Here is a 57,671-nt window from a genome sequence, read left to right as displayed (position 1 = left end):
TGACGGGCGCGGGCCGGGGAATCGGCCGCGCCCACGCGCTGGCCCTCGCCGCGGAAGGTGCGAAGGTCGTCGTCAACGACATCGGTGCCGGCATCGACGGCGCCGCGACCGGAGAATCACCCGCGGAGCAGGTCGTCGAGGAAATCCGTTCTCTCGGTGGTGAGGCCGTCGTCAACGGCGACGACGTGGCCGACTGGGCCGGCGCGGAGAATCTCGTCAAGACGGCGCTCGACAACTTCGGGCGGCTCGACGTACTGGTCAACAACGCAGGCTTCCTGCGCGACCGCATGCTCGCGAACATGAGCGAAGAAGAGTGGGACGCGGTGATCCGCGTACATCTCAAGGGGCATTTCGCGCCCATGCGCCACGCCATGTCGTACTGGCGTGCCGAGTCCAAGGCCGGCAACCCGGTCGACGCGCGCATCATCAACACGAGTTCGGGCGCGGGCCTGATGGGCAGCATCGGCCAGGGCAACTACGCCGCTGCCAAGGCGGGTATCGCCGCACTCACGATTCAGGCCGCGGCCGAGTTCGGTCGTTACGGGGTCACCGTCAACGCCATCGCCCCGTCCGCACGCACCCGCATGACGGTCGGGGCCGGCGGTGCGATGGCCGAGATGATGGCCGCGCCGGAAGAAGGATTCGATGCGATGGCGGCGGAGAACATCTCGCCGATCGTCGTGTGGCTCGGCAGCACCGAATCGAAGGACGTCACAGGCCGCGTGTTCGAGGTCGAGGGCGGAAAGGTGTCCATCGCGGACGGCTGGCGTCACGGCGAGGTCGTCGACAAGGGTGACCGCTGGGATCCCAAGGAACTCGGACCGGTCGTGGACAAGCTCCTCGCGTCCACCGAGGCACCGACGCCGGTGTACGGAGCCTGACAGAAAAGATGCGCGCTTCCGGTAGCGAGAGCTATCGGAAGCGCGCATCCTTGTGCGGCGCAGATCAGGCGGGTGTGCGCACGATCAGGGTCGAACCGGGGAAGTAGGCCGCCAATTCGGTGCGTGCCTGCTTGAGAACGGCTGTGCCGTAACCCTGCTTGCGCAGTTCGGGGCGAACCCAGATGCGCACTTCCACCTCGTTGCCGACGAGCTCACCGAACGCGAATCCGACCGCGGTGGGCTCGTCGCCGGAAAGATCTTCGGCGACGAGCCACATCCCGGATTCGTCCTTCATCAACGCGTTTCCGCGCGCCTGCTCGGCGGCGACGCTTTCGGCGCTGTCGTCGCCCAGCTGGTCGGCACACCTGGCCTCGAGCAACTCCAGGTCGGTCGCCGTGTCCGAGATCGGACGCACGCGGAAATGCGCGCCCGTCGCGTAGGGCCGTGCCGCCGTCGTCCAGTGCACTACGGCGTCGAGATCTTCGAGTTCTTCCCGGATCTTCTTGCGCTCGGCCTTGGTCAAGCGGCGGAACGGGAGGTTGAGCACCGCCTCCGCGCAGAACTCACTCGTCTCGAGCAGCGCGGCGATTGCGGTCACCGCCTCCGCTCGGTCGGCGCTCTCGACGATGGCATCGAGTACCTCGTGACGTTGTTCCAGAGCACGCAGCAGCGCCGCTGCGATCTCCCGTCGGTCGAGGACCTGGTCGTGGTTCGTGGTTGCCATCGCGACATCCCTTCTCGAAAGCGTGTAACTACCGGTGCCAGTATTCCCGCATTCCGGTGTTGCCGCGGGTCGCCGTCCTACTCACAGACCACCACGGGGATGACGCGGTCGGTCCACGACTGGTAATTGTCGAAATCCGGGTACATCTCGACCAGCCGGGGCCAGTACGCCGCGCGCTCGGTGTCCGTCGCGACCCGCGCGTGCATCTTCCGCACCCGCGACTTGATCTGGACGGTGACCTCCGGATTCGCCTGGATATTGCGGAACCACAACGGGTGTTTGGCCATTCCGCCCTGCGAGGCGACCAGGACCACCTTGTCGCCGTCCTCGAGGAACAGCAGGGGAGCGGTGCGGGGCTGTCCTGTCTTGCGTCCGGTCGTGGTGACCAGGCAGACCGGGATTCCCCAGGGAAAGGCACTGCCGACGCGCCACTTGCCACCGACCCGGCCGCCGGTGGCCCGGTAGGCGGCGACGTTGACGCGCGACATCCACTTCATGATCGGGATGGTCGCCTTCGAGTTCAGTCCTTTGGGAGCGGTGTCCGTTCCCACGTCAGATCCGCTCGATGACGGTTCCGGTGGCGAGCGCGCCACCCGCACACATGGTGATCAACGCGGTCGAGCCGTCACGCCGTTCCAGTTCGTGCAGCGCGGTGGTCAGCAGACGCGAACCCGTGGATCCGACGGGGTGTCCGAGCGCGATGGCTCCACCGTTCACGTTGACCTTGTCCATATCGGGGCCGTGCACGTTCGCCCACGAGAGCAGGACCGACGCGAATGCCTCGTTGACCTCGAACAGGTCGAGATCGCCGATGCTCATGCCCGACTTCTCGAGCACCTTCGCGGTGGCCTGGACGGGGCCGTCGAGGTGGAACTCGGGCTCTGCACCGACCAGCGCCTGCGCGACGATGCGGGCACGGGGCTTCAGACCGAGGGCCTTGGCGCGGTCCTCGTCCATCAGTAGGACGGCGGCTGCGCCGTCGGAGATCTGCGACGACGTGCCCGCGGTGTGGATTCCGCCGTCGAGCACCGGCTTCAGCTTCGCCAGCGACTCGGACGTCGTGTCGCGAAGGCCCTGGTCCCGGGTGACGGTCTGCTTCTCGCCGGTGAGGTTGCCCTGCTTGTCGACGACCGGTGCGACGACGTGCAGCACCTCGCGGTCGAAGCGGCCCTCGTCCCATGCCTGCTTGGCGAGCATCTGCGACCGGACGCCGAGCGCGTCGATGTCCTCGCGGGTGATGCCGCGCCGGCGGGCGATACGCTCCGCGGCCTCGAACTGGTTGGGCATGTCGATGTTCCACGATTCGGGCCGTCGCGGGCCGGCCTGGTCGCCCACATTGGCGCCGAGGGGAACCTGGCTCATGGCCTCGATGCCGCACGCGATCCCGGCATCGATGGCGCCGGTGGCGATGAGACCGGCGATGAGGTGGTTGGCCTGCTGAGCCGAGCCGCACTGGCAGTCGATGGTCGTGGCGCCCACCTGCCAGGGGAGGCCGGCGTTCAGCCACGCGGTGCGCGTGATGTTGTTCGACTGCGCGCCGGCCTGGGTGACGCAGCCGCCGATGACCTGTTCGACGAGGGCCGGATCGATCCCGGCGCGCTCGACGACTCCGCTCTGGGCGGCGCCGAGGATTTCCGCAGCGTGCAGGCCCGCGAGCCATCCACCCCGCTTGCCGATCGGGGTGCGGACGGCCTCGACGATGACTGGGGTGCCCACGGCGGGCTCCTTTCTCTGCAGTTCTCTGCACTCTAAATGCTCTCTGCAAAGTAGAACAGGTTGCCGTCGGCGGCGGCAAGCGTGTGAATCGGTCGGGACGTGCTGATCTCTTGGTCACGGGCCGCGCCTGTGTTTGAATGGTTTTAGAACGTGTTACACATCACGCGAGCGGTACTCGCCAGGCAGGAGAGATAAGTGGCGCAGCCGAACATCCCCGAGGGAATCGACTTCACCGATCCCGACTTGTATGCAGACCGCATGCCCTTCGAAGAGTTCGCCGAACTCCGGAAGACGGCACCGGTGTGGTGGAACAAGAAGTCGCCCGACAAGGGGGGATTCCACGACGACGGGTTCTGGGTGGTGTCCCGCCACGAGGAGGTCCGTGAGGTCTCCCGCCGGAGCGACGTGTTCTCCAACTGGGAGAACACCGCGATCCCGCGGTTCAACGACGACATGCCCCGAGAGGCTATCGAACTGCAGCGCCACGTCCTGCTGAACAAGGACGCACCCGAGCACACCAAGCTCCGCAAGCTCGTTGCCCGTGGTTTCACCCCGCGCGCCATCAACGGTCTGCGCGACGAACTCGACCGCCGCGCGAAGTCCATCGTCCAGGATGCGTGCACCGCCGGTCAGGGCGACTTCGTCACCCAGATCGCCGCGGAACTGCCCCTGCAGGCCATCGCGGACCTCATCGGTGTCCCGCAGGAAGACCGCTCGAAGATCTTCGAATGGTCCAACCAGATGACGGGCTACGACGATCCCGACAACACCGCCGACCCGGCGGCGGCGTCGATGGAGGTGCTCGGCTACGCCTACCAGATGGCGGCCGACCGCAAGGCGAACCCGGCGGACGACATCGTCACCGCCTTGATCGAGGCCGACATCGACGGCGACGAACTCGCTCCCGAGGAGTTCGGCTTCTTCTTCATCGTGCTCGCTGTTGCCGGCAACGAGACCACCCGCAACGCGATCACGCACGGCATGGCGGCGTTCCTCGACAATCCCGAGCAGTGGGAGATCTTCAAGCGCGACCGCCCGAAGACCGCTGCCGACGAGATCATCCGCTGGGCCACGCCGGTCACGTCCTTCCAGCGCACCGCACTCGAGGACACCGAACTCGGCGGGCAGGCGATCCGCAAGGGCGACCGCGTCGTGATGCTGTACGCGTCGGCGAACAACGACGAAGAAGTCTTCGAGAAGCCGCGTGAGTTCGACATTCTGCGCGACCCGAATCCGCATCTGGCGTTCGGCGGCACGGGTGCGCACTACTGCCTCGGCGCGAACCTCGCGCGCATGGAGGTCGATCTGATCTTCGGAGCGATCGCCGACCACATCCCCGACATCACGAAGATCGGTGATCCGCGTCGCCTGCGGTCCGGGTGGCTCAACGGAATCAAGGACTTCGAGGTGGACTACAAGACGTCGGGTGGATGCCCGGTGAAGCACTGACACACGGCAGTGTCGCGGGCCCCCTCACCTTCGGGCGCGGGGGTCCGCGTCGTCCGGGACACCTGAGGGATGGTCAGGGCGCGGCGGTCGGAGACGGGAATGTCCGGCGGCCGTCGCGTGTTCAGGGCTCGAGCCGGCGCAGATCGTCCACCGTGTCGACATCTCCGGCATCCGCAAGGGTGGTGCAGTCCAGACGCCGTACCCGGTCGCGGTGGTGCGCAAAATAACTGCGGGCGCCCTCGTCCGCGGTGGCCTGCCGGGCCGCTGCGACCGCGTCGGCACGGTCGAACACGACCGGATGACCGGGCCGGTCGTCGAACACCGGCAGCGTCACCGTTCCGCCGTGGTGTTCGCCCAGTACGTGCCGGACCAGTTCGGCGGTGATGCCGGGGAAGTCCACGACGGTGAGCGCCACCGTGGCGTGACCGCCAGCAGCGTCGACGCCGCGGCGCAGCGACGTCGACATCCCGGTGCTCCACTCCGGATTGACCACCACGGTGCTATCCGGCGGACACGCCGCGGCGACCTCGCCGGCGTACGCACCGAGCACCACGATCACCTCGTCGCACCCGCCGTCGGCGAGCGCGGTGGTCACGGTATGCAGCAGGGGACGGCCGCGGTGGGGCAGGAGCGCTTTCGCGCGCCCACCCAATCGCGAGCCGTCCCCTGCTGCGAGAACGATTCCGGCGGTGCTCATCCCCCGACTCTACGAGGGACCGGCCCTACGGGGCCGGACGTACCGTCTTCATGGCTCGGTCCATCTCCCAGAACGCCCGCAGCGACACGATCTTGCCGTCGCCGTTCACCCGGTAGACGAAGGCCCCCTCGGCATCGACGATGTTCCCGGCCATCGTGGTGCGAATGGTGCCGATATTGACGCACTCGTCACCGCACACCAGCACGTCGTCGATGAGGAACTCGAGCTTGTCGGTGTTGGCGATCGTCATGTCGTAGAACGCGGCGATGGCATCGCGGCCCGTGTGCCCCTTGCCTTCCGGGTCGAATCCCGACGGCCCCACCGGGTCTTCGACGCACGCGTCGTCTGCGAAGACCGCGAGCCACTCGTCCTTGCGTTTGCCGCTGGCTGCCGTTTGCGACGCGCGCGCCGCCACCCGTGCGGGGTGTTCCTCGCTCATGCCGCATCCTTTCCGTGGATGTACTTGTCTGCGAACTTCCGCAGCGATTCCTGTTTCGCCTCGAGGGGGGAGTCGAACCCGTGGCCGTCGAAGATCCACGGCACCACGATGATGTCGGTGACGCCCGCATCGGCCAGCTCGGCGTAACCGGACGAACCGAACCGATCGACACACACAGCCTGGATCTCGAACGGCACGTCGGACCGCCCGTATTCGTCGCGCAGGACCCGCAGCCGGTCGATGACCGCCACCAGGTCGTCGAACCCGATCATGGCCGACGTCCAGCCGTCACCGACCCGTGCGGCACGACGCAGCGCGATATCGGTGTGCCCACCCACGTAGAGCGGCACCGGGGTACTGGGAGCCGGACTCATCTGAAGCCGGTCGAATTCGAAGAACTCGCCGTGATGCTCGACCATGCCGCCACCGAGAATCAGCTTGAGCACATCGATCATTTCGTCGACGCGCTTGCCGCGCCGGGCATATGGGACGCCGCACCACTCGAATTCTTCCGGTGCCCAGCCGATGCCGACTCCGAGACCGAACCGGTCTCCCGTCAGATTCGCGACGGAGCCGACTTGGCGAGCCAGCAGAACAGGGTTGCGCGACCCCAACTTCAACACCTGGGTATAGAACCGGATGGTCGAGGTCGCCGCGCCCATCGCGGCGGCGGCGATCAGCGGATCCACCCACGGTGTGTCTGCCGTCCACATCCGGGACCCGTCCGGGGTGTACGGATAGTCGACGGTCTGCTTCTCCATGAAGAACAGTGAGTCGGGAAGGGCGATCGACGAGAACCCGCACTCCTCGGCGGTGCGCGCGATACCGCTCAACTGATCGAGCGGCGTCATCGCGACCCCGACGGTGAAATCCACCATGTGACGCTCCTAGTTCGTCGGTCGGTCGGAAGAAACCACCCACATCGAGAAGTACTGCGAACCACCGCCGTAGGCGTGACCGAGTGCTTTGCGGGCACCGTCGACCTGGTGGTCGCCGGCCTTGCCCATGACCTGGATCGCGGCCTCGGCGAAGCGGATCATGCCGGACGCGCCGATGGGGTTGGAGCACAGGACCCCGCCGGACATGTTGATCGGCAGTTGTCCGCCGATCGCGGTTTCGCCGGACTCGGTCAGCTTCCAGCCCGATCCCTGCGGAGTGAATCCGAGGTTCTCGAGCCACATCGGCTCGAACCAGGAAAAGGGGACGTAGATTTCGGCGCAGTCGATTTCGGTGAGCGGATCGGTGATGCCCGCCTGCTTCCACAATGCTGCTGCCGCGTCCCGGCCGGCCTGGGGGTCGACCTGGTCGCGGCCCGCGTACGTCGTGGGTTCGGTCCGCATCGCGGTGGCGTGGATCCACGCCACCGGGCGCCCGGCGGCCTCTGCCGCGGCGGCGCTGTCGGAGTCACCGATCACCACGGCACACGCGCCGTCCGACGACGGGCAGGTTTCGTCGTAGCGGATGGGGTCCCACAGCATCTGCGATGCCTGAACCTTCTCCAGGGTGATGTCCGGCTGCCTGAGGTGTGCGTACGGGTTCTTCGCACCGTTGAGCCGGTCTTTGACCGCCACCATCGCGCCCACGTGCTCCGGGGCGCCGGACCTGCGGATGTAGGAGCGGACGTGCGGGGCGAAGTAGCCGCCCGCGCCCGCACCGACCGGCATCGTGAACGGCACCGGTGTCGACAGCGCCCACATCGCGTTGGATTCGGACTGCTTCTCCCACGCCACGGCGAGGACTCGGCGGTGGACGCCTGACTGCACCATGCTCGCCGCGACGTTGGCGGTGGATCCTCCCACCGATCCCGCCGTGTGTACGCGCAGCATCGGTTTGCCGGTGGCGCCGATCGCATCGACCATCGACAACTCGGGCATCATGACGCCCTCGAACAGGTCGGGTGCCTTGCCGATGATGACGGCGTCGATGTCGTCCCAGCCCACCTGGGCGTCGAGCATGGCGCGGTCGATCGCCTCGCGCACCAGGCCGGACATCGATACGTCGTGACGCTTGGCGACGTAATGGGTCTGCCCGGTGCCCAGGACAGCTGCGGGTTGCTTGGCCATCAGTTACGTCCCTCCAGGACAGCTACCAGATTCTGTTGCAGCAGTGCGCCACTCGTCGCGTGGGCCAGCGCGCGACCCGCTGTCCCGTTCATGATCGCTTGTGCGGCGTAACCGATTCGCTCGAGGCCGCCGGAGAACATCGCGTTGCCGCTGAGCGGACCGCCCGACGGATTGACGGCGGTGTCGTCGCCGAGTCCGATCTCCTCGCGCAGGATGAGTTCCTGATGGGTGAACGGGGCGTGCAGTTCGGCGACGTCGAACGCGGTGTCGTCGCCCGTCACGGCGCGTGCCGCGGCACGCGCGGACGGCGCGGTGGTGAGGTCGGCGGCGCCGAAGTTCGGCGAGTCGATCCGATGCTCGATTCCGGTGATCCAGGCGGGGTTCTCGCACAGTTCGCGTGCGCGGTCTCCTGTGGCCAGAACGATTGCGGCGGCGCCGTCGGTGACGGGAGCGCAGTCGTGCTTCCGGAGCGGGTCGGCGATGTACGGGCGGGACAGGAGTTCGTCGATGTCGAGGTCGCCGGAGAGCTGGGCCTTCGGGTTGTTCTTCGCTGCGGCGAGAGAGCGCACGGCTACTTCGGCCATCTCGCGATCCGTCCACTTCCCGGATTCGAGACCCATCCGGGCCTGCAGTCCGGCAAGGGAGACGGAGTCGACGCCGAGCGGTGCGACGAGATACGGATCGAGTTGCAGCGACAGTGTCCGCCGCAGGGTGCCGGCCGACGACTTGCCGAAGCCGTAGACCAGTGCGGTGTCCACTTCGCCGGTGATGAGTTTGACCCACGCCTCGTAGAGCGCCCATGCGGCGTCCATCTCGACGTGTGACTCGTTGATGGGCGGGACGGCGCCGATGGCGTCGATGGCCGAGATGAACGAGAAGGCGCGCCCGGCCAGGTAATCCGAAGACCCGGAGCACCAGAACCCGATATCGGACTTCGTGATGCCGAGCTTGTCGTAGAGCTCCTGGAAACAGGGGACGAGCATCTCGACACCGTTGGTGGTGCCGAATGTCTCGCGCACGTGGGGGGCGTGCGCGAAGCCGACGACTGCAATGTCTGTCATGGTGCTCGACGCTCCTAGAGGTGGTGTTTGAAGGTGTCGAACTCGGCGTCGGGCTCGCCGGTCGGGCGGAAGTATTCGATGTTGCGCAGTGTGTGGTCCCACTCTTCCTGCGGCCGCCACTTGGCCTCGACACGCATTCCCATGCGCACGTCGGTGGCCTCGCACTCGAGAATGAGGTGGAGGAACGGGATGTCGGCACCGTCGAGCAGCACATATGCGGCGACGTAGGGAGGCTTGATCTGCTGGCCCATGAACGGCACGTTGACGATGCAGAACGTCGTGACGGTGCCCTTGTCGGGCAACTCGACCGGTTCCTTGGTGGGGACGCCGTCGGTGGGGCTCGCCCCGCGCGGCGGCACGTACACCTTCTCACCGGGACCCGTGCGGCCGCCGATGATCTTGCCTTCCTTCAATCCCCGGAGATACCAGGATTCTTCGGGTGACGCGCTGTGCCGGTAGTGCAGGTCGACGGGAGTGGTGATCATCGAGACGGGCTCACCGGGCTCGGACGGTGTGTCCGCGGTCGCTTCACCGGGCTCGAAGGCCGCGATGTCGTGGATTCCGCCGGTGCGTTCGGACGCCCAGCGGACCCGGACGCGCATGCCGGTGTCGATGTCGTCGGGGGAGGCGACGTCCACTGCGTGGAGCATCGAGGTGCCGGCACCGTCGAGGCGGATGAGAGCCCATGCGAAAGGCCGGTCGAAGGGCTGGCCCGGCAACGGGTCCGCATTCCACGTCCAGCTGACGACGGTTCCCGTCAGGCCCACCTCGACGAAATCGGTGAGCGGTTCATGGGTGACGGGGTCGTATTCCGGGGGCGGGACGAAGATCCTGCCGTCGGATCCGCGCGCACCGACGATGCGACCGTCGCGCAGTCCGGTGACGAACGCGCCCACGGTCGGCCCGGTGGATCGTGTGTAGTCGAACTTCAGATTCAGCGGTGCATTCAGCGGTGGCTCGGCGACCGCACTCTTTCCCAGGCTCACAAGTTCGAGTAGAACAGGTTCTAGTGTTGCTGGCAAGGGTACCGTGTGATCTGCACCTTGCCGCGCTTGGTCCGACCCGAAAGGCGTGCAATGAAACTGGGACTGCAACTGGGATACTGGGGTGCGCAACCCCCGGGCAACGGACCGGAACTCGTTGCAGCAGCCGAAGCCGAGGGGTTCGATGCGGTGTTCGCAGCCGAGTCGTGGGGCTCGGATGCGTTCACCCCGCTCGCATGGTGGGGGTCGGCGACCGACCGGGTGCGGCTGGGTACCTCCGTCGTCCAGATCTCGGCGCGTACGCCGACCAGTTGCGCGATGCACGCGCTGACACTCGATCACCTCTCGGGCGGCCGGCACATCCTCGGTCTCGGTGTATCCGGTCCACAGGTGGTCGAGGGCTGGTACGGCGCGCCGTTCGAGAAGCCGCTCGCGCGAACCAGGGAGTACGTCTCGATCATCCGTCAGGTGCTGGCCCGTGAAGCGCCGGTCACGAGTCCGGGGCCGCACTACCCGCTCCCGTACACCGGAGCCGGAGCCACCGGACTCGGGAAACCGCTCAAGCCCATCACCCACCCGTTGCGTTCGGACATACCCATCTGGCTGGGCGCCGAGGGTCCCAAGAATGTCGCACTCACCGCGGAGATCGCCGACGGGTGGCTCGCCATCTACTACACGCCGCGGCTCGCACCGATGTACAACGAATGGCTCGACGAAGGGTTCGCCCGTGCCGGCGCACGTCGCACGCGCGAGGACTTCGAGATCGCCGCGACGTGCCAGGTGGTGGTGACCGACGACCGTGAGGGCACCGTCGCCGCGATGAAACCGGTGACGGCGTTGTATGTCGGAGGGATGGGAGCGCCCGAGCTGAACTTTCACGCGCAGGTGTACCGGCGCATGGGGTACGGCGACGTCGTCGACGAGGTCACCGAACTTTTCCGCGCCGGCCGCAAAGACGAAGCAGCCGCGGCGATTCCGGACGAGATGGTGACCGAGACGATGATCGTCGGTGACCTGGCAGAGGTGCGCGAGGGGGTGCGCAGGTGGGAGGACGCCGGCGTCACCATGTTGCTCGTCTCGTGCCGCGACGCCGCCCAGATCAAGGAGCTGGCCTCGGCCGTGCTGCAGTGACCGGGGCGGCTGTCGCGCACGCACCTCAGGACGAGTAGGCCGCCTTCAGCTTCCCCTTCACGAGCTTGCCCGTGGGAGTGCGGGGAAGCCGGTCGACGAAGTCCACCGACCTCGGCACCTTGAAGTGCGCGACCCGCTCTCGAACATACGAGAGCAGTTCCTCGGCGAGCTCCGGGGATTCGGTGGCATCCGGGGACAGTTCCACCACCGCCTTGACCTCCTCACCCATCTCCGGGTGGGGGACGCCGATGACGGCGACGTCGTCGATGACGGGGTGAAGCGCGAGGACGTTCTCGATCTCCTGCGGATAGATGTTCACGCCGCCCGAGATGATGGTGAAGGACTTGCGGTCGGTCAGGTACAGGAACCCGTCCTCGTCGAGGTACCCGAGATCCCCCACCGTCGTCCACGTCGGATGCTCGGGATGCTGTGCGGTCGAGGTCTTCTCGGGATCGTTGTGGTAGGTGAAGGGCACGTGATCGGCTTCGAAGTAGATCGTTCCGATGTCGCCGGCCGACAGCACCGTGCCGGCGTCGTCGCAGATGTGGGCAGGGCCGATGACGCTCTTGCCCACCGAGCCGGGATGGTCGAGCCATTCCTGGCTGTTGATGAACGTGATGCCGTTCGCTTCGGTCGAGCTGTAGTACTCGTAGATCACGGGGCCGAGCCAGTCGATCATGGCGCGCTTGACGTCGGGTGGGCACGGCGCTGCGGCATGGATGAGTACCCGCAGGCTCGAGAGGTCGTGGCGGGCCCGGATCTGCGGGTCGAGTTTGAGCATGCGCACGAACATCGTCGGGACCATCTGCCCCGCGGTCACGGAGTACTCCTCGATGTGGCGCAGCGCGGTCTCGGGGTCGAACTTCGACGCGAGCACCACCGTGCCGCCGAGCGCGTGGACCGCCGCACCCCAGCGCAGGGGCGCGGCATGGTAGATCGGTGCGGGGGAGTAATAGACGTCGGCGTCGCTGATGCCGAACATGTACTGCGCCACCATCACCAGCGATTCACCCGGTTCGTCCACGCGGCGGTCGGGCAACGGCGGCTGGATCCCCTTGGGAAATCCGGTGGTGCCCGACGAGTAGAGCATGATCGCGCCGGACGGTTCCTCGTCGAGTCGTGGTCCGGCGCTCGCGATCGCATCCTCGTACGACTCGAAGCCGCGAACCGCGCCGCCGAAGGCGAGCCGGGCCGACCGGGCGGCAACCGTGTCTCCGACGTGTTCGGCCAGGTCGCCGAGAGTCGCCGAGACGACGAGCGCCTTCGCGCCGCTGTCCTCGACGATGTAGGCGACTTCACCGGCAGTGAGATGGCTGTTGACCGCCGTGATGTAGAGGCCCGAGCGCAGTGCTGCCCAGAAGACCTCGAAGGCTTCGACCCGGTTGTCCGTGAGCAATGCGACGACGTCGCCCGGCCGGAGTCCCGCGTCGTGCAGTACCCGTGCCAATGCCGCCGAACGGTCGTCCAATTCGCGATAGGTCAGGCTGCGGTCGCTGTCGGCGAGAACGACAGCGATTTTGTCGGGTGTGTTGCGCGCGTGGACGCCGGGGTACATGGGGCTCCTTACCGCCTGCACGAACACTGCAGGCCTGTGTCCTGGATCACAACGGAACGTAGCAGAGGCCGGGATGTCGGTGTGGTCCAGGTCTCACAGGCTCGTAAGGCTGCGCAGACGAGCGCGCCCGCGCACGAAGTTGTGCGCGGGCGCGTCGCCGGTTCGATGGGGAATCAGGCTCCGGTGAACTTCGGGGGCCGTTTCTCGGCGAAGGCACGGGGACCTTCTTTTGCGTCGGCACTCTTGAAGACCGCGGCACCGAGTTCGGCGTCGATCCGGAACGCCTCTTCCTCGTGGAGGCCCTCGGAATCGCGAATCGTGCGCAGGATGGCCTGGACGGCGACCGGACCGTTGTTCGCGATGGTCTCCGCGATCTCGAGTGCCTTGTCGAGTGCGGTGCCGTCGGGGACCACGTAACCGATGAGCCCGATCTCCTTGGCTTCGGGCGCCTTGATGTGCCGGCCGGTGAGCAGGATGTCCGCTGCGATCGTGTACGGAATCTGGCGGACGAGGCGCACGGCGGAACCGCCGAGGGGGAACAGTCCCCACTTCGCTTCGGAGACACCGAATTTGGCGCTTTCGCCGGCGACCCGGATGTCGGTGCCCTGCAGGATTTCGGTGCCACCCGCGATGGCCGCGCCTTCGACTGCGGCAATGAGGGGCTTGGTCAGCCGGCGGCCTTTGAGGAGGGCGGGTAAGCGGGACAGGTCCCAGCCACCGCCCTCGAACTTGTCACCCGGTGCCGACTGGTTCATCGCCTTGAGGTCGGCGCCTGCGCAGAAAGCGCCGCCGGCACCGGTGAGGATCGCGACTCGGATCTCGGGATCGCTGTCGACTCGATCCCAGGCGTCGGACATGATCGCCATCATTTCGCCCGACAGCGCGTTGCGTGCCTCCGGCCGGTTGAGCGTCACGATGAGAACGTGACCGCGTTGCTCCACGAGGCAGTGGGGAGCGCGGGACGAAATGTCCGAATCGGCTGCGCCGGGGGCTGCGGGAGAGGACACTGGGGACTCCTGGCGGGTGTTGTGAAATAGGTCTCAGTAAAGTCTTGTCAATTACGGTAACACGTTCTACTTTTGTGGCGTGCCCCTTAACATCGCAGACCTCGTCGAGCACGCAATCGACCTCGTTCCCGACCGTGTCGCACTGGCCTCGGACGGCAGGGAGGTCACCTACGGACAATTGGAGGAACGAGCCAACCGACTCGCCAACTACCTGGCCGAACAGGGTGTCCAGCCCGGTGACAAAGTCGGGATCTACTCCCGCAACACCATCGAGGCCGTCGAGGCGATGGTCGCGGTGTTCAAGATCCGGGCCGTCATGGTCAACATCAATTACCGGTATGTCGAGAACGAGTTGCAGTACTTGTTCGACAATTCCGATACGGTCGCCCTCATTCACGAGCGCCGGTACTCGGACAAGGTCGCCAACGTTCTGCCGTCCACGCCGCTGGTCCAGACCGTCGTGGTGATCGAGGACGGCACCGACGGCGACTTCTCGTCGTACGGAGGGGTCGAGTACGAGACCGCGCTGGCCGGGAGTTCGGCCGAGCGCAACTTCGGTGAGCGCAGCCCCGACGACCTGTACATGCTCTACACCGGCGGCACCACCGGCCATCCCAAGGGCGTCATGTGGCGCCACGAGGATGTCTGGCGCGTGCTCGGTGGCGGCATCAACTTCATGACCGGCGAGTGGGTGAAAGACGAGTGGGAACTCGCCAAGCAGGGTGCCGAGAACCCCGGGCTCGTGCGGTATCCCATTCCCCCCATGATCCACGGCGGCGCGCAGTGGGCGCTGTTCCAGTCGCTGTTCAGCGGCGGCAAGGTCGTCATGCACCCCGAGTTCTCGGGCCACGAGGTATGGCGAATCATCGACGAACACAAGGTCAACGTCATCTTCATCACCGGTGACGCGATGGGCCGCCCGATGCTGGACGCACTCGAAGAGGGCAACCCGAAGACGGGTCAGCCGTACGACCTTTCGACTCTCTTCGCGATGGCGTCGAGTGCCGCGCTGTTCTCTCCTTCCCTCAAGGACCGCTTCCTGGAGCTGCTTCCCGGCAAGGTGCTCACCGACTCGATCGGCTCGTCCGAGAGCGGGTTCGGCGGTCTCGGAATCGTGGAGAAGGGCAAGACCCGCGGCGGCGGCCCCACGGTGAAGATCGACGAGTCGACCACGGTGCTCGACGAAGACGGCAACCCCATCGCTCCCGGCTCGGGGCAGGTCGGCCTGATCGCGCGCAAGGGAAACATCCCCCTGGGCTACTACAAGGACGAAGAGAAGACGAAGGCGACGTTCCGCGAGTACAACGGCGTCCGTTACTCGATCCCCGGCGACTACGCCCGGGTCGAGGAGGACGGCACCGTCACGATGCTCGGGCGCGGTTCGGTCTCGATCAACAGCGGCGGCGAGAAGATCTACCCCGAAGAGGTCGAGGGCGCGCTCAAGCAGCACCCGGCTGTCTTCGACGTGCTCGTGGTCGGCGTGCCCGACGATCGGTTCGGCGAACGGGTCGCCGCGGTGATCGCGCTTCGGCAGGGCCACACCGCGACTCTCGACGAACTGGTCGCGAGCGCCCGCACCAAGATCGCGGGCTACAAGGTGCCGCGCAGCGCATGGTTCGTCGACGAGATCAAGCGCTCGCCGGCGGGCAAGCCCGACTACCGGTGGGCCCACGAGCAGACCGAAGGGCGCCCCGCCGACGAGCACTGCACCCCGAGCGCTTCCGGCGCGGTGGGCTGAGAGGCAGGGAGATGCAGACCAGCCTCGGCCGGAAGTTCGGAATCGACTATCCGATCTTCGGGTTCACTCCCTCCGAACACGTCGCCGCGGCCATCAGTCGCGCCGGCGGACTCGGTGTCCTCGGATGCGTGCGCTTCAACGACGCGGAGGAACTCGACGCCGTCCTGACCTGGATGGACGAGAACACCGACGGCAAGCCGTACGGCGTGGACATCGTGATGCCGGCCAAGGTGCCCACCGAGGGCACCGCGGTCGATCTCGACAAACTGATCCCGGCGGAACACCGCGCGTTCGTCGACCGGACCCTCGCCGAACTCGGTGTTCCTCCACTGTCCGATGACGTCGAGCAGGCGAGCGGTGTACTCGGCTGGCTGCATTCGGTGGCGCGCTCCCACGTCGACATCGCTCTGGGGCACAGGATTTCGCTGATCGCGAATGCTCTGGGTTCGCCCCCGAAGGATGTCATCGACCTCGCTCACGAGAAGGGGGTGCCGGTAGCGGCATTGGCGGGGGCGGTGGAGCACGCGCGCCGGCACGTCGAGAACGGTGTCGACATCGTGATCGCCCAGGGATACGAGGCCGGGGGGCACACCGGTGAGGTGGCGTCGATGGTGCTCTGGCCCGAGATCGTCGATGCCGTCGGCGATTCCGCGTCGGTACTTGCCGCGGGCGGCGTCGGGTCCGGCAGGCAGGTTGCGGCCGCATTGGCGCTGGGGGCCGACGGGGTCTGGATGGGTTCGTACTGGCTCACCGCCGCGGAATACAAACTCGGCTCCGCGGCCGACGGCCCGTCGTCGATCCAGCGGGCGCTGCTCGGTGCGACGTCGTCCGACACGGTGCGGTCGCGCATCTATTCGGGCAAGCCGGCGCGACTGCTCAAGACCAAGTGGACCGAGGCGTGGTCGCGGCCGGACGCACCGTCGCCGCTGCCTATGCCGCTCCAGAACATCCTCGTCAGCGAGGCGCACCAGCGCATTTCGGCCGCGAACGACCCCGAGGTCGTCGCAATGCCGGTGGGCCAGGTGGTGGGCCGAATGAACGACATCCGTCCCGTCGCCGACATCATGAACGAACTTGTCACCGGCTACGACCAGGCGGTCGATCGTCTGAACGAAGCCCGATAGTCCGGGGGGATGGAACTGTGCCCGGGAGGTGAATCCTCCCGGGCACAGTCTTCTACTTGCGGACCAGAATCGTGAGCAGCGCCTGAATCTGCTCGACCGTGGGGGAGGGCAATCCGTCGCGGCCGTACACGAATCCGATCCCCGCGTACACCAGTGTCCCGGCGCGGACCCGTGCCTCGTCCTTGTCGAAACCGAGTTCGAGGAACGCGTTCTCGACCACCGTCATGATTCTCTGATCGAGGGCGCGCACGGATTCGGCGACCTGCGGGTCGCTCCGCGCCCACTCGCGCACCGCCACCTCGGCCTCCCAGGCGCGGTCGTCGACGAGCATCGTGCCCATGCGCGTCAGCCGTTCCCGGACGGGCAGTTCTTCGACGCTCGTCAGGCCGCGGGCAGCGTCGTTGTCTTGTGAGGTGTACCGGGTGGCGATGGCCTTCATCAGGTCGTCGATGTCGGTGAAGTGCCAATAGAAACTGCCCTTGGTGACGCCGAGTTCGTCGCACAATCTGGAGATCTTCACGGCAGTGCGGCCTTCGGTGACGAGCAACTGCAACCCGGCCGCGGTCCAGTCGTCGAGGGAAAGCCGGGGGCGCCGCCCGGACCGCGAGCCGTCCTTCGTCGGTTGCTGCGCCACGGGGTCGTCACCTCTTGTCTCTCGCTGTACGCGTCGAGCGTACATGTCGCGGGAAAAGAGAACGTGGGCGAGCGATACCGCGCACCCCGAGAGGGTATCGAACGGCCTTCCGGCACACTGCAATACAGATCATCATGTCGACTACAGCGATCGCGGCCAGGACGGAACGTCGACCACACCATACCGCATGGTATTGTGACGGCAGTCACGAAATGTGCTCCCTTCTCGGCTGCGGTCGCGTGAAAACGGAAGCCTGGTCCATGCGGAATATCAGTCGCAGAACTCTTCTCGCCGGAATCGCAGCCGGCGCCGGCGCAAGCGCGCTGGTCGGCGGTCGTGCGGTCGCCGACAGCCCCGACCTGCCCCGTCCTATGCTTTTCCCGTCGCCCCGGCTGACGCCGTTCGTCGACGACCTTCCCATCCTCCCGAGGCTCGAGGGCTCGTCGCTGACGATCGACGCGGTGAGCGCGACACACAGCTTCCACCGCGACCTCGCGCCTGGTCCGACCCTGGCCTACGGAGACAGCACGTATCTCGGTCCGGTGATCACCGCGCACCGCGGACAGGAAACGGCGATCGAATACCGGAACCGGATCACTGTGCATCCGTTTGCTGCCGACGTCGACACCACCCTGCACGGGCTGAGCGAGCGGGACCGCACCGAGGTGCCCACATCGATGCACCTGCACGGCGGCGTGACGCCTCCCGAATTCGACGGTCACCCTCAGAAGATCGCGCGACCGGGAGAGGGATCGACGTACCGCTTCCCGAACAGGCAGGATGCGGCCGGGCTCTGGTACCACGACCACGCCATGGCTGTTACGCGCCTGAACGTCTATGCCGGGCTGGCGGGTGTGTACCTGCTCCGCGACGACTACGACACCGGAGAACGCGGCAACCCGCTCGGACTGCCGGCCGGTGAGTTCGAACTCGAACTGGTACTGCAGGAGAAGATCGTCCACGGCGACGGACGCCAGAGCATCCGCTCCACCCCGATCGTTCCGCAGGGTAGGTGGGAAGGCGGCGCGGTCGGCGACGTCGGCGTCGTCAACGGCAAGATCTGGCCCGAGGCGCGGGTGGCACGGGGCCTCTACCGATTGCGGTTGGTCAATGCCGCGTCCTTCAGTGTGTGGGATCTGCGTTTTTCCAACGGCATGCCGTTCTGGGTCATCGGGATGGAAGGCGGACTGCTCGACGCTCCCGCACCGACCACCCACGTACGGCTGGCACCGGGCGAACGCGTAGACCTGCTGGTGGATTTCGGCATGCTCGATCCCGGTGCCACCGTCGAACTCCGCAACACCGAATCGGCCGCACCCCAAGCCGCCCAGATCGGTGCCGTCCACATGCCGATGTTTCTGCGTTTCCGGGCCGAGGCCGCGCGCGGCTTCACCGGACCGGTACCGGACCGACTGCGCGGCGGCACCGGGCAACCGCCGATCGTGGGAGCCACGCCGGAACCCGCGCACATTCGCAACGTGTCGCTGAGTCAGCCGTCGGACGTACGGCTGCCCCCGTCGATCATGTCGCTCAACAATCTCAGATTCCACAGCGACGATATCGAGATGCCCCGGCAGGGCACCGTCGAGCAGTGGAACATCGTCAACGCGACACCCGACCCGCACCCGATCCACCTGCACCTCGTGCACTTTCGCGTCGTGGGACGCCAGGCGATCGACACCCTCGCGATGTGCGCGCGGCAACCGCAGCCGCCGATCGGCACCAAGTGGACCCCCGACGCCGATCCGTTCGTCGTGGAACCACTGCGTGGCCCCGAGCCGTGGGAGACCGGATACAAGGACACCGTGATCTGTGATCCGAATTCGGTGACCCGCATCGTCGCCTACTTCCCAACCGCCGACGAACTGCGCTTCGATCCCGACGCGACGTTCCCGGCTGCGGTCGGCACCGCAACGACCGAGAGTGCCGGGCACCACGAACACACGGAACACCAGGACGACCACCGGTTGCAGGGCTACGTGTGGCACTGCCACGTCCTCGACCACGAAGACCACGACATGATGCTCGAGTATCGGACGGTGCGATGAACCCCACGACAGGCCCCGAACCCCGCGACCACTTCCAGCGCATTCCCTACGAACCGGCGACGGACGGCCGCGTCGAGATGCACTCCGGTCTGAGCCGCCACTATCCGACGCTCCACGGCAACCTCGTAGCGGCACCCGGATACTCACGCGAGGTCGGCGTGATCATGTGCCATCCGGCGTCGAACTTCCTCAGTCACTTCCTGCTTCGCGCGTTCGCCGGCGCCGGCATCCCGGCGATGGGCCTCAACACCCGGTACGCATCCAACGAACCCGCTCTCATCATGGAGCGCGCCGCGTTCGACCTCGGTACCGGCGTGCGATGGATGACGGACGAACTCGGTTTCGAGAAGGTGGTGCTGCTCGGGTTCAGCGGCGGGGGCTCGCTGGCCTCGTTCTACCAGTCGCAGGCGGAGAACCCCACGGTCACGCAGACCCCCGCCGGCGATCCCGCCCGGTTCGCCGACGCGAAACTACGCCCCGCCGACGCACTGCTGCTCGTCGGAGCGCACCCCGGACGGGCGCGGGTGCTGCGGCACTGGATCGACGGCGCCGTCGTCGACGAGGCCGACCCGTATGCGACCGATCCCGACCTCGACCTGTACGCGCCGGGCCGGACGGTACCGCTCGACCGCGAGTGGGTCGCCCGCTACCGCGACGCGCAACTCGCCCGGATGCGCCGCATCGACGCGTGGGCTCTCGGGCAACTCGACGAACTGAACCGGATGGGCGCGTCCGACCGTGGGTTCGTGGTGCATCGCACCGTCGGAGACCCGCGGTTCGTGGATACCACCCTCGACCCGTCGGACCGGGAGGCCGGCAGCATGTACGGCGATCCGGCCGCCGCGAACACCGCCGCCGGAGGACTCGCCCGATTCGTGACGGTGCGCAGTTGGCTCAGCACCTGGAGCGTCGACCACACGCACGCCGACGCACTGACCGATCTGAGCAACGTCACTGCGCCGGCGCTCGTGATGAGCCTGCTCGGCGACCAGGCCGCTTTCGCCGAGGATTCGCGTCTCATGCGTGATGCCCTGCCGGGAGAGGCGGAACTGATCGAGATGCGCAACCTCAACCATTACCTGGTGGACCAACCGGGTGGCCTCGATGACGTCGTGAGCCGCCTGACCGGATGGATCCGCCGCACGGTGACAGACGACCGAGCCGAGGAGGCGTCGGCATGACCGGAACACTGGAAACACGCGCATCCGGGGAATCGGATACCCCGGACCGCTGCCCGAGCGCGTTCCCCTACTGGCAGGCGAAGGCCCGGCCCGGTGTCCGGCGGGTACGGGGACTGATTCGCGCCGTGACGGGCTTCGACATCCTTCCCACCGACGAGCAGGCTCGCGCACTGTGCAACGACCTCTACAGTGGCGACCCCACCGCGGAGCGCTTCGTGGACGAGGTCTACCACGGTGACCTCGGCCCCCAGGCGGCCCGCGCACTGCTCGAGCGGGCCCTGACGGAGGGCATCGACTCCGTTCCCGAGGCACCCGACGCGATGAAGGCGCTGTTCGACGAGTTCGAGACCGTCCCCGAATGGGTGCAGCCGGAACTCGTGGAACAGGGCGCCGAGATCTGGCGGCGCTGGGGCACGATGCTGTTCAGCTTCGCAGGTGCGGAAACTCTCGAAATCTATACGGAATCCGCTGTCGCGACACCGCTCTCGCTCGCCGGCGGTTACGCGGGCGACAACGCTCTGCGCCGATTCCTCGAAACCTCGCGGTTCTGGATCGACGTGTCCGAGCCCGGCGCGCTTCTCGCCGCCGGATCGCGCGGCCGGGCCACGGCGCTGAAGGTGCGGATCATGCATGTCTCCGTACGTGCCCGCGTGGCCGGGCACCCCGAATGGGACGCCGCCAAATGGGGACTTCCCATCAGCCAGACCTACATGCTGCTCACGCTCATCGCGGGCAGCGTGACTCCGGGGCTGGCACTGTGGACTCTCGGCTACCACACCACACCGCGAGAAATACGGGCGCTCATCCACTTCCAGAAGTACATGGGCTACCTCCTCGGTGTGCGGACGACCTGGTACCCCGAGACGATCGGCGACAGCGTGCGGACGTTGCTCACCACCGTCGTGTCGCGGTCGTACGACTCGGGGGAGTACGGCAAGGAACTCATCGAGTCGTATCCACAGGCGTTCGCTCCGCGAGAAGGGCAACGTGGTCTCGCCCTGCTCCGTGCGAAATACAATTTCCGCATCAACTCGGTGTACTCGGCGATGTTCATGTCGCCCGGCACCCGGCGGAAATACTCGATGCCGAAGGTGCTGCCGTGGATCCTCATCCCGGTTGTGCGGTTCCCGCTGATCACGCTCATGGAACTCGCCCGGCGATTCGTGCCGGGCGTGGGCACGCTGCACGAGAAGATCATGGTCGTCCACCGGGAGAACTGGTACCGAGCCCAAATGGACGGCCGCGAAGCACAATTCGACGCCAGCGGTGCGCTGCGTCGTTGATCGGACATGCGATCGAGCGGGCGGCTCGACCGCACAGTGTGACAACTACCCCGCCGACACCCGAACTCTTGGAGACAACCCATGCCCGCTCTACAGATCGTCGAAGCCTGGAACGGACCGGGACGCCGTGACGGCGAGATCACCGTCGTCGGACCGAAAGACAATGCCGCTCATCCTTCCAGCGAGAAACACGCCTTCGAACACTGGTATTTCGACGCACATCTCGACGACGGCCGGATCGTCGTCGCGATGGTGCAGACGCGGGAACTGGTGCACCGCAGACCCGGAGTGGAGATCCACATCTACTCGCCCGACGGGCAGCGCAGGGAGGAGATCCGGCAGTACCGTGACTCGGACCTCACGGTGTCGGAGGAACGCTGCGACGTGCGGGTCGCGCACAACACGGCACGTCTCGTCGGAGAGGACGAGGGCAAGCCGATCTACCGTGTCGCCGTCTCCGAGGGCGGCCTCGGATTCGATCTGACGTTCACCGCCCTGATTCCGCCGTGGATGCCGGGCAGGGGCCGGACGAGTTACAACGACCGCGAGTTCTTCGCCTGGGTCGTGGGCGCGCCTCGGGCCGCTGTTGCCGGCACCGTCACGGTCGACGGCGTCACCACCGAGGTCACCGGTCGCGGCTACCACGACCACAACTGGGGTGTCGGTGACATGAAGCGTGTCATCGACAAGTGGTACTGGGGCAGGTTGTACACCGACGACTTCTCCCTGGTGTACGCGATGGTGCACACCCAGAAGAAATACGGTGCCCACTGGTCGCAGCCGGTGATGATCGCCCGGGACGACCGGATCGTGCTCAGCAACGGCGAGGTCGAGATGACCGAGGGCCCCGCGGTCTTCGACCCGGTCGCCGATCGCACCTATCCGTCGTGGCTGCAGATCCGTGTTCCGGGCTCGCTCGATCTGAAGCTCACCGTCCGCGACATCGTGCACGCCCACAATCTGCTCGAAGACGTACCGCTCGCCTCGAGCGCGCTGGTGAAGCCGATCGTCAATCGACTCATCGGCCGCCCGGGGTACTTCCGATTCCGGTCGGATTTCACGATGACGGTCACGGTCGATGGCGAGGAGTACGTCCGTACGGGGACCACACTGCACGAGATGGTCGCGCTCACGTGAGCGGAGGCAGCGACGGTCGCGTGGAGGTCGACGATCCGCCGGGTCTTTCCTATCTGCGGGGATTCGGCAACGAGCATCACAGCGAGGCCGTCGAGGGTGCGCTGCCGTGGGGGCAGAATTCCCCCCAGCGTGCGCCGTACGGTTTGTACGCGGAGCAGCACTCGGCGACCGCGTTCACCGAACCACGCGAACACAACCGCAGAACATGGACCTACCGGATCATGCCGTCTGCCGCGCACGGGCCGTTCGAGCGCGTGGACAGCCGTGGCTGGGTGTCGGCGCCGGTGTCCGGAGGCGTGCTCACCCCCAACCGGATTCGGTGGGATCCGCTGCCTCCACCGGCACCCGGGACGGATTTCGTGGACGGGATCATCACCTACGCCGTCAACGGCGACGTCCACGCCCGCACCGGCATAGCCGTACACCTCTATTCCATGTCGTCGTCGATGACCGACCGGTACTTCGTCGACTCCGACGGGGAACTGCTGTTCGTCCCCCAGGACGGGGAACTGCTGCTCTGCACCGAGTTCGGGCGCCTCGCGGTCGGTCCGGGCGAGATCGCGGTGATCGGCCGTGGCGTGCGCTTCCGCGTCGAGCTGCTGGGGGAACGGGCGTCGGGCTACGTCTGTGAGAATTACGGGTCTGCCTATGCGCTGCCCGAACTCGGCCCCATCGGGGCGAACGGTCTCGCACACGCACGCGACTTCCTCTATCCCACCGCCTGGTACGAGGACCGGAACGGACCTGTCGAACTGGTGAACAAGTTCGGTGGACAACTCTGGGCGACCGAGCTGGATCATTCCCCACTCGACGTGGTCGCCTGGCACGGCACGCACGGTGCCTACAAGTACGACCTCGGCAGGTTCAACGCGATGACCACCGCGGGGTGGGACCATCCCGACCCGTCGATCTTCACCGTGCTCACCTCCCCGACGCCGATACCGGGCCAGGCGAACGTCGATTTCTGTGTCTTCCCCGACCGGTGGGTGGTTGCGGAGCGCACCTTCCGGCCACCGCATTTCCACCGCAACGTCATGACCGAGTTCATGGGACTCGTACGCGGGCGCCACGATTCGAAGGCCGAGGGGTTCGTACCCGGCGGTGCGTCCCTCCACAACCAGTGGGGCGCGCATGGTCCCGATGCGGAGACGTTCGACCTTGCCACCGCGGCCGACCTGGTACCGGTCAAGCTCGAGAACACCCTCTCGTTCATGTTCGAGACGCGATCGGCGCTCACCGTGACCGACGCCGCCTACCGCTGTGCGCACCGTCAGACGGACTACGACGCGTCGTGGTCCGGGCTCATCCGTCGCTTCACCCCGCCTTCTTCCTGAGGAGTCCCGATGACCGACCTCTCCACCCCCGTCCCCGCCCCCGTCACAATTCCCGACTCCGGCCTGCGTATCGGAGGGCGGACCGTCCCGGCGCAGTCCGGTGCACACTTCTCGTCGATCAATCCGGCGACCGAAGAAGTCGTCGCCGAAGTGGCAGCGGGCGGCGCCGCAGACATCGACGCCGCCGTCGACGCGGCCCGCGACACCTTCGAGTCCGGAGTGTGGTCGCGCATGCCCGGCGCCGAGCGTGGGCGAATCCTCACGCGCGTGGCGGATCTCCTCGAACAGCACGCGCCCGAGTTGTCCGCGCTCGAGACAGCGGAGATGGGAAAGCTCTACGCCGACACCGTGGCCGGTGACATTCCCGCTGCCGCCGCGTCGTTCCGTCATTACGCCGGCTGGGCCGACAAGATTGCCGGCGAGGCGATGATCCTTCCGGATGTCGGCCCCCAGCACCGATTCGGATTCACGCTGCGGCAGCCTCTCGGCGTGGTCGGTGCGATCACACCGTGGAACAACCCGACCGTGGTTGCGGCGTGGAAGATCGCACCCGCGCTCGCAGCCGGATGCTCGGTGGTGGTCAAACCCGCAGAGGACGCATCGCTGGCGACGCTCAGGCTGGCCGACCTGCTCGCCGAAGCCGGTGTGCCTGACGGCGCGTTCAACGTCGTCCCCGGGCTCGGTCCCGAGGCCGGTGCTGCGCTCGCCGCGCACACCGGCATCGACAAGATCACTTTCACGGGAAGCCCCGCGGTCGGAAAGACCATCACCTCGCTCGCGGGCGAGAAGTTCCGGAAGGTCACCCTCGAGCTGGGCGGCAAGGCCCCGCAGTTGATCTTCCCGGACGCGGACCTCGACGCGTCGCTGCCGTGGATCGCGATGGGCAACTTCTACCACCAGGGCCAGGTGTGCGCGGCGGGTACGAGGGTGATCGTGCACGAGTCGATCGCCGACCAGGTGGTGGAAGGGCTCGTCGAGTTCGCCCGCAACGCGGTCGTCGGCGACCCCTTCGACCCGGCCAGCACCCAGGGCACGATCGTCAATCGCAAGCAACTCGACCGCATCCTCGGCTACATCGAGAAGGGGCGCAGTGAGGGCGCCCAGCTCGTCACCGGAGGATCCCGCATCGGCGACCGCGGTTTCTTCGTCGAACCCACCGTGTTCCGCGGCACGAACGACCTCACCATCGCGCAGGACGAGATCTTCGGCCCGGTCGCCACGGTCATCACGTTCAAGACCACCGACGAGGCGGTCCGGCTCGCGAACACCACCAAGTACGGCCTCAACGCCTTCATCTTCAGCCAGAACCTCTCCACGGTGCACAGCGTCATCCCGCAGTTGCGGGTCGGAACGGTGTGGGTCAACGGCTGGGGAGTGCCCGACCCGGCGCTACCCTGGGGCGGGCGCGACGCCAGCGGTATCGGCCGCGAACTGGGCCGCAGCGGCCTCGAAGCGTTCACCGAGGAGAAGACGGTTCACCTCGGTTACTGACCGAAGGAACAGGCAACACAGTGCAATCCGGTAACGCAGGTACGCAGGGTGATTCGGCGCAGACGACGGCAGGCACCGGTGCGCTCGCGGACATCAGGGTGCTCGAACTGGGCACCCTGATCGCGGGTCCGTTCGCCGGACGCCTGCTCGGCGACATGGGCGCAGACGTCATCAAGATCGAGGATCCCGCTCGTCCCGACCCGCTGCGTACATGGGGACAGGGCGAGCGGGACGGGCATCGATTCTTCTGGACGGTGCACGCCCGCAACAAGCGCTGCATCACTCTCGATCTGCGCGCTCCAGACGGTCAGGAACTGTTCCGGCGCCTGGTCGCCGAATCGGACGTCATCGTCGAGAACTTCCGGCCGGGCACCCTCGAGAAGTGGGGACTCGGGTACGACGTGCTGTCCGAGATCAATCCGGGCCTCGTCCTGGCCCGCGTGTCCGGGTACGGGCAGACCGGTCCCAAGGCCGGGCACGCGGGTTACGCGTCGGTCGCCGAGGCCGAGAGCGGTCTGCGGCACCTCAACGGCTATCCCGGGCAGGCCCCGCCGCGACTCGCGCTGTCCCTCGGCGACACCCTCGGTGGCATGTTCGCCGTCCAGGGGGTGCTCGCCGCGCTGCTCAGCCGTGAACGCACGGGACGTGGACAGATCGTGGACGTCGCATTGACGGAAGCGTGCTTCGCGGTCCAGGAATCCGTGGTGCCCGACTACGACGCCGCCGGCGTGGTACGGGGCCCGTCCGGCACCCGCCTCGAGGGGATCGCCCCGTCGAATCTCTACCGGACAGCCGACGACATGTGGATCGTCATCGCCGCCAACCAGGACACCGTCTTCCGGAGGCTGTGCGCTGCGATGGACTCCCCGGAACTCGCAGACGACCCGCGTTTCGCCGACCACCTTTCCCGCGGCACCAACCAGGACGAACTCGACGCACTGATCGGGCGATGGGCGGCGACCTGGACGCTCGACGACCTGCTCGCACACCTGTCTGCGGCGGGCGTCGTCGCCGGTCCGGTCAACACGGTCGCGGAAGTGGTGCGCGATCCGCAGTTCCAGGCCCGCGGAATGCTTGTGCCGCACCACGACGAGCGCACGGGCCGCGACGTGCTCGGGCCTGGTGTCGTGCCGGTCCTCGCCGGCACACCCGGATCGGTTCGCATGGCGGGCGCACCGATCGCCGGTTACGACAATGCCGCCGTCTACGGCGACATCCTCGGACTCGCCGAGGCCGAGCAGGACGCGCTCCGCGAGCGCGGGATCATCTGAGTTCGGGCGAGACGCCGCTGGGCATGTTCAATCCGCCGCGCGCACTCTAAAGTGGAACCTGTTCCAGTCTTCCACTGTCTCCCGAGGAGTGCCGAATGCACACGCCCCTTTGCGACGAACTCGGCATCGAGTTCCCCATCTTCGCCTTCACCCACTGCCGTGACGTTGTCGTCGCCGTGTCGAAGGCGGGCGGGTTCGGTGTCCTCGGCGCCGTCGGGTTCACCCCCGAGCAGCTCGAAGTGGAGCTGAACTGGATCGATGAGCACATCGGCGACCGTCCGTACGGCGTGGACATCGTGATTCCGAACAAGTACGAGGGTATGGACACCGACCTCTCGGCCGAAGAACTCACCAAGATGCTGCAGTCGATGGTGCCGCAGGAAACCCTCGATTTCGGGCGCAAGATTCTCACCGACCACGGTGTGCCGCTGCCCGAAGGAGACGATAACGCGTTGCAGCTTCTCGGCTGGACGGAGGCAACGGCCACCCCGCAGGTCGACGTTGCCCTCCAGCATCCGAAGGTCACGCTCATCGCCAACGCACTCGGGACGCCTCCGGCGGACATGATCGCGCACATCCACGAATCCGGGCGCAAGGTTGCGGCCCTGTGCGGATCCCCCTATCAGGCGCGCAAGCACGCCGACGCCGGAGTCGACATCATCATCGCCCAGGGCGGAGAAGGTGGCGGACACTGCGGCGAAGTCGGCTCGATCGTGTTGTGGCCACAGGTGGTCAAAGAGGTTGCGCCGGTGCCTGTCCTGGCAGCGGGCGGTATCGGCAGCGGCCAGCAGATCGCGGCCGCCCTGGCGCTGGGCACGCAGGGCACCTGGTCCGGTTCCCAGTGGCTGATGGTCGAAGAGGCCGAGAACACCGCCGTGCAGCAGGCGGCCTACGTCAACGCCACCAGTCGCGACACCGTGCGCAGCCGCTCGTTCACGGGCAAGCCCTGCCGGATGCTCCGCAACGACTGGACCGAGGCGTGGGAGCAGGACGACACCCCGGAGCCTTTGGGAATGCCTCTGCAGTACATGGTCTCGGGCATGGCCGTCGCTGCGACGCACAAGTACCCGGACGATTCCGTCGACGTCGCGTTCAACCCCGTCGGGCAGGTCGTCGGCCAGTTCTCGAAGGTCGAGAAGACCTCCGCGGTCATCGAGCGGTGGGTGCAGGAGTACCTCGACGCGACCGGCACGCTCGAGCGGCTGAACGAGGCCGCGAGCGCCTGACCGGGACGATCACGTGGCCGCTGCGCTCCGGCGCGGCGGCCACCGTTCGTTCGCCGGCTGCGCGCGGTCGTGTTCTGCCCGCGCTCTTGCGCAGTGCCGCTCCCGGCTCCTGCTCAGCCCGTCGGCGTCAGCAGATCTTCCAGCCCGGTGGCCGGGTATCCACCGTCGCGACACAATTGCACGGTCGGTGCCCGTCGTCCCGGGTACTCGATGCACGGCATGTTCCGTGCCCCGCGCACCGCGACCGGCGAATCGGCCGGCAACGTGCAGTACAGATCCGGCGGGGTTTCCGGAACGTCGAGTTCGGTGGGCGACCGGCGTTGCTCCGGTGGCAGGAACCCGCTGATACACGGCGGCGGATCGTTGTACGAATTGACGAAATACGTGTTCTGCGCCGGGTTGTCGACGTTGGGCAGGCCGGCGGACTGTGTCGACGCCATGATCGAGGGGAAGAGCACGAGTATCTGCTCGAGCGACGGTTGATACACCGCCGCGACCTGCTCGACCGTGATGAGGTTCGCCAGGAGCAGGGGCAGGGTGGGTTCGGCGTCCTCGAACAATGCCTGCACCTGCGCGGCGGCAGGCGCGCCGACCCCGAGCAGGGTGCGGATATCGGTGTCGGAGTCACGGAGTTGCCCGGTCGTGCCGGCGAGTGACGATGCCCATCGGGTGATGGCGTCCGAGGATGCCACCTGTGTCTCGAGCAGCGGCCCGACCTGATCCAGCAGGGTCGCCGTGCTGTCGATGCTCGCGGCTGCCTCACCGCTCACTGCCGCCGCAGACTCGATGAGCGTCCGCAACGCGTCGTCCGAATCGGCGACAGCGGAGTGGGTTTCGTCGAGCAGCACGGACAGACGGTCGGTCCCGACCGACTGCAAGGTGCTGTCGAGTTGATCGAGTGCCCGTCCGATGGGCTCGGGCACCGACACACGGTCGGACCCGACGACGTCACCGTCGCCCAGGTACGGCGCGTCGGCGCCGGCAGGCAGGAACTCGACGTACTGCTCGCCGATGGCCGACATGCTCCGGACCTGAACCGCGGCGTCCGCGGGGACGGGTACGCCCGAATCGAGGGACAGCACGGCTTCCGCACCGCCGATCGTCATCGTCACAGCGGTCACGCGCCCGATCTCGACTCCGCGGTAGGTCACGTTGGCCGACGGGTACAGACCGGCTCCGTCGGTGAGTTCCAGCCGGACGTCGTAGCGGCCGATGCCGACCAGGCGAGGCACCTCCACGACCCACAGCGCGACGACGAGGACGGCAGCGAGTCCGATCGCGAAGAACGCGAGCAGGCGGGTTCGCAACGCCGCGGTAGGACTCATCGCGGGGCCTCCCCTGACGGGGGAACGAGCAACGACACCAGGTCGGGGAGGGGAGCGGCACCGCCGGTGAGCGCACCCTCGAACGGAGTGCCGAGCAGCAACGCGTTCTCGAGCGTCGGCAGGGTCAGATCGAGAATGACGGTGCCGTTCGCATAGTCGCCCCGAACCGCGTTGCGGTACGTGTCGATCGGGAACGGGAAGGTCAGCAGGTACCGCAGCGATTCGGTCAGCGAGTCGCCGGAGGCTGCCAGTGACGACAGGATCGGCTCGAGATCTCGCAGATTCGCAACCACGTCGTCGCCGCTCGCCTCGACGACCTCGGTGGCGACCCGCCCGAACTGCCCGAGGGAATCGGCGGCACGGGTCAGTTCCGCGCGCTGAGCCGCCAGCACCTCGAGCGCAGGCGCGAGTTGATCCGCGGCCGCGGCGATCCGGTCGTTGTGCACGGCAACCTCCGCGGCAAGTGCGTCGATGGACTCCATCGCGCTCACGATCCCGTTCCGCTGGGCATCGAGTCCACTCAGTACGGCGTCGAGCCGGACGAGCACCGCACGCGTCGATTCCTGTCGTCCGTCCAGCGCGCGGTTGAGCTCGAGGGAGATCTCCTGAGCCTGCGCGAGCCCGCCGCCGCTGAGGACCAGGGAGAGCGACGAGAGCGTCTGTTCGGTGGTGGGAAAAGCACCCGACCGTTCCAGGGGGATGACGTCGCCGTCCGCGAGACGGCCGCGTGCGGGTTCGCCCACCGGCGGTGACAGTTCGACGTGTGCGGAGCCGAGCAGGCTCGTCTGACCGATTGCGGCGTTCGCGTTGGCGGGCAGCACGGTGGAGCCGTCCAGCATCACCGTCACCTCGGCGTGCCCGTTGCTCAACCGAAGCCCCGACACGCGGCCGACCGTCACATCACCCACCCGTACGCGCGAATTACGTTCCAGTGTCGTCACATCCGGCATCTCGAGGGTGACCTCGAAGGCGTCGGCCCCGTGCCCGCGCGTGCCGGGCAGGTCGAGCGAGTTGAGTCCTTGCCAGTCGCATCCGGTCACCACGAGAACACACGCGAGCATGCCTGCCGCTACCGCCGGGCGCGTACTCACGGCGACCCCGGCGAGAGGAGTTCGGTCAGGTCGGTGGGTGCCGGGGCGCCCGGTGCGAGATCCGGCTCGGTGTAGACGAGTTGGTCGGGCAGCGCGCCCACACCCCGGGTGGGATTGATGCGCGCCGGCGGATACTCCGTCGCGAGCAGCGGAAGGATCGGGCCCAGGTATTGCACGCACAGTTCGGAACCGGTGTGGGCGTCCACCTGTTCCGCAGCGGCCAGTGCCGAGCAGATGAACTGGGCCGGGTTCGCAAAGTTGGTCAGCGCGAGCGCCGACACGACGGTGTTGTGGGCCGGCTGGTAGATGTTCTGCAGGTTCGACAATGCGGTCGGCGCGACATGGAGCACCTGGGCGATGCCGTCACGCTGTGCCGCGAGCGTCTCGGCGAGCACAGCGGTGCGATCCACGGTCGTGTCGATCTCCTCGCGATTGGTGCGGACGAACCGTTCGACATCGACGAGCACGGTGTCGAGTCCGGCCAGCGCAGCGCCCATCTCGTCGCGGTTCGCGTCCAGGACATCCGTCACCGCGGCAAGCCGGTCGTGGAAGGACACGATCTGGTCGCCGCTCGCCGACAGCGCGTCGACGAATACCTGCAGGTTGCCCAGCGTGCCGAAGAGGTCGCTACGGCCGTCCGAGACGGTGCGCATCGCTGCCGACAGTTCCCGCAGAGATTCGCGGATCGCGGGGCCGTGCCCCTCGGCATTGTCGGCAGCGACGTCGAGCACCTCACCGAGCGGCCCCCGCGCATCGTCGTCGGTCGGACCGAGTTCGGTGGTCAGGCGAGCCAGTTGCGCGGTGATCTCGTCCCATTCGACCGGTACCGCTGTGCGGTCGAGCGTGATGCTCGCGCCCGGAGCGAGTTCGGGTCCGCCGGTGTAGGGCGGAGTGATCTGGAGGAAGCGGGCCGAGACCAGTGTCGGCGCCATGAGCGCGGCCTCTGCGGCGGCCGGGATGCGATGGGCTGCGTCGACGGTGAATGTCACCAGCACCCGGTCGCCGCGCGGTGCGATGCCGGTGATCCGTCCGACCTCGACCCCCATGATGCGCACATCGTCGCCGACGTACAGGCCACGTGCAGTCGTGAACTCCGCCGAATATTCGTCGGTCGCACGCCACGGCACGACGGTGAACGACACGACGGCGATCACCGCCAGGACGAGCAGCGGCACCACCCACGTCAGGAACCCTGTGCTCCGCTTCACGGAGTACCTCCCGGAACGGTGATACCGGCATCGTCGAGCGCCCGCGTGAGGGCCGGTTCGATGATCTGCATCGGCAGCAGATTCTGGATGTAGGAGTTGAAGAACGGGCCCGACGCGACCGCCTCGCCGAGTTCGGTCGCGTACGGACCGAGCCTGTCGATGGCGAGCGCGATGTTGTCGCGGTTGCGTTCGAGGACGGCAAGAACCGCGTTGACCCTGGTCAGCGTGGGCGTCAGCTGGGCCTCGTTGTCTGCGACCAGGTTCGAGATCTCCACGGACAACGCGTCGACGTTGGCGAACAACGTGTCGAGTGCTGCGCGACGGCGGTCGAGTTCGCCGAGCACGAGGTCGGCGTCGACGATGAGCGAGTCGATAGCGTCGCTGCGCTCGGCGAGCACCGCGGTGACCTGCTCCGCGTGCGTGAGCAGTTCGCGCAACGAGGCGTCGCGGCTCGCCACCGTCTCGGACAGGCGCATCACCCCGTCCACGGCGGCACCGACGTCGTCGGGTGTCTCGCGCAGGGTGTCGGACAGCACGCGCATCGAGGTACGGAGCTGTTCGGCGTCGAGTTCGGCTGCGGTATCGGCGAGATCACCGAGGGCGTCCGTCAGCTGGTACGGGGCGGTGGTCCGGTCGAGGTCCATCGTGCTGCCCGGTTCGAGTCTCCCCGGACCTGCCGGACGTACGCGCAGGTGCCGTGCACCCAGTGCGGTGGCGGTCGCGATGTCGACGGTCGTGTCGGTGCCGAGTGTGACCCGCTGGTCGACGGTGAATGTGACGGCGACGGCGTCGTGGTCGATGACGATGTCGAGCACACGGCCGGCGTCCTTGCCCGACACCTGCACGGCGTCCCCGGGGTTCAGACCGCCGGCGTCGACGAAACGCGCGCGATAGGTGGACCCGGAGTCGAACAGCGGCAGTGACCGGATGTTCAGGGCGCACAGCACGAGAACGATCAGCACGACCGTGCCGATCACACCCACGCGGGTGGGATTCATGTCGCGGAACTGTGTCATGCCGGGGCGCACCTGCCCGTCGTTTGACCGAACAGGGGCGAGGTGACGGTGTTGCCGGAGGGGTCGCTGACCTTGATGAGCATTCCGCACAGGTAGTAGTTGAAGAACCCGCCGTAGGCGCCGAGTCTGGTGAGTGCGGCGTACGCATCGGACAGCCGTGTCGCCAGGCTGTCGATGGTGTCGCTGCGGGACTCCAGTTGTGCCGCCACGAGTTCGGTTTCGCGGAGCGTACCGGCAAGCGGGGAGCGCGTCCGGCTGAGCAGGTCCGCGACGGATCCGCTCGCCGCATCGAGACGGGTGACCGATTCGCCCAGCATCACCGAATCCTGCGCAAGTCCCGACAGCAGTTCCTGCGCGCGCACGAGTGCGGCGTCGACCGTGTCGCGGTGCGCAGCGAGAGTGGCCAGCACCGCGTTCAGGTTCGTGATCACCTGCCCGACCAGGAGATCCCGGTCGGCGATGGCCGACGTCAGGGACGCGGCATGGGCAAGCACCGACTCCACCGTTCCGCCCTGGCCCTGCAGTACGGAGATGAGATCTGCGGACAGCCGGTTGACCTGGTCCGGGTCGAACGCGCGGAACAGCGGTGTGAAACTGCCGACGAGCACGTCCAGATCCAGTGCCGGGCGGGTCCGTCCGGGACCGATCGTCTCGTCGGCACTCATCGGGACGAGTTCTCCCGGACCATCGGACAATTCGAGATAACGGTCGCCGACGAGGTTGAGGTAACGGACCGTCGCGACGGTCGCCCGGGTCGGCGTGTAGACGGAGTCGACCTCGAAGACGATGTCGATGCGGTTTCCGTCGGCGAACTCGACCTTCTCCACCCGCCCCACTTCCACGCCGGACACCCGGACGAACTGACCCGGCTCGAGTCCGGACACGTCCTCGAACACAGCGTGATACCGGGTGTAGTCACCGAAGCGCACCTGACCGAAGACGACGAACAACCCGGCGAGGATCAGCGTCATGACGACGGCGTAGATGCCGGCCGCGATCGCGGTACGCGTCATCCGGCTCCTCCGCCCAGCAGTTCGAACAGGGATTCCGGTACGAATACCGGTGCGGTGTTCCGTCTCTCGAACGGATCGGCCCCGGTGCGAGCGACCACGTAAGGCGCAGGTGTTTCGTCGAGGGTGACGATCGGCAGTGCGCCGCACCGCGGACCACCCGTCGCGGCGACCACCGGAAGGTTGCGCGGATACTCGTACGGGTCGACACCGAGCAGCAGCGTCGAATTGAGCATCATCGACGATCCGTTGCCGCCGGACGACGGTTCGGCGAGTTGCCTGGCACGGTCGGCACCCTGGAAGAAGCAGGGCAGAACAGGGGAGTACTCCTCGAGCAGCGACGCGGTGGGGCGCAGGAGGTCGAGCACGTCGATGATCTGCGCGGTGTTCGGTTCCACGACGCGCCTCCCTGCGTCGCCCATCCCGATGGTGGCGAGCAGCAAGCGGTCGAGATCGTCGGCGCGCTCGACGATCGTTGCTCCGGTCACCGTCAGGTTGCCGAGCGCCTCCGTCACCTCGTCGGTCACCGGCGTGTAGATGTCCGCGGTGGCTTCGGCAGCGGTGAGGTCGCGTCGAATCACCTCGATGCGCGGCTCGAGTCGTGCGAGCACGGCATCGGTGTCCGACACAGCCGCGCCGAGTGTGTCGCCCCGGCCGCGCAGGGCGGACGCCAACGCGCCGAGGGTCCGGTTGAGCTTCGCGGGGTCGACGGCCTGCAGCACCCCGGACAGCGACTCGAACACGGTCTGCGTCTCCACCGTCACGCTCGAAGCCTGCAACACCGCGCCGTCGGACAACCCGGGAGTGCCGGTCGATCCGGTGCCGGTGAGGGAGACGTACTTGGCGCCGAACACTGTCGTCGCCAGGATCTCGGCCTCCGCGGTGGACGGGATGCGCGCCGCGTCGGCGGGGTCGAGGCGAATGACTACCTCGGCCCCGGCAGGAGTGTGCCGGACTTCGGTCACGGTGCCGACCTGCACACCGTGCGCCTTGACCATCACGCCGCGCTCGAGCATCAGCCCCGCCCGGCCGGTGTCGACCGTGACGGTCACCCCCGAAGCGAACGCTCCCCGGAAGGCGAGTCCGACGACGACCAGCACTACCGCGGCGACGACGACGAAGCCCGCTGTGGCCAGTCTGTGCAACCCGGTGCTCCGCATCCGTCCTGCCCGCACCGCTCTCACCCGGCCAGATGCAGCTGGCGGGCGCTGCCGTAGAGGACCAGCGAAATGAGCAGGGTGATCGTCACGACGGCGATGAGGGACATGCGCACCGCGCGGCCCGTTGCGACACCCACACCGGAAGGACCACCGCTCGCGGTGAATCCGTAGTAGCTGTGCACGGTCATGACGACGAGTGCCATCGCGACCGCCTGGAAGAACGACCACGCCACGTCGGCCGGGCGCAGGAACGTGGAGAAATAGTGGTCGTACACCCCCGGGGACTGACCGAGAACGACCACGGTGGCGATACGGCTCGACAGAAAAGCGGCGAGCACGGACAGCGCGTAGAGCGGAATCACCGCGATCAGGCCGGCCAGGATGCGGGTACCCACCAGGTACGGCACCGAGCGGATGGCCATGACTTCGAGGGCGTCGATCTCTTCACTGATGCGCATCGCGCCGAGTTGTGCGGTGGTGCCCGCGCCGATGGTCGCGGCCAGGCCCACTCCGGCGGTCACGGGCGCGACGACCCGCACGTTGACGTAGGCGGACAGGAACCCGGTGAGCGCTTCGACCCCGATATTGCCCAGAGACGTGAACCCCTGCACCGCGACCGTCGCACCGGCGAACAGGGTGAGGAACCCCATGATCGCGACGCTCCCACCGATCATCGCGAGAATGCCGGTCCCGAGCCCGATCTCGGAGACCACGCGCAGTGTTTCGCGTGGATAGTGGCGGGCGGCCCGTCCGGTCGAGGCGAGTGCACCGATCGAGAAGACCACCTGACGGCCGACGGTGTCGACCGCGCGGTCGAGACCGTGACCGGTCCGGCGCGCAGCGTGCGCGACCCGCCCGCCGGTGGGCCGTGGCACGCTCACCGACCCATCACCGCGATCCCGATCGAGGTGAGCAGCATGTTCGCGAGGAACAGGGCGACGAACGCGAACACCACGGTCTCGTTGACCGCTTCGCCGACACTCTTCGGTCCGCCGGTGACGGACAGGCCGCGGTGACATGCGATGAGACCTGCGAGCAGCCCGAAGACGGCCGCCTTGAGTTCCGACAGCAGGAGTTCTCCCGGCCCCACGAGCAAGGTGACGCCCGCGGCGTAGGCGCCCGGGTCGATGTTCTGGAAGGTCACCGAGAACAAGAATCCGCCGGTGAGCCCGATCGCGCACACCGCCCCGTTGAGCGTCACCGCGACGGCAGTCGACGCGAGCGCGCGCGGCAGCACCAGGCGCGCCGCGGGATCGATACCGAGGACTTCGAGGGCAGCGATCTCCTCACGGATGGTGCGCGATCCGAGATCCGCTGCGATGGCTGTGGCGCCTGCTCCGGCCACGACGAGAACCGTCACCAGGGGACCGATTTGTGTGATCGCGCCGAGGCCGGCGCCCGCACCGCTGAGATCACCCGCGCCGATCTCCAGCAGCAGCGAATTGAGGGTGAAGACCACCAGGACGGTGAACGGGATGGACATGAGGACCGTCGGGACGAGGGACACGCGCGCGATGAACCAGAACTGCGAGAGGAATTCACGCCACTGGAACGGGCCCCGGAACGCACTCACGAATGCGTCGAGCGACAACGCGTAGAAACTCCCGAGGGCGCGCGCTGCGGTACCGGGCACCGATCCCATCGATCCTCGCTTCTCCCACGGGGTCTTCCTGGCGTTCGGCTAGACGTTATCGGTGTCCCGATGTCGTTGTGAGAGGTTCGAGGAGGTGTGTCGTGTCCGGCGACAACGGCACGAATTCGGCATCGCCGCGCTCACGGACCCAGACCGGATCGGCGCAGTGCCATCGTTCCGCGGCGAGCGATCGGGTGAGGATTTTGAACGTCGCGGTCCGGGGGAACTCGCGGCAGACGCGCACGAGTGTAGGCACCTGCTTGGGGCCGAGATCGGTCTGCTCGGCGAGAAAAAGGGCGAATCTCTTCGCGTCGAATTCCTCGGCGACAGTGGGTATGACGGCCGCCATCACGCGATCACCCACGTGCCGGTCGGGGACCCCGTACACGGACACCTGGGCGAAACCCGGGTATCGCATCAAGACTCGCTCGATGGGCGCGGACCCGAGGTTCTCGCCGTCGACACGGAGCCAACCGGAACTGCGGCCGGCGAAATAGACGAACCCATCCGCGTCCCGGTAACCGAGGTCTCCGCTGTGGTACTTCCCGTCGCGGAGACGTTCGGCGTCGGCTTCGGGATTGTTGTAGTAGCCGCTGAACATTCCGGCTCCACGAGTGTTGACCAACTCGCCGGTGGCGTCGTCGGCGTTGACGATCCGGCCGTCGCTGTCGAATTCGGCGGGAGGACACGGCTTCCCGGTTTCCGGATGGAGGATGTCGATGCCGTCGGGGAGCGTTCCGAGCGCCCCGGGCGGCGCACCGGGGGTGGCGGCGATGGAGACGCCGCCCTCGGTGGACCCGAAGCCGTCCACGACCCGGGCGCCGAATCGCCGGGTGAACTCCGCGACCGCAGGCGCCGTGCCTTCGTTGCCGTACATGATGCGCAGACGATTGTCGGCGTCGTCCGCGCGCTCCGGTGTCGCGACGATGTACGACAAGGGTTTGCCGACGTAGTTCGCGTAGGTGACACCGAACTTCCGGAGATCGGTGACGAACCCGGATGCCGAGAACCGGCGCCGCAGTGCCACACCGCTCTCGGCTGCCAGCGCCACGCCCCAGCCGGCCATGATCGCGTTGGAGTGGAACATCGGCATCGACAGGTAGACCACGTCATCCGGCCCGAGGCCGAACCGCTCCGCGAGCATGAGCCCCGGGCCGGTCACCTTCCCGTGGGTGCAGCGCACCGCTTTCGGATCTCCGCTCGTCCCCGAAGTGAAGATGAGCATGAACAAGTCGTCGGGCTTCGTCTGCGCGACCACCGGGGCCGAGCCTGCGAACGGAGCGAGCATCTCCGGCCACTCGGCGGAGTCGACGTCGATCACGCGCACGCCGGGAAGGTCGAGACCGTCGAGCAGTGGCAGGTGAGCGGATTCGGTGAAGACCACCCGGCAGTCGGTGAGCGCGATGTCGCGGGCGAGCGCCTCGCCTCGGCGGGTGGTGTTCAGGCCCGCGACCACCGATCCGGACAGCGCGGCGGCACCGAGCAGCAGGGAGAACTCGGGCACATTGTCCATCAGCACCCCGATGTGCGGGGGAGCGTTCTCGTCGAGCAGGTCGCGCAGCAACGCCGCGCGGTCGTGCGAGGCGCGGACGTGTTCCCGCCACGAGATGCGGGTGTCCTCGAAGGCCATGCCACGGTCGTCGATGTCGGACAGGCGTGTGAGCAGCGAGGTCACAGTGGGATCGGCGGTCATGGCAGTCCTCGTCGTCCGGTCAGGCGGGGGTGTCGGCGAGTACCCGGCCGAGCGCACGAAGTTGCGCGGTGGCCGAACCGAGGAGGAACTCGTGCTGTTTGGCGGCGAGGAAGTATCGGTGGACGGGATGGTCCTCGTCGAGGCCGACGCCGCCGTGCACGTGGATCGCGGTATGTGCCACGCGGTGTCCCGCATCGGCCGCCCAGAATGCGGCACTGCGGAGTTCCTCGGCGTGCGGTTCGCCGGAGGCCATCCGGTGGGCGGCCTGCCACAAGGTCAGGCGTACCGCCTTGGTGTCGATGTAGGCGTCCGCGAGTCGCTGCGCGACAGCCTGGAAACTGCCGATCGGCCTGTCGAACTGGATGCGTTCGCGGGCGTACTGCGCGGTGAGCTCGAGTGCGCGGTCGAGCACTCCGCACTGGTAGGCGGCCGACCCGAGCAGGGTCCGATCCCGCAGCCGGGCGGCCACGGCTGCGCCGTCCGTGCCGAGCACCCGGCCGGCGTCGAGCTCGACCCCGTCCAGCGTGAGGATGCCTCTGCTGCCGCGGTCGGTCGTTGCCTGGCGGGTGACCCCGGCACCCGGGTCGTCGGACCGCACGAGGAAGACCGCGACGGAGTCCTCCAGCGACGCCGGGACCAGGAATCCGTCGGCGACCGGCGCGGCGTCGACGACCGTCTTGGTGCCGTCGAGCACGTACCCGTCGTCCGCGGCGTGTGCTCGGGTGGTGGGGACCACCGGATCGTCGTCGAGTTCTTCGGACAGTGCGGCGGTGAGGATCGTCCCACCGGCGGCAGCCGGCCTGCCCCACTCCGACACCTGCTGCGGCGTACCGAATTCACCGATGACGGAGGCACACACCGCGATCGACGTCAGATACGGGACGGCGGCAACCCCGCGGCCGAGTTCGAGCAGGATGCTTGCCTGCTCGAGCGGCCCGTACCCGTCACCGCCCACCGACTCGGGCAATGCCGCGCCGAGGATTCCGGACGAGGCGAGGAGGTCCCACAAGGTCCGGTCGATCCGGTCGTCGAGCGAGTCGAGCACGCGCAGATGGTCGTTGGTGACGATGTCGGTGACGATGCTGCGGGTCAGGCTCGACAGGTCCTGTTGAGCCTCGGTGAGGGTGAAGTCCACGGTGGAGGATCCTTCGTTAGCGCTTGGCGGGAGGCTGGCCGAGGGCGGCCATCGCGATGATGTCGCGCTGGACCTCGTTGGTGCCTCCGCCGAAGGTGAGAATGAGGGAACTGCGGTGCATACGTTCGATCCGTCCGCGCAGCAGCGCGCCCGGAGAGTTCTGACGGATCGTCGACGCGGGTCCCAGGATCTCCATGAGCACACGGTAGGCCTCGGTGGCGAATTCGGTACCGAACACCTTGTTCGCCGACGCCGGCCCGGGCCCGAGCGGCGTCTTGCCGGAACTCGACGCGATATCCCAGTTCATCAACTGGAGGTATTCCGCACGGGCGTGCACCCGCGCCAGACCGACCTGCACCCATTCCTGGTCCACGACGCGGCGTCCGTCGGGCAGCCTCGTCTGCTGCGCCCAGCGGCGCACCTCGCCGAGCGCGGTGAGCACCGGTCCGGCGGACGTGAGCGCGACACGCTCGTGGTTGAGCTGATTGGTGATCAGGGACCATCCGGCGTTCTCCTCGCCCACCAGAGCGGACGCAGGGACACGGACGTTCTCGAAATAGGTGGCGCTCGTGTCCGGACCGGCCATGGTGTGGACCGGGGTATACGAGAACCCCTCCGCGTCGGTGGGCACGATGAGAACGCTGATGCCCTTGTGTTTCTTCGCATCCGGGTCGGTTCGCACCGCAAGCCACACGTAGTCGGCGTACGCGATCAGGCTCGTCCACATCTTCTGGCCGTTGATCACCCACTCGTCGCCGTCGCGCACGGCCGTGGTGCGCAACGACGCGAGATCCGTTCCGGCTTCGGGCTCGGAGTAACCGATGGAGAAGTGCAGTTCGCCCGCGGAGATGCGCGGGAGGAAATACTCCTTCTGCTCCGCGGTGCCGTAATGCATGATCGTCGGCGCCACCGAATCGATGGTGAGGAACGGGACCGGTGCGCCTGCGATCGCGGCTTCGTCGGTGAAGATCAGCTGGTCCATCGCGGAGCGGTTCTGGCCGCCGTACTCCTCGGGCCAGCCCAGCGTGAGCCAGCCGTCCTTGCCCATCTGCTGCACGATCTCGCGGTAGACGTTGCCGGCCCCGTACTCGCCGGTCGTCGCGGCGAGGGCCTCACGCCGTTCCGGAGTCATGAGATGGGTGAAATAGTGTCGCAATTCCTCACGTAGCGCTTGTTGCTCGGAGGTATAGCTGATGTCCACGAACGCTCCACTTCGCCGCTGCGGGATTAGCGCGAATCATTGCACAGAAATGGAACGCGTTCTAGCCTGAGGCGGTCGGGTCGGTACGAAAGTGAAACGGGGTTCGGGTCATGGATGTCAAGGTCGACTTCGACCGCTGCGAGGCGAACGGCGTGTGTGTCGGGGTGGCGCCCGAGGTGTTCGATCTCAACGACGACGACGAGTTGCTCGTGAAGCACCCGGTTCCCGAGGGTAGTGAGGCGAACGTTCGTGAGGCAATTGCGCAGTGCCCCAGGGCAGCCCTGTCCGAAGGGTGAGCTGGGACCCCGTCGCGTCTTGTCATAAACAGGAACACGTTCTACATTCTCTGGACTGTCCCGATGTGGTGCCGGGGACGTCCACGGGGGTGTGGCCGTCCGGCCGGCCCGAATCGCAAGGAGTGCGTGGATGAGTTCTGTCGGCAGCGGTGTGTCCCTCGAAGGCAAGGTCGCCGTGGTCACCGGCGCGGGTGCGGGCCTCGGGCGGGCCGAAGCGATCGCGTTGGCTCGCGCCGGCGCGTCGGTGGTTGTCAACGATCTCGTCGCCAACGACTCCGTGGAGGACACTCTCGCGCAGATCCGCGCCATCGGACCCGGTGCGGCATTCGTGCCGGGAAGCGTCGCCGAGCGCGCGACCGCCGATGCGATGGTTCACGCCGCCGAGAAGGAGTTCGGTGGAATGGACATTGTGGTCAACAATGCGGGCATCACGCGTGACCGGATGCTGCCGAACATGTCCGACGACGAGTGGGACTCGGTCGTCGCGGTTCACCTGCGCGGCCACTTCCTGTTGTGCCGCAACGCCGCCGCGTACTGGCGGGGCAAGTCCAAGGAGGCCGGCGGGCCCGTCTACGGGCGCATCGTGAACACGTCGTCGGAGGCGGGGCTGCTCGGGCCGGAGGGGCAGGCGAACTACGGTGCCGCGAAAGCCGGCATCACGGCATTGACGGTGTCGGCCGCGCGGGGGCTGGCGCGGTACGGCGTGCGAGCAAACGCGATCTGCCCCCGTGCCCGCACGGCGATGACCGAATCGGTCTTCGGCGCCCCGCCGGACGTTGAGGTCGATCCACTCTCGCCCGACCATGTGGCGAATCTGGTTGCCTACCTGGCCTCGCCCGCCGCAGACCACATCAGTGGGCAGGTCTTCATCGTGTACGGGCCGATGGTCGCACTCATGGCCGCGCCGGTCGTGGAGCAACGGTTCGACGCGGACGTGCAGTGGACACCGGACGCCCTCGCGGCCGAACTGGGGGGTTACTTCGCGGACCGTGATCCGGCTGCGACGTTCTCCGCCTCCGACGCACTGAAACTGTGAACGCTTCCGACTCGCCCGAGCCGGAACTCGCTGCAACCCTGCGTGACACGTATCCTGGGCGAAGGGTACGTATCACGCCGACCGGCCGGTTCCGAGTCGGCAGTGCGCCGCGCGTCGGCGGCAAGGGACACCTGTTCTAGTTTTATCTCCGTTCAATTTCAATATTCAACTGTGTTGAATCGTCTTCCGGGGTTGAGGCGAGCGGGAGAGTAGTGCCGAATCCACGGAAAAACGGCTGATCAATGCGCCTTATGTCCGTATTAGCGAGAGTGGGGACGCGGAGAGTGCGGCTGCGGAAAAAACGGATGAATTGTCTACAGGATGTTTCTTTGACACGTGAACACGTTCTAGTTACTATGACGCGGGTCACAGCGGATTTCTGCGCACGGTCGGATTTCGGTCGGGCCGGCGAACGAAAGGGGAGACGGTGGTAGATCTCCTCGAGGTTCCACTGCGCGCCGTCGGCGGCCTCTTCGCAATGACCGGCGACACCGCGAGGGCGGTGTTCACCAGGCCCTTCCAGAGACGTGAATTCGTCGACCAGGCGTGGTTCGTCGCGCGGGTGTCTCTCGTGCCGACCGTTCTCGTGGCCATTCCCTTCACCGTCCTGGTGAGCTTCACCCTGAACATCCTGCTCCGCGAGATCGGTGCGGCGGACCTCAGCGGTGCCGGGGCCGCGCTCGGAGCCGTCACGCAGGTCGGGCCGATGGTCACGGTGCTGATCGTGGCCGGTGCCGGAGCCACCGCGATCTGTGCGGATCTCGCAGCCCGCACCATCCGCGAGGAGATCGATGCGATGCGGGTGCTCGGCATCAACCCGATCCATCGGCTCGTGGTCCCGCGCGTACTCGCGTCCACCGTCGTCGCGCTGCTGCTCAACGGGCTCGTCTGCACGATCGGCATCCTCGGTGGCTTCGTGTTCTCCGTCTTCCTCCAGGACGTGAACCCCGGAGCCTTCATCAACGGCATCACGCTTCTCACCGGCTTCGGTGAACTCATGATCTCCCAGGTCAAGGCAGGATTGTTCGGCATGATCGCAGGCCTCGTCGCCTCTTACCTCGGACTCAACGTCAAAGGTGGCCCCAAGAGCGTCGGGGACGCCGTCAATCAGACGGTCGTCTTCGCGTTCATGGCCCTGTTCGTCGTCAACCTCCTCGTCACCGCCGTCGGCATCAAGCTGACGGCCGGATGAGAAACGCGGAGGACACACCATGGCAGTGATCTCCGGGCGATTCCCGAGGGCCGTGCGACGGTTCTCCCGCGCCTCGACGTCGATCGACCGTCTGGGCGAGCAGGCCCTGTTCTACGGCAAGGCGCTCGCGACGATCCCTCGCGCGCTCCGGCAGTACCCGAAGGAAACCCTCCGGCTCGTCGCCGAAATCAGCATGGGGACAGGTGCCCTGGCCGTGATCGGCGGCACCGTCGTCATCGTCGGATTCCTCACCCTGTTCACCGGCGGCATCATCGCGGTGCAGGGGTTCAGTTCCCTCGGCAACATCGGCGTCGAAGCACTCACAGGGTTCTTCGCGGCGTTCATCAACGTCCGCATCGCGGCACCCACCATCGCCGGGATCGGCCTGGCCGCCACCATCGGCGCGGGCTCCACCGCGCAACTCGGTGCGATGCGCGTCTCCGAGGAGATCGACGCACTCGAGACCATGGCCATCCCGTCGATCCCGTACCTCGTCTCCACCCGGGTCCTGGCGGGAATGATCGCCATCATCCCGCTGTACTCGCTCGCGGTGATCGCGTCGTTCGTCGCCAGCCGATTCGCGACCGTCGTCATCTACGGCCAGTCGGCCGGCGTCTACGACCACTACTTCACGACGTTTCTCATACCCACCGACATACTCTGGTCGTTCGTCCAAGCGATCGTGATGGCGATCGCCGTCATGCTCATCCACACCTACTACGGGTTCACCGCCGGCGGCGGACCCGTCGGTGTCGGCGTGGCCGTCGGCAACGCGGTGCGCGCGTCGCTCGTCGCAGTCGTCACCGTCACCCTCCTCATCTCTCTCGCCGTGTACGGCGCGACCGGCAACTTCAACTTGTCGGGATAGGGCGCGGCACATGGACACTCCCTCGTGGAAGAAAAAGCTCGCGGCGTTCGTGCTGGTGGGTGGGCTCGCCGTGATCGTCTTCGTGGCACTGACGATGTTTGCCGCCGGATTCACCTCCACCACGCCCGTCACCGTCACCGCGCAGCGATCGGGCCTGGTGATGGAACCCGACGCGAAGGTCAAACTGCGCGGCGTCGAGGTCGGCAGGGTCTCGTCCATCGAGCACACCCCGGACGGTGCCGTGCTGCGGCTCGCGATGCAGCCCGGACAGATGCACCTCATTCCGTCCGACACGCGCGTGTCGATCGAGTCGACCACCGTGTTCGGTGCCAAGTTCGTCAACCTCGTGGTCCCGGAGGATCCGTCACGGGTACCGCTGCAAGAGGGCGCGGTGATTGCGGCCGACAGTGTGACGGTCGAGTTCAATACGGTCTTCGAGCATCTGTCCGAGGTGCTGACGCAGGTGCAGCCCGAGAAGCTCAACGCCACGCTCGGTGCGCTCTCGGAGGCGCTCAACGGTCGCGGCGATGCGCTCGGGGCCACCCTCGCGGACGCGGACGCCTACCTGGCCGAGATGAACCCCTCGCTCCCGCAGTTGCAATACGACCTGGGAGCTGCTGCCGACGTCGCCAATCTCTATGCGGACACCGTGCCGGATCTGATGACCACGATCGGCAACGCCACCGAGGTCGGTAACACGATCGTCGACGAACAGTCGCAACTCGACCTGTTGCTCATGAATCTCACCGGTCTGGCCGATACCGGTCGTAACGTTCTGGGGGAGAACGAGAACCAAGTGGTCACCGCACTCGACAGCTTGTCGTACACCACCGGGCTCCTCGGCGAGTACTCGCCCGAACTCACGTGCTTCATCATCGGTCTCAACGATGCTCGCATCGCCTTCGAACCGATGGCCGGAACGGGTGAATATGCCGCGCTCACGCTGAGCACGAGCTTCATGGGTGGTGCCACGCCGTACAACGCGGCCCAGGACCTGCCCGTCGTCGGGGCCTCCGGCGGCCCGAACTGCTGGGGCATGCCGGACTACGATCCGCGACGCGACGGGAACGCGAAGTTCGTGGTGACCGATACCGGGACCACGCCGTACAAACCGGCCACGGAGGCATGGGTGCGTTACCCGACGATCTTCCAGTACCTGTTCGGTGACCAACTCGCGGCAGGGCAGTGACGATGCGGCCCACCACGATCAAGTTCCTGATCTTCACGCTCACGATGGTGCTCGTGTTCGCCGGCCTCGCAGTGGTGTTCAGCCAGGCCCGGTTCACCGGAAAAGAGACCTACCACGCGGCCTTCACCGACGTCTCCGGACTGAAATCCGGCGACAAGGTGCGTATCGCCGGTGTCCAGGTGGGGTCGGTCGACGGGGTCGACATCGGGGACGGCAACCACGCGGAAATCGAATTCGGCGTCGATTCCAAGTACACGCTCTTCACCGGCACTCGCGCGACCGTCCGCTACGAGAACCTGGTGGGAGACCGGTATCTGGAACTGCTCGAGGGAGCCGGCAGCGTCGACGTTCTCCAGCCGGGCGGAAGCATCCCGATCGAGCAGACCGAACCTGCTCTCGACCTCGACCTGCTGCTGGGAGGGTTCAAGCCACTGCTGCAAGGGCTCGATTCCCAGCAGGTCAACGACCTGTCCGGCGCGTTGCTGCAAGTGTTCCAGGGGCAGGGCCAGACGCTGGTCTCCTTGTTGGGCAACACGAATTCGTTCACCAATTCGCTCGCGGATCGCGACCGGTTGATCGGCGACGTGATCGACAATCTGAACGGCGTTCTCGGCACCATCGACGACCACGATCGCGAGTTCGCCGAGACCATCGACCAATTGAGTGCCCTCGCCGGTGGGCTGGCCGCAGACCGCGACCCGATCGGCGCCGCGATCCCGGAGATCGCCGGGGGCACTGCGGATCTGGCAGCGCTGCTGCAGAACAACCGACCCGACCTGCAGTCCGTGATCGCCGAAACCAATCGGTCCATGACACAACTCGATCTGGGTGAGGACGACATCAACCGCACACTCGAACGTCTCCCGTCGGATTACAAGAAACTCATCCGGGTGGGCGCCTACGGCAACTTCTTCCAGTTCTTCCTCTGCGCCAACACCTTCAAGTTCTCCGGACCCGACGGCACCACCGTCAGGTACACGACGGCGAACCACGACACGGGAAGGTGTGCGAAGGTCGAATGAGTGCACCGCGCGAACGCAGTCATCTCCAGATCGGCATCGTCGGTTTGGGTGTGTCCGCCGCCATCGTCCTCGCCGGGTTGCAGTACGACCAGCTCCAGTTCCTCTCGGGCGGGCTGAGCTATTCGGCTCGATTCGAGGACGCGGGTGGACTCGTCGCCGGAGACGAGGTGATGCTCTCGGGTGTCACGGTCGGCGACGTGACCGACGTGAAGCTCGACGGCCAGACCGTACTCGTGAACTTCACGATCCAGGACGGCATCGGCCTCGGCGACGGCACCGGCGCCGACATCAAGACCAACACCGTGCTGGGCCGCAAGTCGCTCGCAGTGCGTCCGGGAGGCTCCGGCGTGATGCGTCCGGGCACGATCATCGAGATCGACCGAACCAACTCGCCGTACTCGCTGACCGACGCGCTCGGCGACCTCACGACCACCGTGTCCGAACTCGATACCGGACAGATCAACGAGTCGCTCGATGCCCTGTCCGATTCGCTGCAGGACACTCCGCCGGAGATACGCGGTGCCCTCGAGGGCATGACCCGGTTGTCCCAGTCGATCAACTCGCGGGACGAGTCCCTGCTGCAGTTGCTCGACCGGGCCGAGGACGTGACCGCGATCCTCTCCGAGCGCAGCGATCAGGTCAACGCGCTGATCGTCGACGCCAACGCCTTGTTCGGCGAGCTGAACCTTCGCCGAGACGCCATCACCGAACTCATCGCGAACATTTCCGCGGTCTCGCGCCAGCTCACCGGCCTCGTCCAGGACAACCAGAGCCAGATGGGGCCGACGCTCGAGAAGCTCAACGCGGTCACCGCGAACCTGCAGGCGAACAAGGACAACATCGCTGGGGCGCTCGACGGTCTCGGACCATACATCAGCGCTCTCGGTGAGTCTGTGGCCAGCGGGCCGTTCTTCAACGCCTACGTGTCGAATATCCTGCCGGCGCCGTGGTGGAAAGCCATCGTGGACAGCCAGGTTGCCCCCGACCTTCTCCCCGAGGATCTCCAGAACGTGATTCCCAAAGAGCCGCCGTCGATCACGAGGGATGGCGAATGAGTACCGACACCATGCCGGTGGACAACCACGAACCGGCGCCTCCGAAGAACTCCCGACTTCCGCGCCGGTTGCTGATCGGTATCGCGGCCGCCGTCGTCCTTGCGCTGGTCGCGGGCTTCGTGTGGTTCGTGCTGCCCGGCCTCGGCAAGCGGACGGTCTATGCCGAATTCGTCTCGACCAGTGGGTTGTACGAAGGTGACGACGTACGCGTGCTGGGTGTGTCGGTCGGGCGCATCACCGATATCGAGCCCGGCGACGACCTGGTTCGGGTGACCATGTCGATCGACGACGCGGTCGACGTGCCGGCCGACGCCGCTGCCGTCGTCATCGCGCAGAGCCTCGTCTCTGCCCGCTTCGTCCAGCTCACCCCCGTCTACTCCGGCGGCGCCGCCCTCGAGGACGGCGCGACGATTCCTCCGCAGCGCACCGCGTCGCCCGTCGAATGGGATCAGATCAAGACCGAACTCATGCGTCTGTCCGAGGCGCTCGGGCCGGAAGAACTCGATCCACAGGGCTCGCTCGGCCGGTTCATCGACACCGCCGCGGAGAACCTCGACGGAAACGGGCAGACCATCCGCTCCACACTGCGAGAGCTGTCCGCGACCATGCATACGCTGTCGGAGGGACGCACCGATCTGTTCTCGACGATCCGGAACCTCCAGACCTTCGTCTCGGTGCTGTCGTCGAGCAACGAGCAGATCGTGCAGTTCGGTGGACGGCTGGCCTCCGTCTCGAATGTGCTCGCACAGAGTTCCGACCAACTCGGGGTCTCGCTCACCGATCTCGGCATCGCGGTCGGCGACGTGCAGCGTTTCGTCCAGGACAACCGTGCCGGACTGACCGAGTCGGTCGAGCGCCTCGCCGACGCCACCGAAGTGCTCGCGCGCAAGCGACCGGAGATCGAGCGGATTCTGCACTCGGGCCCGACGTCGCTGGCCAACTTCTACAACATCTACAAGCCGGCACAGGGGTCGCTGACCGGCGCCCTCGCCATCAACAACCTCGCCAACCCCGTGGAGTGGATGTGTGGGTCGGTCGCTGCCGCCGCGAACGCGACATCCGAACGAAGCGAGGAGTTGTGCCGTCAGCAACTCGGTCCGGTCCTGGCCTCGATGAGCGCCAACTACCTGCCGGTCCTGGCCAACCCGCTCGCCAGTGTGCAGGCCTTCCCCGGGGACATCGTCTACAGCGAACCGTGGCTCGAAGGTGCGTCCGCAGGACGAGGGACCGCACCGCCGCAGGCGGCGCCCGCACCCACGCCGCTCGACGGACTGCTGGGCGGATTACCGAACGTCGCGGTCCCGCAGGACCTGGGGACACTGCTGCAGCCGGGAGGGGGACGATGATCCTGTCGAATGGACGGCGCATCACCGCGGCCGCGGTCGTGCTGGCGGCGACGCTGGCGCTGACGGGCTGTGAATGGGATGGGCTCAACTCTGTTCCCATGCCGGGCACCGCCGGACGCGGTGAAGGCGCCTACCGCGTCGAGATCGAGATGCCCAATGTCACGACGCTGACCCAGAACTCACCGGTCCGCGTCGACGATGTCACCGTCGGGTCGATTGCCGCGATCGAGGTGGACGGATGGCACGCGCTCGTCACGGTGGCGCTCGACAAGGACACCGTGGTGCCCGCCAACGCGACGGCCAAGATCGGCCAGACGAGCCTGCTCGGTTCGCAGCACCTCGAGTTGCTCGCCCCCGTCGACGAACCCGCGCGTGGACGGCTCGCGGACGGCGATCGGATTCCCCTCGAGCGTGCGGGTGTCTATCCGACGACGGAGCAGACGCTCTCGTCGTTGTCGCTGGTACTCAACGGCGGCGGTCTGGCGCAGATCAACGACATCACCACCGAACTCAACGCCGCACTGGTCGGGCGGGAGGATTCCGTCCGCAACCTGCTCCCGCGTCTCGACGAACTCGTGTCCGCGCTCGACACCCAGCGCGGCGATATCGTGTCCGCGCTCGAAGGGATGGACCGGCTCGCGTTCACGGTGAACAACCAGAACGAGACCCTCGTGCGGGCACTGGAGGAACTACCGCCCGCGCTCGAAGTCCTCGTGGACCAGCGGCAGAACCTCACGTCCGCGATGTCCTCGCTCGGTGAGCTGAGCACGGTGGCGAGTCGTGTCGTCGAAAGCTCCAACGACGATCTCAAAGCGAACCTGCAGGGGCTGGCACCGACGTTGCGGGCGCTGGCCGACTCGGGCAGCGCGCTCACCGAAGTCCTCGGCGTACTCCTGACGTACCCCTTCCCTCAGAACGGGATCAACAACGTCATCCGGGGTGATTACGCGAACCTCGCCATGACGATCGACCTCACCCTCGATCGGCTCGACCTGAATTTCCTGACCGGAACCCCACTGGCGGGCCGATTGGCCGGACCGGAGGGAATTCTCGGCAGGGACGCCGGACTCGCCGCCCAGGCCGTCGATCCGTTCCAGGCGCCGCTCGCGCCGCCGCCCGCACAACCCGCCCCGGGACCTGCCGGCACACTCTCGATCCCCGGAATCGGCGAGATCACGATTCCCGGACTTCCCGAGGGGGTGTTCGGACCATGATGCTTTCACGATTCGTTCGTATCCAGCTCTCGATCTTCGCTGTGCTCACCGTGATCGGTCTCGTCGTGATGACGCTGCAGTACGTGCGTCTGCCGGCGCTGCTGGGGGTCGGCCAGTACACGCTCACCGTGGAACTTCCGTCCACCGGCGGCCTGTATCCGCACTCGAACGTGACCTACCGGGGTATCAACGTCGGAACGGTCCAGTCGGTCGCGCTCTCGCCCGCAGGCGTCGACGCGACGCTGTCGATCGGCAGCGACTACAAGATTCCTGCCGATGTGGACGCGGCCGTTCGGAGCGTGTCCGCCATAGGTGAGCAGTATGTCGATCTCGTTCCCCGCGAAGGGGGTTCGAGTGGTGGGTATCTCGCGGACGGCGACGTGGTGCCGGTGGAGCGCGCTACCGTCCCGCAAGAGGTCGGTGCCCTGCTGGACCAGGCGGACGTGTTGCTCGCCAGCATCGGCGACACGCGACTGCAGGCACTCGTGGACGAAGCCTTCGAGGCGTTCAACGGATCCGGTCCCGAATTGCAGGACCTGATCGACTCGACCCGCCTGTTCGTGCAGGAGGCATCGGGGAACAGCGCCGAAACCCGTCGGCTCATCGACGAGGTGGGGCCGCTGCTCGACACTCAGACGGTCACCAGCGACGCCATCCGGTCGTGGACGCGGGACATGGTGACCTTCACCGACCGCTTGCGCGAGAGCGACCCCGATCTGCGGACACTGCTCGAGACCGGTCCGTCGGCCGCGGCCGAAGCCGAAGTGCTGCTGCAGGATCTCCGCCCGACACTTCCGCTCCTGCTCGCGAACCTGGTGAGCGTCGGTGAAGTCGGTGTCATCTACAACTCCGGGATCGAGCAGGTCCTCGTGCTGTATCCGCCGATGACGACCGCGCTGATCACGGCGGCCGGGTCCGGACCGCCGGAGGACGGTGCAGTCGTCGACTTCCATCTCCAGCTTCACGACCCGCCGCCCTGTCTTTCCGGATTCGTCCCGCCGGATCAGTGGCGCAGCCCCGCCGACACCACGATGGTCGACACGCCGGGGGATGTGTTCTGCCAGTTGCCGCAGGACTATCCGAACGCCCAGCGCGGTGCCCGGAACCTGCCTTGCATGGAGTATCCGGGCCGCCGTGCACCGACGCCCGATCAGTGCCGTACCGGCTACACACCGAAATACTCCGACAATCCGTGGCAGGGTCCACCTACGCCGGTAGGGTCCGACAATGTCGTGCCGACGCCTGCGTCATACACCGAAGGCAGCGGTGCTGCGGCACCGGCCGGCGTCACCGCGCGCCGGATCGATCCGCAGACGGGGACGTATATCGGTCCCGACGGCACCGTGTACACCCACGCCCAACTGGGAGACGACCGGAGTTTGGAGACTTTCATGAAGGCACAGCAGGGCTGATGGCGAACGAACACGACAAAGACGGTCCCACCGTCGAGCCCGATACGGTTCCCGACGAGAGCACCACGCCGACGAGTGCGACCGATACCGGGGGCAGCGACACGGCACCGGCTGCCTCCGCGGCACCGGCGGCGCCGACATGGCCCAAACGGGTGGTCGTGGTCGCATCGATTCTGCTGATCGCCGTTGTGGCCGCCGGTGTCTGGCTGATCATCGACCAGCGGTCGGCCGACGAGCGTGACGAGCGACGAGCGGCGTTCGTCCAGGCTGCGCGTCAGACCGTGCTGAACCTGACGACGATCCGCGCCGACTCCGCAGACGCCGACGTGCAGCGGCTGATCGACGGGGCCACCGGCGACTTCAAGGCCGAATTCGAAGGGCGCGAAGGCCCGTTCGTGGAGGTCGTGCAACAAGCCGGCGTCACGACGATGGGGGAGGTGCTCGAGGCCGGAATCCAGAACGAGGACGGTACGTGCGCGTCGTCGCTCGTCGCGTCGCGTGCGATGGTGAGCAATGCCGACCAGACCGAGCCGGAACCACGCGATTTCCGTCTGCGCGTGACGATCTGTGACGAGAACGGCAGACTGCTGGCGTCGAAGGTGGAGTTCGTGCCGTGAGTGAAGACCGGAAAGACAAGCAGGTGACGTCAGTGAACACGGACAGCCAGGCGGACACGAACAGCCGGACGGATACGGCCGGCGAGACGAACACGACCGGCGAGACGAACACGACCGGCGACACCACATCCGGTGAGACCGCGGCCGCGACGGCTTCCTCACCCGGGGATACCGCAGCCGCAGACACCGCTCCGGCTTCCACGGACACGGTCGTGAATTCCGCAGACACCGCTCCGGCACCCGCGGACACCGCACCCGCGCCCGTGGACACAGCACCGTCCTCGCAGTCGTACCTGCGGCACGTCGCGATCGGGCTGTCGGTGCTCGTACTCGTGTTCGCGGTCGTCGTGGGCTGGCTCGCGTACGGAGCGCGGGCCGACTCGGCTGCCGAGGCTGCCCGTACCGAAGCCCGTGTGGCAGCAGAGGAGCAGGCCGTCGCGATGCTCGCCTACACCCACGGCGAGGTGGACGATCAGATCGCCGTGGCGGGCGAGGGCCTCACCGGGGACTTCCGTGACGAGTACACGAATCTGATGAAGAACGTCATCGCGCCGGGGGCCAAGGAGAAGGCCATCAGCGTGCAGGTGAGCGTGCAGGGATCGTCGGTGGTATCCGTCGATGCCGACAGCGCCGTGACCCTGCTGTTCCTCAACCAGATCACCACGAGTTCCGAGAATCCGGAAGCTGTGAGCAGCGGCAGTCGTGTGCGAGTCGAACTCGAAAAACACGACGACCGCTGGCTCGTCAGCCGGCTGACACCGATCTAGGCTCCGGGGGGTCGCTCCCTCAACAGCACCGTGTTCCCGTCAGCACGGTGTTTCTGTCAGAGCACCGTGTTTCTGTCAGAGCACCGTGGCGACGTTCCACGCGGAGTGGATCGCTCCTTCGATGTAGCCGACGTCCGCGGCGTCACCGACCACGTGGATCTCCGGTACCCTGCCCTCGAGCTCGTCGGCGAGCGGCGCCGCGGCCGAGACTCCGGACGCCACGACGACCATATCGGCCGGGGCGGTGAGGGTTTCGTCACCGACGCGGAATTCGACGGTGTCGGCGGTGATGCGCTGCACCTGTGCTCGCCGGTGAATGGTTACGCCGACTTCGCCGGCGTGCCGAACTGCCGTCCAGCGTCGTGGCATGGCCATCGGCACGCCCAGTTGTCCGCCCTCTTCGAGCAGGGTCACCCGGCGCCCACGTTCTGCGAGGAACTCCGCCAGTTCGAGACCGACGAGCGAGCCCCCGACCACGACCACGTCTTTGCCCATGGGCAGGAACTTGCGGGTGACGGCGCGAATCGCCTGTGGGCTCTTGGTGATTCCCGACAGCTTGCCGAGGCGCCCCATGGTGCGGAGGAACAGCGGTTGTTCCGACGTGTCGCCGGCCCCGGTCATCAGGGCGCGCAGCGTATCGCCGGTGTGCACGTGGGGCAGATCGCCACCGGGAACGTCGGGCCGGCCGCGCACCGCGCCGGTGGCGATCACGACGGCATCGGGTGCGAGTGCGGCGACGGAGTGGGCGGTGGCCTCGGTGTTCAGGCGGACGTCGACGCCGAGGCGTTCGATCTCGGAGCGGAGCCACCTCAGCAACTGCTCGTTGTCCGGGGTGGTGAGGGTCGAGAACCAGAGTGTGCCGCCGAGCCGATCCGACTTGTCGAGCACCGTCACCCGGTGTCCTCGCTCGGAGGCGACGCGCGCGACTTCGAGCCCGCCCGGCCCGGCACCCACCACGACGATGTGCTTCGCCGCGGACGTGGGGGTGAACGGCACCAGGGTCTCGTTGCCCAGCGCCGGATTCACCGCGCAGATCGGGGTGTCGTCCCAGAAATTCTCCTGGACACACACATAGCAGTTGATGCACGGCCGCACCTGCTCCGGCGTGCCCGCGGCGAGCTTGCCGACCAAGGAGGGATCCGCGAGCAACTGGCGGCCCATCGCGACGAAATCGGCGTCACCGTCGGCGATGGTCTTCTCGCCCACCTCGGGCAGTACGCGACCGACTGCGATCACCGGGATGCCGACGGCCTTCTTCACCGAGGCTGCCAGACCCGTGTAGGCGCCGACAGTGTTCGGGAGCGGCCCGTCGGTGAAGTTGGAGAACGGGTTTCGGCCCCAGCCGGTCACGTGGATCGCGTCGGCTCCCGCGGCTTCGAACAACTGTGAAGCGCGCACTGCCTCGTCTGTGCTCAGGCCGTCGGCTTCGCCGAATTCGCGTCCGGCGACGCGCACCAGAATCGCCAGGGAGTCGCCGACTTCGGCCTTCACCGCGCGGATGACCTCGCACGCAAGTCGCGCACGGTTCGCGAACGAACCACCGTATTCGTCGGTGCGCCGATTGTCGGCGCGGCTGAGGAAGGCGCCGAGCACATAGCCGTGCGCACAATGGATTTCGACCGCGTCCGCGCCTGCCGCTTTCACCCGGCCCGCGGCGTCCGCGAAGCAGCGCACGAGCCATGCCAGGTCTTCCTGTGTGGCTTCGTGGTATTCGGCCTGCTTGCCGTGGGTGACCGCAGCCATCTTCTGGAGTTCTTCACCGGTGTTGTCGGCGAGCGCGCTCAGGTCGGGGCTCGAGTTCGGGGTCGAGGGGACGAGCAGCGGCCGATCGTTGACGGTGTCGATCCGTGCCACCTTGCCGTGGTGCGTCATCTGCACGCACAGAGCACTACCGGCCTCGTGGACAGCATCGGCGAGTGCGGTGAGACCGGGGATGAACCTGTCCTCCGACAGTCCGGGTTCCTTGGTGCTGGCGCAGCCGAGCGGATAGGCGACAGCGCAGCATCCGGTGATGATCAGCCCGGTGCCGCCCTCGGCGCGGGCGACGAAATGGTCGATGTCGCCCTGCTCGATCTCGCCGTCGTCACACAGATTCATGTCCATGGCGGGCAGGACGACCCGATTCCGCAGCGTCACGGGCCCGATGGTGCCGGGGGAAAGGAGATGGGGGAAGGTTCCGGTCGTCACACCAAGACGTTATGCCCGCGGGTTGTGTCCCGCGGCATAGTTCCACTCAGTGGGACCGACCGGCTACCCGCTGTTCCCGCTGTTGCCTTCGCCCGGCGTGATCAGTGCGGGTCCCGCGGCGCCGGTGTGCGACAGCGCTTCGAGGAACGAGCGTGCCCACCGGTCGACATCGTGCGTGAGGACCTGACGGCGGAGGGCGCGCATCGTCTTGCGTCCGACGTCGCGGGGTTGTTCGATCGCTGCCTGCATCTTGTCCTTGACGTCCTCCAGGTCGTGCGGATTGCACAGGAAGGACTGACGCAGTTCGGCTGCTGCGCCGGTGAATTCGCTGAGCACCAGCGAACCACCGAGATCGCTGCGGCACGCGATGTATTCCTTGGCGACGAGATTCATCCCGTCGCGCAACGGCGTCACCAGCATCACGTCGGCGGCAACGAAGAAGGCGATGAGTTCCTCGCGCGGCACCGGGCGGTGGATGTAGTGGACCACGGGGCGGCCGACCTCGGCGTACTCACCGTTGATGCGACTGACCATGCGCTCGATCTCGCCGCGCATCTGCACATACGACTCGACGCGTTCGCGGCTGGGAGTCGCGAGTTGCACCATGACGGTGCGGGCCGGATCGACCCGTCCCTCGTCGAGGAGTTCGTTGAGGGCGTCGAGCCGGACGTCGATGCCCTTGGTGTAGTCCAGCCGGTCGACCCCGAGCAGGATGTGGTCCGGGTTGCCCAGCTCTTTGCGGATCGCCTTGGCCCGGTCGCGAATCTTCTTGCTACGCGACTGTTCGTCGAGTTCGCCCGACGCGATGGAGATGGGGAAGGCCCCGACGCGCACCGAGCGGAATCCGACCTGGACCACACCGAGCTTCGAGCGGACACCGATATTGCCGCGCGAGGTCTGGTGGCCGGCGAGCCTGCCCGCCAGGTAGAGGAAGTTCTGGGCGCCGCCGGGGAGATGGAAGCCGATGAGGTCGGCGCCGAGGAGCCCTTCGACGATCTCGGTGCGCCAGGGCATCTGCATGAACAACTCGACGGGCGGGAACGGAATGTGCAGGAAGAACCCGATCGTGAGGTCGGGTCGCAGCATCCGCAGCATCTTCGGCACCAACTGGAGTTGGTAGTCCTGGATCCAGACGGTGGCGTTCGGTGCTGCGGCCTTGGCCGCTTCTTCCGCGAAGCGCCGGTTGACCTCGACGTAGACGTTCCACCATTCGCGCCGGTATTCCGGGCGGACGATGACGTCGTGGTAGAGCGGCCACAGCGTCGCGTTGGAGAACCCCTCGTAGTAGTCGGCGATCTCCTGAGTGCTCAGGGGAACCGAGTACAGCGTGAGGTCGTCCTCGACGATGACGCCGGCATCGGCGTCGGCCACCCCGGCCCAGCCGACCCACGCTCCGTGGTTGGAACGCAGGATCGGCTCGAGGGCGGTGACGAGACCGCCGGGGCTGCGCTTCCACCGGGTCGTGCCGTCCGGCAGGCGTTCGAGATCCACCGGCAGGCGATTCGCGACGACGACGAAATCGGACGGGGTGATCGACTCGGATTCTTCGGTCGCATCCGCGCCGCCTGCTGTCACGTCGTGTCCTCTCGAGGTGCCGGTCCGATGGATCTCGTCAGTACTTTTCGGCCGGGCCGATGCCCAGCATCGACAGCAGCATGCGGCACTCGTCCGCAGTCTCGGCGTAGGCGGCGACGACGCGCTGTGCCTGTCGGGCGGTCTCGTCGGCGACAGGTTCGAGATCGTCGTCGGCGAGAACGTCGGGCGTGGTGGGGTCCGCGGTCATGTGTTCCTCCCGGGTAGCTGCTCGGCGCGAGCATGCATCTGCCTCGACTCTAGGAGAGTGGGACACCGGGGCGCCACCCGCCGGGTGCTGGATCGATCATGGCCGGGGCCCTCGCGGTACCGTAGGGCTCGTAACGCCGCGCTCGTCGATCTGTGCGCGTTCGTCCCCCGCAGTCTTCGAGGAAGGTCTCCATGCCCATTGCGACGATCAACGGAATCCCGCTGAACTACCAGGTCAAGGGATCCGGCGACCTCGTAGTTCTCGTCATGGGAACCGGTAGCCCCGGCCGGGTGTGGGACCTGCATCAGGTGCCCGCGCTCGTGAAGGCCGGCTACCGCGTGGCCACGTTCGACAACCGTGGCATTGCGCCGTCGGGGGAGAGCCTGAGTGGGATGACGCTCGACGATCTCGTTGCCGACACCGCGGGCCTGATCGAGTTGCTCGGTGGCCCGGCGCATGTCGTCGGCACGTCGATGGGTGCGCGCGTCGCGCAGGAACTGACCTTGGCGCGTCCGGACCTCGTCCGCAAAGCGGTGTTCCTCGCCGGCCATGCACGGATGGACCGGTTCCAGATGACGCTCACCGAGGGGGAGCGGCAGTTGTACGACAGCGGTGTGGAGTTGCCGCCCAAGTATCAGGCCGCGGTGACCGCGGTGATGAACCTGTCGCCCGCCTCGCTTGCCGACGAGAACACCGCACGCGACTGGCTCGACGTGTTCGAGTTCAGTGGCGGGAAGATGTCGCCCGGCGTGCGGGCCCAGTTGGGCATGGACCGCGAGTTCGATCGCCGTGCCGCCTACCGGGCGATCACGAAGCAGTGCCTCGCGGTGGGATTCGCCGACGACCGCATGATTCCGGCGTATCTGTCGCGGGAAGTGGCGGAAGCGATTCCTGGCGCACGGTACGAGGAGATTCCGGACGCCGGCCACTACGGCTACCTGGAGCGTCCCGAGGTGGTCAACAAGGTGTTGCTGGACTTCTTGGCGGCGTAGCGGCCAGGGCACGTGTTCGGCGAGCGCGGTGGGATCGACTTCGATCCCAC

Annotated in this window: 52 protein-coding genes (1 of these 52 running past the window's edge); 26 read left to right on the top strand and 26 right to left on the bottom strand. The window is 66.8% G+C overall.

The annotated features are described in order from the left end of the window. Positions 1-881, top strand: partial view of an SDR family oxidoreductase gene (locus tag ACFWBU_RS13330; RefSeq protein ID WP_169623124.1) — the 3' portion only. It extends 34 nt beyond the left edge of the window; only the last 881 of its 915 coding nucleotides appear in the window; the start codon falls outside the window, past its left edge; it ends in the stop codon at positions 879-881. 64 nt (positions 882-945) lie between these two features. Here ACFWBU_RS13330 and ACFWBU_RS13325 read toward each other — a convergent pair whose 3' ends face one another. The 3 genes from ACFWBU_RS13325 to ACFWBU_RS13315 all read right to left on the bottom strand — a co-directional run bounded on the left by ACFWBU_RS13325 (position 946) and on the right by ACFWBU_RS13315 (position 3,321). Continuing rightward, complete coding sequence (locus ACFWBU_RS13325; RefSeq protein ID WP_378528468.1) at positions 946-1,605, bottom strand: GNAT family N-acetyltransferase; 660 nt, start codon at positions 1,603-1,605, stop codon at positions 946-948. Between the two features lie 77 nt (positions 1,606-1,682). Then, positions 1,683-2,102, bottom strand: a complete 420-nt coding sequence (locus tag ACFWBU_RS13320; RefSeq protein ID WP_169623131.1) for a nitroreductase family deazaflavin-dependent oxidoreductase — start codon at positions 2,100-2,102, stop codon at positions 1,683-1,685. 55 nt (positions 2,103-2,157) lie between these two features. Next, on the bottom strand, positions 2,158-3,321 hold the full coding sequence (locus tag ACFWBU_RS13315) for a steroid 3-ketoacyl-CoA thiolase (protein WP_169623126.1): 1,164 nt from the start codon (positions 3,319-3,321) through the stop codon (positions 2,158-2,160). Between the two features lie 195 nt (positions 3,322-3,516). Here ACFWBU_RS13315 and ACFWBU_RS13310 point away from each other — a divergent pair, with 195 nt between their 5' ends. Further along, positions 3,517-4,770: a cytochrome P450 gene (locus tag ACFWBU_RS13310; RefSeq protein WP_169652018.1), complete on the top strand. Its 1,254-nt coding sequence runs from the start codon at positions 3,517-3,519 to the stop codon at positions 4,768-4,770. A 121-nt stretch (positions 4,771-4,891) separates the two neighbouring features. On the opposite strand, the gene ACFWBU_RS13305 is transcribed toward ACFWBU_RS13310, so the two are convergent. The 6 genes from ACFWBU_RS13305 to ACFWBU_RS13280 are packed head-to-tail and all read right to left on the bottom strand — an operon-like array spanning position 4,892 to position 10,016. Further along, positions 4,892-5,467 (bottom strand): NTP transferase domain-containing protein, encoded by a 576-nt coding sequence (locus ACFWBU_RS13305; RefSeq protein WP_378528467.1) that lies wholly within the window; start codon positions 5,465-5,467, stop codon positions 4,892-4,894. Between the two features lie 25 nt (positions 5,468-5,492). Then, positions 5,493-5,906 carry a nuclear transport factor 2 family protein gene (locus tag ACFWBU_RS13300; protein WP_169652016.1) on the bottom strand — a complete coding sequence of 138 codons (414 nt, stop codon included), beginning with the start codon at positions 5,904-5,906 and terminating at the stop codon, positions 5,493-5,495. Next, a complete protein-coding gene (locus ACFWBU_RS13295; RefSeq protein WP_296549162.1) occupies positions 5,903-6,781 on the bottom strand; it encodes a TIGR03619 family F420-dependent LLM class oxidoreductase in 879 nt (292 codons plus the stop codon). The genes ACFWBU_RS13300 and ACFWBU_RS13295 overlap by 4 nt, the downstream gene beginning before the upstream one ends. 12 nt (positions 6,782-6,793) lie before the next feature. Then, on the bottom strand, positions 6,794-7,969 hold the full coding sequence (locus ACFWBU_RS13290; protein ID WP_169621391.1) for a thiolase domain-containing protein: 1,176 nt from the start codon (positions 7,967-7,969) through the stop codon (positions 6,794-6,796). Further along, positions 7,969-9,030, bottom strand: a complete 1,062-nt coding sequence (locus tag ACFWBU_RS13285; RefSeq protein ID WP_378528466.1) for a thiolase domain-containing protein — start codon at positions 9,028-9,030, stop codon at positions 7,969-7,971. Before ACFWBU_RS13285 ends, ACFWBU_RS13290 begins: the two co-directional genes overlap by 1 nt. Before the next feature lie 14 nt (positions 9,031-9,044). Further along, positions 9,045-10,016, bottom strand: coding sequence for a Zn-ribbon domain-containing OB-fold protein (locus ACFWBU_RS13280; protein ID WP_378528465.1), 972 nt, complete (start codon positions 10,014-10,016; stop codon positions 9,045-9,047). 90 nt (positions 10,017-10,106) lie between these two features. Here ACFWBU_RS13280 and ACFWBU_RS13275 point away from each other — a divergent pair, with 90 nt between their 5' ends. Further along, positions 10,107-11,144 (top strand): LLM class F420-dependent oxidoreductase, encoded by a 1,038-nt coding sequence (locus tag ACFWBU_RS13275; protein ID WP_169621388.1) that lies wholly within the window; start codon positions 10,107-10,109, stop codon positions 11,142-11,144. 25 nt (positions 11,145-11,169) lie between these two features. Here ACFWBU_RS13275 and ACFWBU_RS13270 read toward each other — a convergent pair whose 3' ends face one another. Both ACFWBU_RS13270 and ACFWBU_RS13265 read right to left on the bottom strand, forming a co-directional pair. Continuing rightward, entirely contained in the window at positions 11,170-12,699 is a 1,530-nt protein-coding gene (locus ACFWBU_RS13270; protein ID WP_378528463.1) for an AMP-binding protein, read from the bottom strand. Positions 12,700-12,872: 173 nt separating this feature from the next. After that, on the bottom strand, positions 12,873-13,706 hold the full coding sequence (locus ACFWBU_RS13265) for a crotonase/enoyl-CoA hydratase family protein (RefSeq protein WP_169652012.1): 834 nt from the start codon (positions 13,704-13,706) through the stop codon (positions 12,873-12,875). Between the two features lie 79 nt (positions 13,707-13,785). Between ACFWBU_RS13265 and ACFWBU_RS13260 the strand changes: the two genes are divergently transcribed. Beyond that, a complete protein-coding gene (locus ACFWBU_RS13260) occupies positions 13,786-15,444 on the top strand; it encodes an acyl-CoA synthetase (protein ID WP_169652011.1) in 1,659 nt (552 codons plus the stop codon). 11 nt (positions 15,445-15,455) lie between these two features. Next, a complete protein-coding gene (locus ACFWBU_RS13255; protein ID WP_169621384.1) occupies positions 15,456-16,568 on the top strand; it encodes a nitronate monooxygenase family protein in 1,113 nt (370 codons plus the stop codon). A 52-nt stretch (positions 16,569-16,620) separates the two neighbouring features. Here the strand turns inward: ACFWBU_RS13255 and ACFWBU_RS13250 are convergent, their stop codons facing one another. After that, on the bottom strand, positions 16,621-17,202 hold the full coding sequence (locus ACFWBU_RS13250) for a TetR/AcrR family transcriptional regulator (RefSeq protein ID WP_296549114.1): 582 nt from the start codon (positions 17,200-17,202) through the stop codon (positions 16,621-16,623). Positions 17,203-17,462: 260 nt separating this feature from the next. Between ACFWBU_RS13250 and ACFWBU_RS13245 the strand changes: the two genes are divergently transcribed. From ACFWBU_RS13245 to ACFWBU_RS13210, 8 genes are all read left to right on the top strand, one after another. Beyond that, positions 17,463-19,250, top strand: coding sequence for a multicopper oxidase family protein (locus tag ACFWBU_RS13245; protein WP_378528462.1), 1,788 nt, complete (start codon positions 17,463-17,465; stop codon positions 19,248-19,250). After that, complete coding sequence (locus tag ACFWBU_RS13240) at positions 19,247-20,431, top strand: alpha/beta hydrolase (protein ID WP_169621381.1); 1,185 nt, start codon at positions 19,247-19,249, stop codon at positions 20,429-20,431. Before ACFWBU_RS13245 ends, ACFWBU_RS13240 begins: the two co-directional genes overlap by 4 nt. Continuing rightward, a complete protein-coding gene (locus tag ACFWBU_RS13235; protein ID WP_296549117.1) occupies positions 20,428-21,714 on the top strand; it encodes an oxygenase MpaB family protein in 1,287 nt (428 codons plus the stop codon). The genes ACFWBU_RS13240 and ACFWBU_RS13235 overlap by 4 nt, the downstream gene beginning before the upstream one ends. A gap of 81 nt (positions 21,715-21,795) precedes the next feature. Then, entirely contained in the window at positions 21,796-22,851 is a 1,056-nt protein-coding gene (locus ACFWBU_RS13230) for a lipocalin-like domain-containing protein (RefSeq protein ID WP_169621379.1), read from the top strand. Next, on the top strand, positions 22,848-24,185 hold the full coding sequence (hmgA, locus tag ACFWBU_RS13225) for a homogentisate 1,2-dioxygenase (RefSeq protein WP_367113024.1): 1,338 nt from the start codon (positions 22,848-22,850) through the stop codon (positions 24,183-24,185). Before ACFWBU_RS13230 ends, hmgA begins: the two co-directional genes overlap by 4 nt. 9 nt (positions 24,186-24,194) lie before the next feature. After that, positions 24,195-25,676 (top strand): aldehyde dehydrogenase family protein, encoded by a 1,482-nt coding sequence (locus ACFWBU_RS13220; protein ID WP_169652006.1) that lies wholly within the window; start codon positions 24,195-24,197, stop codon positions 25,674-25,676. A 20-nt stretch (positions 25,677-25,696) separates the two neighbouring features. Further along, positions 25,697-26,947: a CoA transferase gene (locus ACFWBU_RS13215; protein WP_169652005.1), complete on the top strand. Its 1,251-nt coding sequence runs from the start codon at positions 25,697-25,699 to the stop codon at positions 26,945-26,947. A gap of 95 nt (positions 26,948-27,042) precedes the next feature. After that, positions 27,043-28,173, top strand: coding sequence for a nitronate monooxygenase (locus ACFWBU_RS13210; protein WP_169652004.1), 1,131 nt, complete (start codon positions 27,043-27,045; stop codon positions 28,171-28,173). 113 nt (positions 28,174-28,286) lie between these two features. Here the strand turns inward: ACFWBU_RS13210 and ACFWBU_RS13205 are convergent, their stop codons facing one another. Genes ACFWBU_RS13205 through ACFWBU_RS13155 form a run of 11 tightly spaced genes read right to left on the bottom strand, consistent with a single transcriptional unit; the run spans position 28,287 to position 40,645 of the window. Continuing rightward, the gene (locus ACFWBU_RS13205) at positions 28,287-29,498 is read right to left on the bottom strand and encodes an MCE family protein (protein ID WP_169652003.1); all 1,212 of its coding nucleotides are present in this window, start codon (positions 29,496-29,498) and stop codon (positions 28,287-28,289) included. Next, a complete protein-coding gene (locus tag ACFWBU_RS13200) occupies positions 29,495-30,589 on the bottom strand; it encodes an MCE family protein (RefSeq protein ID WP_378528461.1) in 1,095 nt (364 codons plus the stop codon). The genes ACFWBU_RS13205 and ACFWBU_RS13200 overlap by 4 nt, the downstream gene beginning before the upstream one ends. Further along, complete coding sequence (locus ACFWBU_RS13195; RefSeq protein ID WP_378528460.1) at positions 30,586-31,797, bottom strand: MCE family protein; 1,212 nt, start codon at positions 31,795-31,797, stop codon at positions 30,586-30,588. Before ACFWBU_RS13195 ends, ACFWBU_RS13200 begins: the two co-directional genes overlap by 4 nt. Continuing rightward, the gene (locus ACFWBU_RS13190; protein WP_296549125.1) at positions 31,794-32,813 is read right to left on the bottom strand and encodes an MCE family protein; all 1,020 of its coding nucleotides are present in this window, start codon (positions 32,811-32,813) and stop codon (positions 31,794-31,796) included. Before ACFWBU_RS13190 ends, ACFWBU_RS13195 begins: the two co-directional genes overlap by 4 nt. Further along, positions 32,810-33,826 carry an MCE family protein gene (locus tag ACFWBU_RS13185; protein ID WP_378528459.1) on the bottom strand — a complete coding sequence of 339 codons (1,017 nt, stop codon included), beginning with the start codon at positions 33,824-33,826 and terminating at the stop codon, positions 32,810-32,812. Before ACFWBU_RS13185 ends, ACFWBU_RS13190 begins: the two co-directional genes overlap by 4 nt. Beyond that, positions 33,823-34,983, bottom strand: a complete 1,161-nt coding sequence (locus ACFWBU_RS13180) for an MCE family protein (protein WP_378528458.1) — start codon at positions 34,981-34,983, stop codon at positions 33,823-33,825. The genes ACFWBU_RS13185 and ACFWBU_RS13180 overlap by 4 nt, the downstream gene beginning before the upstream one ends. Before the next feature lie 20 nt (positions 34,984-35,003). Continuing rightward, positions 35,004-35,858, bottom strand: a complete 855-nt coding sequence (locus ACFWBU_RS13175; RefSeq protein ID WP_378528473.1) for an MlaE family ABC transporter permease — start codon at positions 35,856-35,858, stop codon at positions 35,004-35,006. Positions 35,859-35,860: 2 nt separating this feature from the next. Continuing rightward, positions 35,861-36,625: an ABC transporter permease gene (locus ACFWBU_RS13170; RefSeq protein WP_169621371.1), complete on the bottom strand. Its 765-nt coding sequence runs from the start codon at positions 36,623-36,625 to the stop codon at positions 35,861-35,863. Between the two features lie 46 nt (positions 36,626-36,671). Then, a complete protein-coding gene (locus tag ACFWBU_RS13165) occupies positions 36,672-38,309 on the bottom strand; it encodes a long-chain-fatty-acid--CoA ligase (RefSeq protein ID WP_378528457.1) in 1,638 nt (545 codons plus the stop codon). A 19-nt stretch (positions 38,310-38,328) separates the two neighbouring features. Further along, complete coding sequence (locus ACFWBU_RS13160) at positions 38,329-39,444, bottom strand: acyl-CoA dehydrogenase family protein (RefSeq protein WP_378528456.1); 1,116 nt, start codon at positions 39,442-39,444, stop codon at positions 38,329-38,331. A gap of 16 nt (positions 39,445-39,460) precedes the next feature. Further along, a complete protein-coding gene (locus tag ACFWBU_RS13155; RefSeq protein WP_169621368.1) occupies positions 39,461-40,645 on the bottom strand; it encodes an acyl-CoA dehydrogenase family protein in 1,185 nt (394 codons plus the stop codon). Between the two features lie 110 nt (positions 40,646-40,755). On the opposite strand from ACFWBU_RS13155, the gene ACFWBU_RS13150 reads away from it, so the two are divergent. From ACFWBU_RS13150 to ACFWBU_RS13095, 12 genes are all read left to right on the top strand, one after another. Beyond that, the gene (locus ACFWBU_RS13150; protein ID WP_169621367.1) at positions 40,756-40,941 is read left to right on the top strand and encodes a ferredoxin; all 186 of its coding nucleotides are present in this window, start codon (positions 40,756-40,758) and stop codon (positions 40,939-40,941) included. Positions 40,942-41,071: 130 nt separating this feature from the next. After that, positions 41,072-41,977 carry a 3-oxoacyl-ACP reductase gene (locus ACFWBU_RS13145; RefSeq protein WP_378528455.1) on the top strand — a complete coding sequence of 302 codons (906 nt, stop codon included), beginning with the start codon at positions 41,072-41,074 and terminating at the stop codon, positions 41,975-41,977. Between the two features lie 427 nt (positions 41,978-42,404). Further along, on the top strand, positions 42,405-43,169 hold the full coding sequence (locus ACFWBU_RS13140) for an ABC transporter permease (protein ID WP_169621365.1): 765 nt from the start codon (positions 42,405-42,407) through the stop codon (positions 43,167-43,169). A gap of 19 nt (positions 43,170-43,188) precedes the next feature. Beyond that, on the top strand, positions 43,189-44,037 hold the full coding sequence (locus ACFWBU_RS13135; RefSeq protein WP_169621364.1) for an ABC transporter permease: 849 nt from the start codon (positions 43,189-43,191) through the stop codon (positions 44,035-44,037). A 10-nt stretch (positions 44,038-44,047) separates the two neighbouring features. Beyond that, positions 44,048-45,226 (top strand): MCE family protein, encoded by a 1,179-nt coding sequence (locus ACFWBU_RS13130; RefSeq protein WP_169651996.1) that lies wholly within the window; start codon positions 44,048-44,050, stop codon positions 45,224-45,226. Positions 45,227-45,228: 2 nt separating this feature from the next. Continuing rightward, positions 45,229-46,248 carry an MCE family protein gene (locus ACFWBU_RS13125; RefSeq protein ID WP_169621362.1) on the top strand — a complete coding sequence of 340 codons (1,020 nt, stop codon included), beginning with the start codon at positions 45,229-45,231 and terminating at the stop codon, positions 46,246-46,248. After that, on the top strand, positions 46,245-47,303 hold the full coding sequence (locus ACFWBU_RS13120; protein WP_169651995.1) for an MCE family protein: 1,059 nt from the start codon (positions 46,245-46,247) through the stop codon (positions 47,301-47,303). The genes ACFWBU_RS13125 and ACFWBU_RS13120 overlap by 4 nt, the downstream gene beginning before the upstream one ends. Beyond that, positions 47,300-48,649, top strand: a complete 1,350-nt coding sequence (locus tag ACFWBU_RS13115) for an MCE family protein (RefSeq protein ID WP_169621360.1) — start codon at positions 47,300-47,302, stop codon at positions 48,647-48,649. The genes ACFWBU_RS13120 and ACFWBU_RS13115 overlap by 4 nt, the downstream gene beginning before the upstream one ends. Then, positions 48,646-49,863 (top strand): MCE family protein, encoded by a 1,218-nt coding sequence (locus ACFWBU_RS13110; RefSeq protein WP_378528454.1) that lies wholly within the window; start codon positions 48,646-48,648, stop codon positions 49,861-49,863. The genes ACFWBU_RS13115 and ACFWBU_RS13110 overlap by 4 nt, the downstream gene beginning before the upstream one ends. Then, positions 49,860-51,275, top strand: coding sequence for an MCE family protein (locus ACFWBU_RS13105; RefSeq protein WP_378528453.1), 1,416 nt, complete (start codon positions 49,860-49,862; stop codon positions 51,273-51,275). The genes ACFWBU_RS13110 and ACFWBU_RS13105 overlap by 4 nt, the downstream gene beginning before the upstream one ends. Continuing rightward, on the top strand, positions 51,275-51,892 hold the full coding sequence (locus tag ACFWBU_RS13100) for a hypothetical protein (protein WP_206036971.1): 618 nt from the start codon (positions 51,275-51,277) through the stop codon (positions 51,890-51,892). Before ACFWBU_RS13105 ends, ACFWBU_RS13100 begins: the two co-directional genes overlap by 1 nt. A 263-nt stretch (positions 51,893-52,155) precedes the next feature. After that, on the top strand, positions 52,156-52,659 hold the full coding sequence (locus tag ACFWBU_RS13095; protein ID WP_378528472.1) for a twin-arginine translocation pathway signal: 504 nt from the start codon (positions 52,156-52,158) through the stop codon (positions 52,657-52,659). Positions 52,660-52,734: 75 nt separating this feature from the next. On the opposite strand, the gene ACFWBU_RS13090 is transcribed toward ACFWBU_RS13095, so the two are convergent. The 3 genes from ACFWBU_RS13090 to ACFWBU_RS13080 form a co-directional block, all read right to left on the bottom strand. Continuing rightward, positions 52,735-54,846 (bottom strand): FAD-dependent oxidoreductase, encoded by a 2,112-nt coding sequence (locus tag ACFWBU_RS13090; protein WP_346765124.1) that lies wholly within the window; start codon positions 54,844-54,846, stop codon positions 52,735-52,737. A gap of 63 nt (positions 54,847-54,909) precedes the next feature. Then, complete coding sequence (locus ACFWBU_RS13085; RefSeq protein ID WP_169621357.1) at positions 54,910-56,421, bottom strand: trehalose-6-phosphate synthase; 1,512 nt, start codon at positions 56,419-56,421, stop codon at positions 54,910-54,912. Positions 56,422-56,458: 37 nt separating this feature from the next. After that, complete coding sequence (locus ACFWBU_RS13080; protein ID WP_169621356.1) at positions 56,459-56,629, bottom strand: hypothetical protein; 171 nt, start codon at positions 56,627-56,629, stop codon at positions 56,459-56,461. A 191-nt stretch (positions 56,630-56,820) separates the two neighbouring features. Between ACFWBU_RS13080 and ACFWBU_RS13075 the strand changes: the two genes are divergently transcribed. Beyond that, a complete protein-coding gene (locus ACFWBU_RS13075; protein WP_169621355.1) occupies positions 56,821-57,621 on the top strand; it encodes an alpha/beta fold hydrolase in 801 nt (266 codons plus the stop codon). Positions 57,622-57,671: the final 50 nt, after the last annotated feature.

Origin of the sequence: Rhodococcus sp. NPDC060084 (assembly GCF_042730335.1) — a bacterium.
Classification (GTDB): domain Bacteria; phylum Actinomycetota; class Actinomycetes; order Mycobacteriales; family Mycobacteriaceae; genus Rhodococcus.
The sequence above is the reverse complement of the archived record's forward strand: the minus strand, read 5'-3'. Positions and strand labels throughout refer to the sequence as shown.

Excerpts from the sequence above, each read along its gene's own strand:
- ACFWBU_RS13145 (WP_378528455.1), top strand. The coding sequence starts at position 41,072 with ATGAGTTCTGTCGGCAGCGGTGTGTCCCTCGAAGGCAAGGTCGCCGTG.
- ACFWBU_RS13180 (WP_378528458.1), bottom strand. The coding sequence starts at position 34,983 with ATGCGGAGCACCGGGTTGCACAGACTGGCCACAGCGGGCTTCGTCGTC.
- ACFWBU_RS13240 (WP_169621381.1), top strand. The coding sequence starts at position 19,247 with ATGAACCCCACGACAGGCCCCGAACCCCGCGACCACTTCCAGCGCATT.
- ACFWBU_RS13110 (WP_378528454.1), top strand. The coding sequence starts at position 48,646 with ATGATCCTGTCGAATGGACGGCGCATCACCGCGGCCGCGGTCGTGCTG.
- ACFWBU_RS13185 (WP_378528459.1), bottom strand. The coding sequence starts at position 33,826 with ATGACGCGTACCGCGATCGCGGCCGGCATCTACGCCGTCGTCATGACG.
- ACFWBU_RS13075 (WP_169621355.1), top strand. The coding sequence starts at position 56,821 with ATGCCCATTGCGACGATCAACGGAATCCCGCTGAACTACCAGGTCAAG.
- ACFWBU_RS13150 (WP_169621367.1), top strand. The coding sequence starts at position 40,756 with ATGGATGTCAAGGTCGACTTCGACCGCTGCGAGGCGAACGGCGTGTGT.
- ACFWBU_RS13100 (WP_206036971.1), top strand. The coding sequence starts at position 51,275 with ATGGCGAACGAACACGACAAAGACGGTCCCACCGTCGAGCCCGATACG.
- ACFWBU_RS13210 (WP_169652004.1), top strand. The coding sequence starts at position 27,043 with ATGCACACGCCCCTTTGCGACGAACTCGGCATCGAGTTCCCCATCTTC.
- ACFWBU_RS13235 (WP_296549117.1), top strand. The coding sequence starts at position 20,428 with ATGACCGGAACACTGGAAACACGCGCATCCGGGGAATCGGATACCCCG.
- ACFWBU_RS13290 (WP_169621391.1), bottom strand. The coding sequence starts at position 7,969 with ATGGCCAAGCAACCCGCAGCTGTCCTGGGCACCGGGCAGACCCATTAC.
- ACFWBU_RS13190 (WP_296549125.1), bottom strand. The coding sequence starts at position 32,813 with ATGACACAGTTCCGCGACATGAATCCCACCCGCGTGGGTGTGATCGGC.
- ACFWBU_RS13305 (WP_378528467.1), bottom strand. The coding sequence starts at position 5,467 with ATGAGCACCGCCGGAATCGTTCTCGCAGCAGGGGACGGCTCGCGATTG.
- ACFWBU_RS13300 (WP_169652016.1), bottom strand. The coding sequence starts at position 5,906 with ATGAGCGAGGAACACCCCGCACGGGTGGCGGCGCGCGCGTCGCAAACG.
- ACFWBU_RS13080 (WP_169621356.1), bottom strand. The coding sequence starts at position 56,629 with ATGACCGCGGACCCCACCACGCCCGACGTTCTCGCCGACGACGATCTC.
- ACFWBU_RS13135 (WP_169621364.1), top strand. The coding sequence starts at position 43,189 with ATGGCAGTGATCTCCGGGCGATTCCCGAGGGCCGTGCGACGGTTCTCC.
- ACFWBU_RS13230 (WP_169621379.1), top strand. The coding sequence starts at position 21,796 with ATGCCCGCTCTACAGATCGTCGAAGCCTGGAACGGACCGGGACGCCGT.
- ACFWBU_RS13320 (WP_169623131.1), bottom strand. The coding sequence starts at position 2,102 with ATGAAGTGGATGTCGCGCGTCAACGTCGCCGCCTACCGGGCCACCGGC.
- ACFWBU_RS13130 (WP_169651996.1), top strand. The coding sequence starts at position 44,048 with ATGGACACTCCCTCGTGGAAGAAAAAGCTCGCGGCGTTCGTGCTGGTG.
- ACFWBU_RS13120 (WP_169651995.1), top strand. The coding sequence starts at position 46,245 with ATGAGTGCACCGCGCGAACGCAGTCATCTCCAGATCGGCATCGTCGGT.
- ACFWBU_RS13115 (WP_169621360.1), top strand. The coding sequence starts at position 47,300 with ATGAGTACCGACACCATGCCGGTGGACAACCACGAACCGGCGCCTCCG.
- ACFWBU_RS13220 (WP_169652006.1), top strand. The coding sequence starts at position 24,195 with ATGACCGACCTCTCCACCCCCGTCCCCGCCCCCGTCACAATTCCCGAC.
- ACFWBU_RS13275 (WP_169621388.1), top strand. The coding sequence starts at position 10,107 with ATGAAACTGGGACTGCAACTGGGATACTGGGGTGCGCAACCCCCGGGC.
- ACFWBU_RS13165 (WP_378528457.1), bottom strand. The coding sequence starts at position 38,309 with ATGACCGCCGATCCCACTGTGACCTCGCTGCTCACACGCCTGTCCGAC.
- ACFWBU_RS13105 (WP_378528453.1), top strand. The coding sequence starts at position 49,860 with ATGATGCTTTCACGATTCGTTCGTATCCAGCTCTCGATCTTCGCTGTG.
- ACFWBU_RS13285 (WP_378528466.1), bottom strand. The coding sequence starts at position 9,030 with ATGACAGACATTGCAGTCGTCGGCTTCGCGCACGCCCCCCACGTGCGC.
- ACFWBU_RS13255 (WP_169621384.1), top strand. The coding sequence starts at position 15,456 with ATGCAGACCAGCCTCGGCCGGAAGTTCGGAATCGACTATCCGATCTTC.
- ACFWBU_RS13125 (WP_169621362.1), top strand. The coding sequence starts at position 45,229 with ATGCGGCCCACCACGATCAAGTTCCTGATCTTCACGCTCACGATGGTG.
- ACFWBU_RS13170 (WP_169621371.1), bottom strand. The coding sequence starts at position 36,625 with ATGGGATCGGTGCCCGGTACCGCAGCGCGCGCCCTCGGGAGTTTCTAC.
- ACFWBU_RS13325 (WP_378528468.1), bottom strand. The coding sequence starts at position 1,605 with ATGGCAACCACGAACCACGACCAGGTCCTCGACCGACGGGAGATCGCA.
- ACFWBU_RS13205 (WP_169652003.1), bottom strand. The coding sequence starts at position 29,498 with ATGAGTCCTACCGCGGCGTTGCGAACCCGCCTGCTCGCGTTCTTCGCG.
- ACFWBU_RS13245 (WP_378528462.1), top strand. The coding sequence starts at position 17,463 with ATGCGGAATATCAGTCGCAGAACTCTTCTCGCCGGAATCGCAGCCGGC.
- ACFWBU_RS13270 (WP_378528463.1), bottom strand. The coding sequence starts at position 12,699 with ATGTACCCCGGCGTCCACGCGCGCAACACACCCGACAAAATCGCTGTC.